At 66.6% G+C, this 55,188-nt stretch carries 52 protein-coding genes (2 of these 52 cut by a window edge); 30 read left to right on the forward strand and 22 right to left on the reverse strand.

What is annotated here, in order from left to right; genetic code table 11:
- The 7 genes from ACTPOI_RS10460 to ACTPOI_RS10490 form a co-directional block, all read left to right on the forward strand.
- A protein-coding gene (locus ACTPOI_RS10460) for a hypothetical protein (protein ID WP_440108546.1) crosses the window boundary here: on the forward strand, positions 1-64 show its 3' end. 314 nt of this gene lie to the left of the window's left edge; the window shows 64 of its 378 coding nt (coding positions 315-378); the start codon falls outside the window, past its left edge; it ends in the stop codon at positions 62-64.
- A gap of 31 nt (positions 65-95) precedes the next feature.
- Positions 96-713, forward strand: coding sequence for a hypothetical protein (locus tag ACTPOI_RS10465; protein WP_440108547.1), 618 nt, complete (start codon positions 96-98; stop codon positions 711-713).
- Positions 714-735: 22 nt separating this feature from the next.
- On the forward strand, positions 736-1,176 hold the full coding sequence (locus tag ACTPOI_RS10470; protein ID WP_440108548.1) for a hypothetical protein: 441 nt from the start codon (positions 736-738) through the stop codon (positions 1,174-1,176).
- A 132-nt stretch (positions 1,177-1,308) separates the two neighbouring features.
- Positions 1,309-2,079, forward strand: a complete 771-nt coding sequence (locus ACTPOI_RS10475; RefSeq protein WP_440108549.1) for a hypothetical protein — start codon at positions 1,309-1,311, stop codon at positions 2,077-2,079.
- Between the two features lie 328 nt (positions 2,080-2,407).
- A complete protein-coding gene (locus tag ACTPOI_RS10480; protein ID WP_440108550.1) occupies positions 2,408-2,695 on the forward strand; it encodes a hypothetical protein in 288 nt (95 codons plus the stop codon).
- A 416-nt stretch (positions 2,696-3,111) separates the two neighbouring features.
- Positions 3,112-3,564, forward strand: a complete 453-nt coding sequence (locus ACTPOI_RS10485) for a hypothetical protein (protein ID WP_440108551.1) — start codon at positions 3,112-3,114, stop codon at positions 3,562-3,564.
- 101 nt (positions 3,565-3,665) lie between these two features.
- On the forward strand, positions 3,666-4,142 hold the full coding sequence (locus ACTPOI_RS10490; RefSeq protein ID WP_440108552.1) for a DM13 domain-containing protein: 477 nt from the start codon (positions 3,666-3,668) through the stop codon (positions 4,140-4,142).
- A gap of 81 nt (positions 4,143-4,223) precedes the next feature.
- Here ACTPOI_RS10490 and ACTPOI_RS10495 read toward each other — a convergent pair whose 3' ends face one another.
- The 5 genes from ACTPOI_RS10495 to ACTPOI_RS10515 form a co-directional block, all read right to left on the reverse strand.
- The gene (locus ACTPOI_RS10495; protein ID WP_069103847.1) at positions 4,224-4,610 is read right to left on the reverse strand and encodes a hypothetical protein; all 387 of its coding nucleotides are present in this window, start codon (positions 4,608-4,610) and stop codon (positions 4,224-4,226) included.
- Between the two features lie 639 nt (positions 4,611-5,249).
- The gene (locus tag ACTPOI_RS10500; RefSeq protein WP_440108553.1) at positions 5,250-6,461 is read right to left on the reverse strand and encodes a phospholipase A; all 1,212 of its coding nucleotides are present in this window, start codon (positions 6,459-6,461) and stop codon (positions 5,250-5,252) included.
- Entirely contained in the window at positions 6,458-6,823 is a 366-nt protein-coding gene (locus ACTPOI_RS10505; protein ID WP_440108554.1) for a hypothetical protein, read from the reverse strand. Before ACTPOI_RS10505 ends, ACTPOI_RS10500 begins: the two co-directional genes overlap by 4 nt.
- Before the next feature lie 206 nt (positions 6,824-7,029).
- The gene (locus ACTPOI_RS10510) at positions 7,030-9,114 is read right to left on the reverse strand and encodes an ATP-dependent helicase (protein WP_440108555.1); all 2,085 of its coding nucleotides are present in this window, start codon (positions 9,112-9,114) and stop codon (positions 7,030-7,032) included.
- A 255-nt stretch (positions 9,115-9,369) separates the two neighbouring features.
- Positions 9,370-9,522, reverse strand: a complete 153-nt coding sequence (locus tag ACTPOI_RS10515; RefSeq protein WP_440108556.1) for a hypothetical protein — start codon at positions 9,520-9,522, stop codon at positions 9,370-9,372.
- A gap of 10 nt (positions 9,523-9,532) precedes the next feature.
- Between ACTPOI_RS10515 and ACTPOI_RS10520 the strand changes: the two genes are divergently transcribed.
- From ACTPOI_RS10520 to dmeF, 3 genes are all read left to right on the forward strand, one after another.
- Entirely contained in the window at positions 9,533-10,804 is a 1,272-nt protein-coding gene (locus ACTPOI_RS10520) for an ABC transporter substrate-binding protein (RefSeq protein ID WP_440108557.1), read from the forward strand.
- Between the two features lie 143 nt (positions 10,805-10,947).
- The gene (locus tag ACTPOI_RS10525; protein ID WP_440108558.1) at positions 10,948-11,901 is read left to right on the forward strand and encodes an AEC family transporter; all 954 of its coding nucleotides are present in this window, start codon (positions 10,948-10,950) and stop codon (positions 11,899-11,901) included.
- Between the two features lie 55 nt (positions 11,902-11,956).
- Positions 11,957-12,955: a CDF family Co(II)/Ni(II) efflux transporter DmeF gene (gene dmeF, locus ACTPOI_RS10530; RefSeq protein WP_440108783.1), complete on the forward strand. Its 999-nt coding sequence runs from the start codon at positions 11,957-11,959 to the stop codon at positions 12,953-12,955.
- Positions 12,956-12,979: 24 nt separating this feature from the next.
- On the opposite strand, the gene ACTPOI_RS10535 is transcribed toward dmeF, so the two are convergent.
- The 3 genes from ACTPOI_RS10535 to ACTPOI_RS10545 all read right to left on the reverse strand — a co-directional run bounded on the left by ACTPOI_RS10535 (position 12,980) and on the right by ACTPOI_RS10545 (position 15,614).
- Positions 12,980-13,255, reverse strand: a complete 276-nt coding sequence (locus tag ACTPOI_RS10535; protein WP_440108559.1) for a cupin domain-containing protein — start codon at positions 13,253-13,255, stop codon at positions 12,980-12,982.
- Positions 13,256-13,418: 163 nt separating this feature from the next.
- On the reverse strand, positions 13,419-14,609 hold the full coding sequence (locus ACTPOI_RS10540; protein WP_440108560.1) for a M20 aminoacylase family protein: 1,191 nt from the start codon (positions 14,607-14,609) through the stop codon (positions 13,419-13,421).
- 3 nt (positions 14,610-14,612) lie between these two features.
- Entirely contained in the window at positions 14,613-15,614 is a 1,002-nt protein-coding gene (locus tag ACTPOI_RS10545; protein ID WP_440108561.1) for a tripartite tricarboxylate transporter substrate binding protein, read from the reverse strand.
- Positions 15,615-15,720: 106 nt separating this feature from the next.
- Here ACTPOI_RS10545 and ACTPOI_RS10550 point away from each other — a divergent pair, with 106 nt between their 5' ends.
- Complete coding sequence (locus ACTPOI_RS10550) at positions 15,721-16,644, forward strand: LysR family transcriptional regulator (protein WP_440108562.1); 924 nt, start codon at positions 15,721-15,723, stop codon at positions 16,642-16,644.
- Between the two features lie 2 nt (positions 16,645-16,646).
- Here the strand turns inward: ACTPOI_RS10550 and priA are convergent, their stop codons facing one another.
- The 5 genes from priA to ACTPOI_RS10575 all read right to left on the reverse strand — a co-directional run bounded on the left by priA (position 16,647) and on the right by ACTPOI_RS10575 (position 26,328).
- On the reverse strand, positions 16,647-18,788 hold the full coding sequence (gene priA / locus ACTPOI_RS10555; protein WP_440108563.1) for a replication restart helicase PriA: 2,142 nt from the start codon (positions 18,786-18,788) through the stop codon (positions 16,647-16,649).
- Positions 18,789-18,877: 89 nt separating this feature from the next.
- Entirely contained in the window at positions 18,878-21,892 is a 3,015-nt protein-coding gene (locus ACTPOI_RS10560; protein WP_440108564.1) for an extracellular solute-binding protein, read from the reverse strand.
- An 877-nt stretch (positions 21,893-22,769) separates the two neighbouring features.
- Complete coding sequence (hemE, locus tag ACTPOI_RS10565) at positions 22,770-23,882, reverse strand: uroporphyrinogen decarboxylase (protein WP_440108565.1); 1,113 nt, start codon at positions 23,880-23,882, stop codon at positions 22,770-22,772.
- 156 nt (positions 23,883-24,038) lie between these two features.
- Entirely contained in the window at positions 24,039-25,622 is a 1,584-nt protein-coding gene (locus ACTPOI_RS10570; protein ID WP_440108567.1) for an MFS transporter, read from the reverse strand.
- Between the two features lie 142 nt (positions 25,623-25,764).
- On the reverse strand, positions 25,765-26,328 hold the full coding sequence (locus tag ACTPOI_RS10575; RefSeq protein ID WP_440108569.1) for a MarR family winged helix-turn-helix transcriptional regulator: 564 nt from the start codon (positions 26,326-26,328) through the stop codon (positions 25,765-25,767).
- 151 nt (positions 26,329-26,479) lie between these two features.
- On the opposite strand from ACTPOI_RS10575, the gene ACTPOI_RS10580 reads away from it, so the two are divergent.
- Both ACTPOI_RS10580 and ACTPOI_RS10585 read left to right on the forward strand, forming a co-directional pair.
- Positions 26,480-27,499: a tripartite tricarboxylate transporter substrate-binding protein gene (locus ACTPOI_RS10580; RefSeq protein WP_440108571.1), complete on the forward strand. Its 1,020-nt coding sequence runs from the start codon at positions 26,480-26,482 to the stop codon at positions 27,497-27,499.
- 146 nt (positions 27,500-27,645) lie between these two features.
- Positions 27,646-28,980: a sulfatase family protein gene (locus ACTPOI_RS10585; RefSeq protein ID WP_440108573.1), complete on the forward strand. Its 1,335-nt coding sequence runs from the start codon at positions 27,646-27,648 to the stop codon at positions 28,978-28,980.
- A gap of 160 nt (positions 28,981-29,140) precedes the next feature.
- Here the strand turns inward: ACTPOI_RS10585 and paaN are convergent, their stop codons facing one another.
- Complete coding sequence (gene paaN / locus ACTPOI_RS10590; RefSeq protein WP_440108575.1) at positions 29,141-30,814, reverse strand: phenylacetic acid degradation protein PaaN; 1,674 nt, start codon at positions 30,812-30,814, stop codon at positions 29,141-29,143.
- A gap of 148 nt (positions 30,815-30,962) precedes the next feature.
- Here paaN and ACTPOI_RS10595 point away from each other — a divergent pair, with 148 nt between their 5' ends.
- The 13 genes from ACTPOI_RS10595 to ACTPOI_RS10655 all read left to right on the forward strand — a co-directional run bounded on the left by ACTPOI_RS10595 (position 30,963) and on the right by ACTPOI_RS10655 (position 43,804).
- A complete protein-coding gene (locus tag ACTPOI_RS10595; protein WP_440108577.1) occupies positions 30,963-31,766 on the forward strand; it encodes an enoyl-CoA hydratase-related protein in 804 nt (267 codons plus the stop codon).
- 8 nt (positions 31,767-31,774) lie between these two features.
- A complete protein-coding gene (paaI, locus tag ACTPOI_RS10600; RefSeq protein WP_440108579.1) occupies positions 31,775-32,254 on the forward strand; it encodes a hydroxyphenylacetyl-CoA thioesterase PaaI in 480 nt (159 codons plus the stop codon).
- 300 nt (positions 32,255-32,554) lie between these two features.
- Positions 32,555-33,862 carry a phenylacetate--CoA ligase PaaK gene (paaK, locus tag ACTPOI_RS10605; protein WP_440108581.1) on the forward strand — a complete coding sequence of 436 codons (1,308 nt, stop codon included), beginning with the start codon at positions 32,555-32,557 and terminating at the stop codon, positions 33,860-33,862.
- Between the two features lie 33 nt (positions 33,863-33,895).
- Positions 33,896-34,906, forward strand: coding sequence for a 1,2-phenylacetyl-CoA epoxidase subunit PaaA (gene paaA, locus ACTPOI_RS10610; protein WP_440108583.1), 1,011 nt, complete (start codon positions 33,896-33,898; stop codon positions 34,904-34,906).
- Between the two features lie 123 nt (positions 34,907-35,029).
- Positions 35,030-35,347 (forward strand): 1,2-phenylacetyl-CoA epoxidase subunit PaaB, encoded by a 318-nt coding sequence (paaB, locus tag ACTPOI_RS10615; protein ID WP_440108585.1) that lies wholly within the window; start codon positions 35,030-35,032, stop codon positions 35,345-35,347.
- 11 nt (positions 35,348-35,358) lie between these two features.
- Positions 35,359-36,135: a 1,2-phenylacetyl-CoA epoxidase subunit PaaC gene (gene paaC, locus ACTPOI_RS10620; protein WP_440108587.1), complete on the forward strand. Its 777-nt coding sequence runs from the start codon at positions 35,359-35,361 to the stop codon at positions 36,133-36,135.
- The gene (gene paaD, locus ACTPOI_RS10625; RefSeq protein ID WP_440108589.1) at positions 36,129-36,680 is read left to right on the forward strand and encodes a 1,2-phenylacetyl-CoA epoxidase subunit PaaD; all 552 of its coding nucleotides are present in this window, start codon (positions 36,129-36,131) and stop codon (positions 36,678-36,680) included. Before paaC ends, paaD begins: the two co-directional genes overlap by 7 nt.
- 34 nt (positions 36,681-36,714) lie before the next feature.
- A complete protein-coding gene (gene paaE, locus ACTPOI_RS10630; RefSeq protein WP_440108591.1) occupies positions 36,715-37,800 on the forward strand; it encodes a 1,2-phenylacetyl-CoA epoxidase subunit PaaE in 1,086 nt (361 codons plus the stop codon).
- A gap of 146 nt (positions 37,801-37,946) precedes the next feature.
- Positions 37,947-38,576, forward strand: coding sequence for a TetR/AcrR family transcriptional regulator (locus ACTPOI_RS10635; protein ID WP_440108593.1), 630 nt, complete (start codon positions 37,947-37,949; stop codon positions 38,574-38,576).
- Positions 38,577-38,737: 161 nt separating this feature from the next.
- Positions 38,738-39,892: an ABC transporter substrate-binding protein gene (locus ACTPOI_RS10640; RefSeq protein ID WP_440108595.1), complete on the forward strand. Its 1,155-nt coding sequence runs from the start codon at positions 38,738-38,740 to the stop codon at positions 39,890-39,892.
- A 224-nt stretch (positions 39,893-40,116) separates the two neighbouring features.
- Positions 40,117-41,145, forward strand: a complete 1,029-nt coding sequence (locus tag ACTPOI_RS10645) for a branched-chain amino acid ABC transporter permease (RefSeq protein ID WP_300463538.1) — start codon at positions 40,117-40,119, stop codon at positions 41,143-41,145.
- Positions 41,142-43,052 (forward strand): branched-chain amino acid ABC transporter ATP-binding protein/permease, encoded by a 1,911-nt coding sequence (locus ACTPOI_RS10650; RefSeq protein ID WP_440108598.1) that lies wholly within the window; start codon positions 41,142-41,144, stop codon positions 43,050-43,052. Before ACTPOI_RS10645 ends, ACTPOI_RS10650 begins: the two co-directional genes overlap by 4 nt.
- Positions 43,049-43,804, forward strand: coding sequence for an ABC transporter ATP-binding protein (locus tag ACTPOI_RS10655; protein WP_440108600.1), 756 nt, complete (start codon positions 43,049-43,051; stop codon positions 43,802-43,804). Before ACTPOI_RS10650 ends, ACTPOI_RS10655 begins: the two co-directional genes overlap by 4 nt.
- 12 nt (positions 43,805-43,816) lie before the next feature.
- Here ACTPOI_RS10655 and ACTPOI_RS10660 read toward each other — a convergent pair whose 3' ends face one another.
- Positions 43,817-44,722: a LysR family transcriptional regulator gene (locus ACTPOI_RS10660; RefSeq protein ID WP_440108602.1), complete on the reverse strand. Its 906-nt coding sequence runs from the start codon at positions 44,720-44,722 to the stop codon at positions 43,817-43,819.
- Between the two features lie 180 nt (positions 44,723-44,902).
- On the opposite strand from ACTPOI_RS10660, the gene ACTPOI_RS10665 reads away from it, so the two are divergent.
- The 3 genes from ACTPOI_RS10665 to ACTPOI_RS10675 are packed head-to-tail and all read left to right on the forward strand — an operon-like array spanning position 44,903 to position 46,635.
- A complete protein-coding gene (locus ACTPOI_RS10665; protein ID WP_440108604.1) occupies positions 44,903-45,862 on the forward strand; it encodes a TerC family protein in 960 nt (319 codons plus the stop codon).
- A gap of 48 nt (positions 45,863-45,910) precedes the next feature.
- Entirely contained in the window at positions 45,911-46,069 is a 159-nt protein-coding gene (locus ACTPOI_RS10670) for a hypothetical protein (RefSeq protein WP_440108606.1), read from the forward strand.
- Positions 46,066-46,635, forward strand: coding sequence for a DUF2062 domain-containing protein (locus ACTPOI_RS10675; protein ID WP_440108608.1), 570 nt, complete (start codon positions 46,066-46,068; stop codon positions 46,633-46,635). The genes ACTPOI_RS10670 and ACTPOI_RS10675 overlap by 4 nt, the downstream gene beginning before the upstream one ends.
- 30 nt (positions 46,636-46,665) lie before the next feature.
- Here the strand turns inward: ACTPOI_RS10675 and ACTPOI_RS10680 are convergent, their stop codons facing one another.
- Genes ACTPOI_RS10680 through ACTPOI_RS10690 form a run of 3 tightly spaced genes read right to left on the reverse strand, consistent with a single transcriptional unit; the run spans position 46,666 to position 49,607 of the window.
- Complete coding sequence (locus ACTPOI_RS10680; protein ID WP_440108610.1) at positions 46,666-46,938, reverse strand: DUF2783 domain-containing protein; 273 nt, start codon at positions 46,936-46,938, stop codon at positions 46,666-46,668.
- 17 nt (positions 46,939-46,955) lie between these two features.
- Complete coding sequence (locus ACTPOI_RS10685; RefSeq protein WP_440108612.1) at positions 46,956-48,623, reverse strand: FAD-dependent oxidoreductase; 1,668 nt, start codon at positions 48,621-48,623, stop codon at positions 46,956-46,958.
- A 27-nt stretch (positions 48,624-48,650) separates the two neighbouring features.
- Complete coding sequence (locus ACTPOI_RS10690; protein WP_440108614.1) at positions 48,651-49,607, reverse strand: MBL fold metallo-hydrolase; 957 nt, start codon at positions 49,605-49,607, stop codon at positions 48,651-48,653.
- Positions 49,608-49,745: 138 nt separating this feature from the next.
- Between ACTPOI_RS10690 and ACTPOI_RS10695 the strand changes: the two genes are divergently transcribed.
- Positions 49,746-50,546, forward strand: coding sequence for an IclR family transcriptional regulator (locus ACTPOI_RS10695; RefSeq protein ID WP_440108616.1), 801 nt, complete (start codon positions 49,746-49,748; stop codon positions 50,544-50,546).
- A 71-nt stretch (positions 50,547-50,617) separates the two neighbouring features.
- Here the strand turns inward: ACTPOI_RS10695 and ACTPOI_RS10700 are convergent, their stop codons facing one another.
- The 4 genes from ACTPOI_RS10700 to ACTPOI_RS10715 form a co-directional block, all read right to left on the reverse strand.
- The gene (locus ACTPOI_RS10700; RefSeq protein ID WP_440108618.1) at positions 50,618-51,940 is read right to left on the reverse strand and encodes an O-acetylhomoserine aminocarboxypropyltransferase/cysteine synthase family protein; all 1,323 of its coding nucleotides are present in this window, start codon (positions 51,938-51,940) and stop codon (positions 50,618-50,620) included.
- An 88-nt stretch (positions 51,941-52,028) separates the two neighbouring features.
- Positions 52,029-52,544, reverse strand: coding sequence for a CoA-binding protein (locus ACTPOI_RS10705; RefSeq protein WP_440108620.1), 516 nt, complete (start codon positions 52,542-52,544; stop codon positions 52,029-52,031).
- 54 nt (positions 52,545-52,598) lie between these two features.
- Positions 52,599-53,231 carry a thioredoxin family protein gene (locus tag ACTPOI_RS10710; RefSeq protein WP_440108621.1) on the reverse strand — a complete coding sequence of 211 codons (633 nt, stop codon included), beginning with the start codon at positions 53,229-53,231 and terminating at the stop codon, positions 52,599-52,601.
- Positions 53,232-53,261: 30 nt separating this feature from the next.
- Positions 53,262-55,188, reverse strand: partial view of a protein-disulfide reductase DsbD family protein gene (locus ACTPOI_RS10715; RefSeq protein ID WP_440108623.1) — the 3' portion only. The gene runs 311 nt beyond the window's last position; the window shows 1,927 of its 2,238 coding nt (coding positions 312-2,238); the start codon falls outside the window, past its right edge; it ends in the stop codon at positions 53,262-53,264.

Genomic DNA, 55,188 nt, shown 5'->3' on the forward strand with positions numbered 1-55,188 from the left:
GCCCAAAATACAGAGGCTCATCGCGGTTCAAGACGCGGGTTCACAGGTCGAGACCAACGCCTAGAGGCGCAATGCGTAGCTCGCATCAGAACAGTATGTCTGCAACCAGGCACAAATATCTGATCGCCATATTTGCCGCCGTATTGGCATCAGCCACTACTTTTGCCTTCGCTCTTCCGGGCCCAACGGCCTGCCTTCTTGTTGGCCTAGCCGAACTTCATAGGCTCTCCGATGGTTCTCTCACGGGAAGTGAATCGGAGGTCGATCAGCAGCGCTATGTTGCACTCACTCGGGATGCCCGCGCGAGAATTAAAAGTAGCTTCGGCGCAGGTGAATCCAACCCAATACTTGTGTTCTTCGATCAGCCAGCCGGGTTTGGCCCGTTCAGGCTCAATGCCTGCGGTAGTACACAATTCATCGGCAGCCGCGTCTGCGTCATGGTTGGGCCTAAAGGTCAAAACGTTGACGTCGTTGCTCACGAAATCATGCACGCGGAAATTCATGACCGCGTGGGCTACCTGGCGTGCTTCTTGCCGATTCCTGCTTGGTTTGACGAAGGAGTTGCCATGCAAGTTGACTATCGCTCCCGCTACTTGCTATTGCCACAGGATGATCAGAACTCTGCCTATGTTCTTGATCTGACGACGGCCTCTAGTTTCTTCAAAGGTGATGATCAAGCCCTGACTAAAAATTACGCCTCATGCCAAACATGAGGTCAAAACTTTCGATTCCGCCATGAAAGAGCCGCTATCCAGAGTGCTGGCAGCCCTCGAAGCGTTGGCGATGTTGGTTCCGCTAACTCTGCTTGCCTCGTTTTACTTGGCTTTTATTGCTGCCTTGCATTGGGAAACATACGACCTTCTCCCATGGCATGGCTATGCCGCGCCAATGCTTGCACTTGCCGCGCTCGGATGTCTACTCTGCCTATGGAAAGCTGTATTGGCGTTTTTTTTTCAAGGCCGTATAGGGTTGGCTAAAGTAGATCGCAAATTCGTCATTGCAATTTGTTTGGGCGGTTTTCTCGTTATATTTGGTATATTTTGCATGCTGTCTGTTCGGTGGTTTGAAATGCCGGATATTTTTAAAGTGTTTGGCGTTCATGCGTACGGTGCGCCAGCGTTGGTGTCTGCTGCGCATATAGTTTTTGAACGCCATAATTCGGCATCTAATTATTAATTCGAAACGAAGCCGCTCCGCGGCGCGGCTTAATCTGGGTTTTCGCCTGCGCAATCAGGTTCTAAAGCAGTATCGGCCTGTCACTTCGCAGTCCCCAAAAAATGGTAGATCCGAACGCGGAGGCGCATATTCATGCCATCTGACACACCAAGTCGGTTGAACGAAAGCGCCGTTTCTTACGCTGCACGCAACGCAATAATTGCGCGTCGTTTGGCGTTGGTGCTGATCGTCGTCTGCTCAGCCATGATGTTGCTAGGGCCAACGATCGCGGATTTCGCACTTGCGATGTTAGGATGTCCGGGAGGTGTTGATTGCCGCGGCCCCATTGTCGTAAAAATCGTGGCTGCGCGGTTTTCCGCGTTTTATCGGGCCGATCAATTTTTGGACGTCCCGTTCATTTTTCTTGTTCAATTTTGGCCTGCCATCCTGTTATCGCTCGGGCTGATCCTCTTCGTTCGCTACCGCAAGCCACCTCGGAACCCACGGACGCTGTTATCTCTTCTGGAAGATTGGTGTCGGCGCTCGCCCATTTATCGTTGGCCCCAATTTTTAGCGTGGGCTTGCCTTGGGAGCTTGATATCTTTTTGCGCACTACTTGGCACGCCGTTTGTGGCAACGGAAACTGCGAGAGTTGTTCTCTCTTGGCTTGGCTGCGAAGTGAATCCTTGGCGCATACGGTTGCCGCTCGCCGCGTTCGGCAGTGGGCGCAGTCCGCCCGCGTGTTTGGAATCGGGAGGGTTTTGGGTTCCGCGATTGCGTGATTACGTTTCATCTGCCGAGGGTTGGTTTGCAGCGCCCTATCTGCTAGGCGTGCATTTCGGCTGGATAATAATTGCTTGGGCTGGCATCAGCGCATTGCTGTTTGGCTTGGCAAGATTGGTACGCTGGCGTGAACTGGGTTAATAAATCCTTGGGTGTGCGCAGGCTATTTCAATAGACCAGTTGACATGTTGCGTGTAGTAGCAAGCGCTCGGTCATTTACATGACCATCGCGCCAAACAATGCCAGCGCTGCAGGTGAGTCGGAAGGTTTATTGGCGTCAGACGGTCTAGGGTGTGCCCCGTGGGCCATGTGGGTCGGCCGTTGAGCCAGCATGCCAGGGGTTGATTGAGCCACAGTCATCCATGATGACCAAGTCCAAGCGGTCTTTATCGATACCACAACCGCACTGCGGCCGTGGCGTGTCATCCTCAGCTTCAGGCAATAAAATCACTGTCCTATGAGGGCGTTCATGAGAAATGTGTTTTTGGCTCTAATTGCGGCGGGTTTGGCTGTGGCTGCATATGGTTTATACGAATGCAATGTAATAAACGATATGGCTGTGCACATGGGTCATAAAGCACCTAAAGAAAATTTACAATCAGAGTTGTGCATCAAGGCGGGATGCTACTACGTTTCTGAAGAAGATAAAGAGAGCCATGAATTCAATTCGCTGGTTACGGCGGTCGGGGTCTTTATTTTTGTTGTGTCTCTATTTCTTAAAAGAATTCACGAAAAATTTCTTGCCAAATCTAGATAATCGAGTGCTACATCAATTTTTCCAGTAAATCCTTTAAGGACCTTTTGCACCGATCAGCGCGCGGTGTGCGTCTGCGGGCTCGGGCGGTCTGCAGCGTTGCAAATACTCGCACTAGCAATGGCTATGGCTGCCTTTTGCGCCTTGCAGCCCATCCCGCTCCGCAGCGCTCACTTTCCGCGTGATTCGTGCAGAGGATCCTTAAGCTACATACCGCCCTAACCATGCGCCCCAGAACCACATTCGCACTGATCCTGGCCATCGGCGCGCTGATGCACCTTGTGCTTGCCTTCCGTCCGCCTGTGAGTTTTGCCTATCTGACGCTTTATCTTTGCTGGTTTGTGCCCAGCGCCGCATTTGCCTGGTTCTTTTGGGCAAGGTCCCCTGTGCCCGGACCGCGGTCGGGACACGAGCGCCGGATGCGCCGCCCCGCCTCGTCGGGGATGTGGCTGGAGGGGCTGGGGGTGTTTGCCGTGATCGCCACGGTCGGGCTGGTGATCCATCTCCTCGGTCCATTCAAACCTTACCGCCCGTCCGGCAGTGCAGCGCAATGGACTCAGGCGGGCGCCATGGGCCTCATGTTCGCGCTGAGCGCAGGGGGGTGCTGGCGGCTGCTGCGCGGCTTGCCTGGCGACACTACCGCCCCCATCCCCGATGGCTCCAGGGTGGTGCGCGCGGGCGGCTGGGTGCGGCGACTGGCGGGTATCGGGCTTGCGTGCTGGGGCGCGTGGCTGCTGGTGCTGGGCATTCGTGCCTGGGGGGCATCAGCTGGCATCGACCGCATGATGAATCTGGTGTTCGTGGTCGGCGGCCCGCTGGTGATTGCCATTGGCCTGGCGCTAGCACTGCGCCGTGGCCGCAGCGGTGCCTGACCGTTTTTTCCTTCGCGCCGACGCCGCCCAGCGGTGCGGCTTCGCTCAGCGGGCAGCCTGGCCCTCTGCAGCATTCCAACCGTTGACCTTGGCCACCGCCCATGAACACACGTAGAACCGTTTTGCTCACTCTCTCGCATGGTGCCGTGGCCGTTGCAGGCTTTGCGGGCGGCATCTATGCGTTGCCTATTCTCATTGCGCCTGATGCGCCTACCGCAGAGCAGCTCACAGCCGCCACCGCGCAGGCTTTGTTCAAAGGCGAGTTCCGGCGTGACCTGAAGGACAGCGATGCCCTGCACTGGGGTGAGGGGGCAGTCACCGTGACGGCGACCACGGTGTCGCTTTTGGGCCGGCTTTCGCCAGGGCCGGACTACAAGCTCTATCTCTCTCCGGAGTTCGTCGAGACCGAAGCCGATTTCAAGCGGCTCAAGGGCAGCATGGTCCGCGTCGGCGACGTGAAGACGTTCGAGAACTTTGTGGTGGCGTTGCCGGCTGGCGTGGACCCGGCAAAGTACGCGGCGGTGGTCGTCTGGTGCGAGACCTTCAGCGAATTCATCACGGCAGCGAAGTACCGGTAGCACTGGCAGCGCCGGTCGTGCCGTTTGTGCCGTTTGCTCGGGCCACTGCCGCGGAGCGTTGTCTACTTGTGAGGCTGCCCCTCAGGCTGCCTTGCGAAACGGCTCTGCAGGCTTCTGGAATTTGCCGTGCGGCAGCGTGGCCAGGCGCGAGAACATGCGGCGCACATAGCCGCGCACCCACAGGCATTTGTTGAGTTCATCCACCGGCAACGGGCCTGAGACGACGACGATGTCGTTGGCAACGTCCTGGGCACCGGCGGCGCGCAGGCGGCGGCGCGTGTTGTTGGCCCACGACTGGATGCGGGCAGGGCTGCCGTGCTGGTGCAATTCGCCCGTGTACGCATCAAATGCGATGGCCACGGTGTCTGTCTTGAGCTTGAACCGGCGCTCGCCCGTCACGGCGCTGGGCGCTTCGCGCATGTCATACAGGTAGTAGCTGCCTGCCTTGAGCTGGTATTGCATGTCCATGGGATGTTCCTCTTTGTCGGCATTGTCGAGGTCGCACGGCGGGGCAATGGCAGGTAAAACGGTGCGAAAGGGGCTCTTATCCGACGCCTTTCGCGCAAGGCCATGCAGGGCTCGGCGCGCGTGACATTGTCGTGGCCCCTCGGCATGGCCGCCCTCAACTTGAGGATGATGTCGTAACAAGTTGTGAACGGGGGGCAAAGGGACTCCCGGTGGCCGCTATTTGGCGTGGCCCTTGAAACTGTCACTGCCCACGCGAGGGCAGCCCAGCAAGGGCCGCCCCGCAGTAAGAACCTGTTCAAAGTCTTTTTGGAGTTGCACAAGCGCCTTGCCGGGATGGGCTGCTAGGCGCGGGGCGCCGCCAATAGCACGGCTATTGGCAAGCGCTGCAACAACGCAGACCGCCCGGCAAGGCACTTGCCCGAAGGGTTGGAGTGAAATCGGGCGACTGAACGCCCCGGCTGCTTGCATGGGCACGAGCCCATGCGGCGCATCCGAAGCATCCACTCATCCTGATTGCACTCCAATGCAATCTCCAAAAAGGCTTTGAACAGGTTCTAAGGCTGCGTCCCCCTTCCCGAATCACGCAGTGATTCGAGAGAAGGGGTGAAGGCGCGCAGCGCCTCAGGGGGATGTACCTGCTTAAAAATCCACCAGACTCAGCCCCACGCTGAACACGGTGCGCTTGCGGTTGTAGTCGATCATGCTGTCGCCATAGCCGCTGAACAGTGCGGTGTGCAGGCGCAGGTTGCTCTTGCTGCCCCACAGTCCGCTGCCCAGGGTCTGCATCCATTCCAGCCGTACCGACCCGCGGTCGCTGCTCGACAGGGAGCTGCGCAGCGTGGCGCCCACGGTGTTTTCCTTGTTCACGTTCCAGAACACCGACAGCTCGCCGCGGCCCACGTAATCGCTGATACCGGGGTTGTCGTCGCTGTCGGCGCTTTCGCTGATGCGCTTCCACAGCCGGGCGTTTACCACCCAGCGGCTGTCCAGCTCCATGCCGGTCATCAGGTAGGCGCGGTTCCAGCTGCGCGACAACGGCTCGCTCTGGCCGTTGGACTGGTGCACCAGCCCGATGCCGCTGTAGCGCCACTTCCAGCCAAACGGCAGCTCGGCCGTGGTGGGGTACACATACATCACCTCGGGTTCGTGGTCGGTGGCGCGGAAGGGGCGCGAGATCTGCGGCGTGAACAGCTGCCAGTACGACTGCTGCGAGTAGCCAAACCACACCGAATCCTTCAGCGTAGGGTGCCCCTGCGTGAGCAGGCCCTGGGCCACCTTGGTGCGCACCGACAGCTGGATGCGGTTTTCGGTCGTGCGGTAGTTGGTGCTGGTGGTGGCCGAATTGTTGGGCCCTGGCGATGTCGGCTGGCGGTTGACCGAGTCAGATGCCACCACCGATACGGTGATGGGCCGGTAGCCGCGGAAGCTGAAGGTGCCGCAGTCGCTGCCCGACTCCAGCTCCCAGAAGCGCGAGAGGTCGCTGTACTGCGGATCGCGGCAGCCTTCGGTGCGGGCCACGTCAATGATGCGGGTGGCGGGCAGCGTGCTGTCGACCGGTGCGGGCAGGCTGGTGCTGTCGCTGGCCGCAGCGCCACCGGCTGCAGACGCTGAAGCACCGGGCGCCTGCCATTTTTGTTCGGCCGCCCACTGGTCAAAGCAGGCCAGGCGGGCCTGGTTGTCGGTGCTCAGGGCGGTGCAGCGGCTCAGGGTGCTGGCCGAGTTGCCGCCAGAGGCCATAGCGGCCGGGGCTGCCTGCGCCAGCGCTGCGCCGGCCGGTGCCAGCGCGGCCAGCGCCATGACGGCCACCCGGCGAAGCGATCGCGCGGTGCGTGGTGTGGAGCGGCGTGTCATTGCCAGCCCGGCTGCTTGCGCAGCACAAACGGTGCCGATGGGGCTGTAGGTGTGGGGTGGGCGTTGTTCCATGTTCCGCGTATTTCCTTGCCGCAACTGCCATCCACGACCCGGCCTGTCCAGGTCGCACTGATGTTGGTGCCGTTGAGTGATTCTTCCAGAGTGAGGTCGCCATCGTCCACATCGCCGCTGACCAGCGCCGTGGCGTTGCCGCGCCGCACGGTACCACGCACGCTGTGTGCCAGCTCGGGGTGCGGGCCCAGTTGCAGCACGGCCGTCTCCGCAGAAGGCTGTGCTGACGGACCTTGCGCTGACGGCTGCAGTTGGGCGACCCATCGTCCTTGCAGGTGCAGGTGGCTCATGTCGGCCGCCGCAGGGCAAGCTGCGGTCGATTCTGACTGTTTTTGGGCTGAAGCGCTTGTAGGATAAGCGCTGATAGCTATCAAAATAAAAGCGGACACCGCGAGCCCGTGTGCCGGGCTGTGCCAGTGGCGACCGGTGGCGCTGGGCGGGCCTGGCGGGGTGAAGGCGGGTGCGGATGCCGGCACGGCTTGCATGGCGCTGTTTCTCATGGCTGTGGTGCTGCTGCAGCGGCTGCCGCGCTGGCCTGGGCCTTGGCTGCGAACTCGGCGCGCAGGGCCTTGAGCTTTTCGCGCGGGTCTTCGCGGGCGGTGGTCTTGTCCAGGCCCATCTCGGCGATGAAGCGGCTGGGCTGGGCGGCCACCATCTCGCGGCCCTTCTTGCGCTTTTTGGTCCAGCTGACGGCCAGGGTGCGCTGCGCGCGGGTGATGCCCACATACATCAGGCGGCGCTCTTCCTGCAGGCGCTGCGCGGTGTCGTCGCTCACCTTCAGCTGGCGGCCCTCGTCGTCGTCGAGCTTGAAGGGCAGCATGCCTTCGGTCACGCCCACCAGGATGACGTGCGGCCACTCCAGCCCCTTGCTGGCATGCAGGGTCGACAGCGTCACCATGTCCTGTTCCTGCTCGCGTTCGCTGATGGTCGATAGCAGCGCAATCGTCTGCGACACCTCCAGCAGGCTCTTGGTTTCCTTGGCCACCACGGCGCCTGCGGTGTCGTCAATCTGCCCGCCTGCGCGCTGGGCCATCCAGTCGCAGAACTCCAGCACGTTGGTCCAGCGGGCGGCCGCCACCTTTTCGCTGTCTTCGCCGTCGTACAGGTGCTGCTCGTAGCCGATCTCCTTGAGCCAGTCGGCCAGGAAGGCGCGGGCGTCCTCCGCGCCGTGGGTGTGGCGGGCACGGTGTTCCAGGTCGTTGATGTAGCGGCCAAACTCGTGCAGGCCATCGAGCGCGCGCTTGGGCACGGCAGCGGGCAGCATGCCGTTGAACAGCGCGCCGAACATGCTCTGCTTGTGCTGCGTGGCAAACGCACCCAGTGCCGCCAGCGTGGTGTGGCCGATGCCGCGCTTGGGGCTGGTGATGCAGCGCAAAAACGCCGGGTCGTCGTCGTTGTTGATCCAAAGCCGGAACCAGGCGCACAGGTCCTTGATTTCGGCGCGGTCAAAAAAGCTGGTGCCGCCCGACACCTTGTACGGAATGTTCGCCTTGCGCAGTGCTTTTTCGAACGGCTTGGCCTGGTGGTTGGCGCGGTACAGGATGGCAAAGCTCTTCCAATCCGGCGGCGGGTTGCCGGCCGCACGCAGGCTCTGGATGCGGGCCACGGCGCGCTCGGCCTCGTGCTCTTCGGTGTCGGCATCGACCACGCGCACGGGCTCGCCCTCGCCCAGTTCGCTGAACAGGGTTTTGGGAAACAGCTTGGGGTTGGGCCCGATCACGTTGTTGGCCGCGCGCAGGATGGCGCTGGTGGAGCGGTAGTTCTGCTCCAGCTTGATGACCTTGAGGTGCGGGAAGTCGATGGGCAGCTTTTTCAGGTTGTCCAGCGTGGCGCCGCGCCAGCCGTAGATGGACTGGTCGTCGTCGCCCACGCCCGTGAAGTGGCCATCGGCGCCCACCAGCAGCTTGAGCAGTTCGTACTGCGTGGCGTTGGTGTCCTGGTATTCGTCCACCAGCACATGGCTCAGGGCGGCCTGCCACTTGGCGCGCACCTCGGGGAAGTCGCGCAGCAGGCGCAGCGGCATGCCGATCAGGTCGTCAAAGTCCACGCTCTGGTAGGCGCTCAGGCGTTCTTCGTAGCGCGCCATCAGCACGGCAATGCTGCGTTCATGGTCGTCGGCCGCCTGGGCGAGGGCTTCTTCGGCGTTCAGGCCCATGTTCTTCCACTTGCTGATCGTCCACTGCCACTGGCGCGCCGTGGCCAGGTCGGTGGTGCCGCCTGCGGCCTCTTTCAGGATGCCGGTCACGTCGTCGGCATCCATGATGCTGAACTGGGGCTTGAGGCCCAGCACCGCGCCGTCTTCGCGCACCATGCGCACGCCCAGCGCGTGGAAGGTGCACACCAGCACATCCTTGGCGCGCCGGCCGATCAGGCCCTTGGCGCGCTCGCGCATCTCGGCGGCGGCCTTGTTGGTGAAGGTGATGGCTGCAATGCGCTTGGGCTCCATCCCCTTTTCGATCATGTGCGCGATCTTCTGGGTGATGACGCGCGTCTTGCCCGAGCCCGCCCCGGCCAGCACCAGGCAGGCCCCGTCGGTGTAGTGGACAGCCTGGAGCTGGGCTAGGTTGAGGCCGGCGGACATGGGAGATGAAAAGCTGGGTGGCAAGGCATGCCACGCCTGCAAAAGCGCAGGCGGTGCAACGTCGTCGAGGGAGGGTGGAGCTGCCGGCGGGCGCCATCACTGCGCGGGCCGATGCGGCCAATGATACCGGCGCCGGGGCGTGGACGGGTCTCGAAGCTCCTGCCGGGCGCACACCGCAGGCTGCTGCAAATCGGCGCAAAACCGCCGGCCCGTAGCTGACGGGTGCCTGACTTCCGCAATGAAAAATCGCCGCCGTTACGCGATGTAGCCATCTGTTACATGGAATTTGGCGGTGTCCGAATCGGCCTCTTGGGGAAATCCCGCTAGGGTGCTGCCGGTCACACTTTGATACTTGTGAGCAACGTGTTCGCTGGCCTTCAGCGCGACCGCACGACGAGCACCTTTCATGAACACTCCCATGCCTCAACCAGTTGCTGCCCTTGTTTCCACTGCGGTTACGGCGGGCTGCCGCACCGTGCCTTTGCCACGGCGTCTTTGCGTGGCTGCCGTGGCAGCTCTGGCGGCGAGCCTTTGGATCGCCACCCCTGCGCAGGCACAGATTGGCAGCACGGCGCCCGTGCGCATTGGCGTGGTGGGGCCGTTCACCGGGCCGTCTGCAGACTTCGGCGTGCCCATGCTCAATGGCATACAGCTGGCGGTCGATGAGATCAATGCTGTGGGCGGCTACCTCGGCCGGCCGCTGCAGCTGGTCATCAAGGATGACACTGCAAACCCTGACCAGGGCCGCAAGGTCAGCCAGGAACTCATGGCAGAGAAGGTTGTCGCCACGCTGGGCTTTTGCAACACCGGCGTGGCCCTGAAGGCGCTGGATGTGTTCCAGGAGGCCAAGTCGCCGCTGATCGTGCCCTGCTCCACGGGCACGGCCATCACCAGCACCTACCCCGCGCCCGACAGCTACATCTTCCGTGTCCAGGCCCGTGATGCCATCCAGGCGCCGTTCATGGTGGACGATGTACTCAAGCGTGGATGGGACAAGGTCGCGATCTTTGCCGATTCCACCGGCTATGGCGAAGGCGGCTTCAAGGACGTGCTGGCCGCCCTGGAGGCCAAGAACATCAAGCCCGTGCATGTGGCCCGCTTTCCGCTGGGCGTGAAGGACCTGTCTGCAGAGCTGACGGCCGCGCGCAATGCAGGCGCCAACGTGATCTTCAGCTACACCGTAGGCCCCGAGAACGCCGTGATCGCCAACGGCAAGAAGGCCCTGAACTGGAAGGTGCCGCAGGTGGGCGCATGGCCGCTGTCGTTCCCCTTCTTTCTGGAGGGCGCCAAGGATGCCGCCGAAGGCGCGCTGATGGTGCAGACCTTCATTGCCGAGCCCAGCAACGAGCGCCGGGCGGCCTTCCTGTCGAGCTACACGCGCAAGTTCAAGGGCAAGGTGTCGGTGCCCATGGCCGCGGCCAACGCGTACGACGCCACGTACCTGCTGATGTATTCGTTCCTGGGCATCCGCGACGGCAACCTCAACGGCCGCGCCATCAAGGAGTCACTGGAAGGCAAGATGAAGACCTACTACGGCGTGGTTTCCACCTACGAAAAGCCGTTCAGTGTGCAGGACAAGGACGCCATCACCCGCAACATGCTGATCATTGGCGCAGTGAAAAACGGCGCCATCACCTTTGCCTACCCCGAGGACGCCAAGCGCAACCTGATCGTCCAGCGCAAGCAGTGAGCGTGGCTGCCAGCGCAAGGCAGAGCGCCCTTGCCTGGCCCCGCCCTGCGGTCGTGGTGCACGACGACGCCCGCCTGCCTTTGCGCTGACGCCATGCCCGCGGGCGACTGCGCCACCCGGGCGCAACGCGGACAATAGCCGCCGTGCTTTCCGTCCTTCTCATCACCTTTCCGTTTTTTGCCCTGGTGCTGTGCGGCTACCTGGCCGCGCGCACCGGCGTGCTGCCACAGCCGGCCATACCGGGGCTCAACGCCTTCGTGCTGTACTTTGCGCTGCCGTGCATGCTGTACCGCTTTGGCGCGAGCACGCCCATCGCGCAGCTGCTCGACCCAGCCGTGGCGGGCGTGTACCTGGTGTGCGCCGCTGTCATGGTCGGGGCTACCGTGGCGCTCACCCGCAATGCACGCATCGGCTGGAACGACGCCGCCTTTGGCGCACTGGTGGCCGCCTTTCCCAACACCGGTTTCATGGGCGTGCCGCTCTTGGTGGCGCTGCTGGGCGCGCAGGCGGCCGGGCCGGCCATCCTCACCATCCTGATCGACATGGTCATCACCAGTTCGGTGTGCATTGCGCTGTCGCGCATGGACGGCGCGGGTACGCACGGCCTGGGCGTGGCGCTGCGCAGTGCCTTGCGGGGCGTGGCCACCAACCCCATGCCCTGGTCGATTGCGCTGGGCGCGGTGGCCTCGGCCGCGCAGTTCACCCTGCCTGGTCCGGTGGACCGCACCGTGGCCATGCTGGCCGATGCGGCGTCGCCCGTGGCGCTGTTCACCATCGGCGCGGTGCTGGCCCGTTCGCAGATGAACCAGCACGAGCGTGTGCTGGCACGTGACTACGTACCCGTGGCACTGGCCAAGCTGCTGGTGCACCCGCTGCTGGTGTGGTGCGCGGGCACCGCCGCCATCGCCCTGGGCGTGCCGCTCGATCCGTTTGCGTTCACCGTGCTGGTGCTGCTGGCGGCCCTGCCCAGCGCCAGCAATGTGTCGCTGCTGGCCGAAAAGTTTGGCGCCAACAACGGCCGCGTGGCGCGGATCATCCTGGTGTCGACCGCGCTGGCGTTTTTGAGCTTTTCTGCGGCGGTGGCGCTGCTCACCTGACGCGGTGGGCCACGGCGCTGGCGTCTTGTTTTCAGCCTTCCCATCGACCGAGACCATGCTCATCGACGACCTCACCCCCTGGGCCCACGACCACAGCTTTGCCACGGGCGACACCCGCCAGGCCGAGCGCAGCACGCGCGTGGTGATGTGGATCACGCTGGCTGCGATGGTGGTGGAGATTGCGGGCGGCTGGTGGTTCAACTCCATGGCGCTGATGGCCGATGGCTGGCACATGAGCTCGCACGCCGTGGCCATTGGCCTGTCGGCCGCGGCCTATGCTGCCGCGCGCCGCTATGCGGGTGACCCGCGCTTTGCCTTCGGTACCTGGAAGATCGAAGTGCTGGCCGGGTTTGCCAGCGCCATCTTTTTGCTGGGCGTGGCGGCGCTGATGGTGGTGGGCTCGGTGGAGCGGCTGCTGTCGCCCCAGCCCATCCAGTACCAGCAGGCCATGGCGGTGGCCGCCGCGGGGCTGGCCGTGAATGTGGTGTGCGCGTGGATCCTGGGCCATGCCCGCCACCACGACGGGGATGGGCATGGACATGGGCATGGACAAGGACATGCACATGGACACGACCACCACGAGGACCTCAACCTCAAGTCGGCCTACCTGCATGTGGTGGCCGATGCCGCCACGTCGGTGCTGGCCATTGTGGCGCTGGCGGGTGGCTGGCTGTATGGCTGGGCGTGGCTGGACCCTGTGATGGGCATCGTGGGCGCCGGGCTGGTGGCCTGGTGGGCCAAGGGGCTGGTGGCCGACACATCACGCGTGCTGCTCGACCGCGAGATGGACCACCCCGTGGTGCAGGAGATCCGCGAAGTGATCGAGCAGCCGGGCGACCCGGCCGGAACCCGCGTGACCGACCTGCATGTGTGGCGCATCGGCAAGGGCATCTATGCCTGCGCGCTCACCGTGGTCACGCGCGATGCGGCGCTCACGGCCGACATCCTGCGCCAGCGGCTGGCCGTGCATGAAGAGGTGGTGCACTCCACCATCGAGGTCCACCTGTATCCGGATGCTGTCCCGGGGCGGTCAACAATCGCACCCCAGGCCTAGCGGCACAAGGGTGGCTTTGCTGGCTCAGGCCGCGGGCCTTCGCCCCACCAGGTAGCGCACACCCTCGGCGCCGTACCACTCGCTGTGCGGCGTTTCGGCCAGCAGGTGAAACACGTCGCCTGCCCGGTACACACGCTCCACACCCGCAGTGGCAATGCCGATTTCTCCCGCCAGGATCAGCGCCCTGGCCTCAAAGGGGTGGGTGTGTTCGTCCAACCGGCCGCCCGGTTCGCGGGTGATGGTGACGGCGGGCTCGAAGCCCTCGCCCATCAGGGCTTGGGCAAACTGGTCGGGGGTCATGGGGGCTCCTCGGCACGTGCTGGCTTGAGTGCTATAAAAGTAATAGCTATAGGTGCAATTAAAACCTGCACTACAAGCCATTTTGGCCATATTTTTGCCTGTGCGCTGCCCCGGGGGCACTCAGCGCACGGCCGTCGCTGCCAGAACCCGCGCTTTGCGCTTGTCAGGCCGCGTCGGCCAGAAACCGCTCGGCCAGCTTGACCCAGTAGGCGCTGCCCACCGCGATGTTGCGGTCTTCAAAGTCGTAGTTCGGGTTGTGCACCATGCACGCGCCGTGGCCGCCGGTGGCGTCGTCGCCGTTGCCGATCAGCAGGTAGCTGCCGGGCACGTCTTCCAGCATGAAGGCAAAGTCTTCGCTGCCGGTCAGGGGCTCTGCCTGTTCCGTCACCTTGGCATCGCCCACCAGTTCGCGGCCGATCTGGCGCGCAAATTCGGTCTCTGCCGGGGTGTTGACGAGCACCGGGTAGCCGCCGCGGAAGTCCACCTCGGCGCGCACGCCGTAGCTGTGCGCCTGCGCCTCGACCAGCTCGCGGATGCGGCGGTTGAGCAGCTCGCGCACGCTGCGGTCCAGCGAGCGCACGCTCAGCTTCAGCGTGGCGGTCTGCGGGATCACGTTGTTGGCATCGCCCGCCTGGAAGGCACCCACGGTGATCACCGCCATCTGCAGCGGCGGCACGTTGCGCGCCACGATGCTCTGCAGCCCCAGCACGATGGCCGAGCCCGCCACCACCGGGTCGGCCGCATGGTGCGGCATGGCGCCGTGGCCCCCCACGCCGTGCAGGGTGATGGTGATGTTCTCGCTCGACGCCATGAAGGCCCCGGTGCGAAACAGCAGGTGCCCCGGGGGGTGGCCGGGCATGTTGTGCATGGCAAAGATGGCGTCGCACGGAAAGCGTGTGAACAGGCCGTCGTCCATCATCTTGCGGGCGCCGCCCAGGCCCTCTTCGGCAGGCTGGAAGATCAGGTTGAGCGTGCCGCTGAACTGCCCGTGCCTGGCCAGGTGGTGCGCCGCGGCCAGCAGCATGGCCGTGTGGCCGTCGTGGCCGCAGGCGTGCATCAGGCCGTGGTGGCAGCTGGCGTGGGGCAGGCCCGTGGCTTCGGTGATGGGCAGCGCATCCATGTCGGCGCGCAGCCCCAGGCGGCGCTCGCCGGTACCGCGGCGCAGCTGGCCCACCACGCCCGTGCCACCCAGGCCGCGCGTGACTTCATAACCCCACTCGGCCAGCTTTTCGGCCACCAGGGCGCTGGTGCGCACTTCCTGAAAGCCCAGCTCGGGGTGGCGGTGCAGGTCGCGCCGCAGCGCCACAAAGGTGTCGGCCTGCGCAAGCAGCGCCTGGTCAATCCAGCTGCCCATGGCTTATTGCGCCTGCAGGTTGATGGACTTGGCGATGGCGCGGAACTGCGCGATGCCGTCGGTGTAGGCCTTGGAGGCATCGGCGATCGACAGGCTGGGCGGGGCCGTCAGGCTGGCGGCTTCCAGGTTGGCGCGCACGGTGGGGTCGGTCAGCGTGCCGGCAATGGCCTTGTGCAGCGTGGCCACCACGGCTTCAGGCGTGTCGCGCTTCACGAAGTAGCCGGTCCAGATGTTGAAGGTGAAGTCCTTGAGGGCCTTGCTCTCGGTGATGGCGGGGAAGTCCTTGGCGGTGTCGATGCGCGTGGGGTTCAGCAGCGCCAGCACCTTGATGCGGCCGGCCTTGTGCAGCTCGACGTGCTTGGTACCAAAGGGTGACATGAAGATGTCCACCTGGCCGGAGATCAGGTCCTGCTCGGCCGGGGCGCCGCCCTTGTAGGGCACATGCACCATGGGGATGCCGGTGACCTTGGACAGGTGCTCGCCCAGCAGGTGGTAGAACGAGCCCGGGCCCACGCTGGCGTAGGTGATGGGGCGGCCCTGCTGCGCCTGTTTGCGGGCATATTCCACAAACTCGTCGATATTGTTCACGGGCAGGTTGCCGCGGGTCAGAAAGCCGATCTGCGCCGTGGCGATCATGTTGACCAGGCGGAAGTCTTCGCTCTTGAACTTGACGGCCGACAGCGCCAGCGGGGCCAGGATGAGTTCGTTGGGCGAGCCCTGGAACACCACGTGGCCGTCCGACGGCTGGCTCAGCACCTTGGTGGCTGCGATGGAGCCGCTGGCGCCGCCCAGGTTTTCCACGATCACGGGCTGGCCCAGCTGCTTGCCCAGCGTGGTGTTGACCGTGCGTGCAATCACGTCCGACACACCGCCGGCCGGGTACGGCACCATCAGCGTGACGGGCTTGGCCGGGAAGGCGTTCTGGGCGAACACGGTGGCGCTGAGCAGCAGGCCACCGATCAATGCGGCCGTGCGGCTGGCCAGGCGGGGGAAGGACGTGGGCATGGTTTGTCTCCGGGTGGATGGGTTGTGCGGTGAATGCTAGGTAGCCCAAGCCTATGCGTCCAATGTATTATTTTCCTGATCATCATTCGCTTTACTCATACACGCCATGAACTTGCGCCACCTGGAGCATCTGCTGGCCGTTGCCGACACGGGCTCGTTCAGCCGCGCGGCGGGGCGGCTGTTCATCACCCAGTCCGCCCTGAGCCGCAGCATCCAGGGGCTGGAGGAGGAGCTGGGCGGTCCGTTGCTGGACCGGCTGGGCAAGCGCAACACGCTCACGCCGCTGGGCCTGGAAGTGGTGGAGCGCGCACGCCCCATCCTGCGGGACCTGGAGGCCCTGCGCGACAGCGCGCGCCTGCTGCAGCAGGGCGACCTGGGGCGCATCAGCGTGGGGCTGGGCTCGGGCCCGGCGGCGCTGCTGACCGTGCCGCTGCTGACCACCGTGGCACGTGACTACCCCAGCCTGCGCGTATCGGTTACCCACGGGCCGGCCGAGCTGCTGGTGATGCAGCTGCGCAACCGGCAGTGCGACGCGCTGGTGGTGGACCTGCGCCGCGTGGTGCCCGCGCCTGATTTGCAGATCGAGGCGCTGGCCGAGCAGCGCGCGGGCTTTATCGTGCGCGCAGGCCACCCGCTGGCCGGTGCCACCCGCGTGACGCTGGCGCAGGTGCTGGCCTACCCGGTGGCGTGCACACCGCTGTCGGACGAGGTGATCCGGCTCATGGTCGACCAGTTCGGCCTGAAGGCCCACCCCTCGGAAATGGTGCGGCTGGAGTGCGACGACGTGGCGGCCCTGCTGGCGGCGGTGGAGCAGTCGGACGCGGTGTTCCTGGGCGTGCACGCCGCCGCGCGGGCGGGCATGGAATCGGGCCGGCTGGTGCTGCTGCCCCTGCACCCCGACATGCGTGCCCGGGCACGCTACGCCGTCATCACCCTGGCCGGCCGCACCACGGCGCCGGCCATGGCGAGCTTTCGGGAGATTTTGCAGACGCACCTGTTTGACGATGCGCTGCAGCCGCCCCCGGCCTGAGGTCAGATTGCCAGCGGGTCCACGTCCACCAGCCAGCGGGTCAGGCCCTTGTGCGCGGGCTGGCTGCGCGTGGCCTGCAGCACCGGCTGCCACGCGGCCAGAAAGCGCTGCAAGGCTGTGCGGCTGCTGCTTTCCATGAGCATCTGCGCGCGCTCGACATTGGCCACGCGCTGGATGGTCAGGGGAACGGGCGGGAACAGGATCACGGTGCCATCGAGCCCCGGCAGCGCGGCGGCATGCGCGGCCGCGCTGGCCGCCTGCAGGAACCCCTGGGCGACATCCTGGGTGCGCGCGTCGGCCCGCACCAGGGCCTGGTAGGCAAAGGGCGGCATGGCGGCCTCTTCGCGCTCCTTCAGTTGCTGGGCGGCAAAGGCCTCGTAGTCATGCTTGCGCAGCGCCTCGTACACGGCGTGCTGGGGGTGAAAGGTCTGTACCCACATCTCGGCCTGGCTGGCCTGCGCCGCCACGTAGGCAGCGTCGCGCCCGGCCCGGCCCGCCGCCTGCATCAACAGCGAAAACAGGCGCTCCGACGCGCGGAAGTCGCTGCTGAACAGCGCGCCATCGGGCTGCACGGCCGCCACCAGCGTGATGCGCCGGAAGTCGTGGCCCTTGGCGATCATCTGCGTGCCCACCAGCACGTCCACCTCGCCCGCGTGCACCTGGGCCAGTTGTTCCTCCAGTGCGCCCTTGGCCTTGGTGGTGTCCGCGTCGATGCGGGCAATGCGGGCGGGGTTGCCATCGGGCCGCTGCACGTTGCGCAAAAGGGCGGCCAGCTGCTCTTCGAGCTGCTCGGTGCCGCGCCCCATGGGGTGGATGTCGGGGCTGCCGCAGGTGGGGCAGTGCGCGGGCACGCGCACGGTGTAGCCGCAGTGGTGGCAGCGCAGGGTGCGGTCGGTCTTGTGGAACACCTGGTGGGCGCTGCAGTGCGGGCAGTCGCTCTTCCAGCCGCAGTCCACGCAGTGCAGCACGGGCGCGTAGCCGCGGCGGTTGAGCAGCACCATGCTCTGCTCGCCCCGGCCCACACGGTCGGTGATGGCTTGCAGCAAGGGCGCGCTGAACACCGTACGCCGGGGCTGCTGGTTCATGTCCACCCGCTTGACGCGCGCCAGCGCCCCCGCGCCGATGCGGCTGGGCATGTGCAGGCGCACGTAGCGGCCGCCGTCGGGTTCGTCAGGCGTGGGCGGGCGGCTGGCGTGCCAGCTCTCCAGTGAAGGCGTGGCCGAGCCCAGCAGCACCTTGGCGCCCTGCTCGCGCCCGCGCCAGATGGCCAGGTCGCGCGCCGAGTAGCGGGCGCCCTCCTGCTGCTTGTAGCTGGGGTCGTGCTCCTCGTCGACCACGATGAGTTTCAGGCCCGGCATGCTGGCAAACACCGCCATGCGCGTGCCCAGCACGATGCGCGCGGTGCCGCTGTGCGCGGCCAGCCAGCTTTTGAGACGCTGCGGGTTGGTCATGCCGCTGTGCAGCGACACCACGGCGCCCGCGCCAAAGCGGGGGGCGAAGCGGCTCACAAAGCGGTCTTCCAGCTGAGGCGTGAGGTTGATCTCGGGCACCATGACCAGCGCCTGGGCGGTGGGATCGGCCTCCAGCATCTCCTGCACGCAGCGCAGGTACACCTCGGTCTTGCCGCTGCCGGTGCTGCCAAACAGCAGGAAGGGGCCGGTTTCAGACGAAATTCGGGCCCTGGCGCTTTCCTGTTCTGGGCTGAGTGCTATGTTTTCGATAGTATCTGTAGTGTCGCCCGCGGCCTTGGCGGGGCGCTTGAGGCGCCGGGCCAGCTGCTCGGGGCGCAAGTCGCGCAGCTGCGGGGGCAGGGCGGCCAGGGCCACCTCGCCCAGCGCCCGCTGGTAGTAGCGCGCGGCAAACGCCACCAGCCTGCGCCAGGGCAGATCGAGCGGCGCCACCCCTTCCAGCACCCCGGCAATGGCGCGCATGGTGGCGCCCTCGGGCAGCTCGCCCGTGGCAGCGTCGGCATCCCACACCACGCCCAGCACTTCGCGGGTGCCCAGGGGCACGCGCACCAGGGTGCCTGGCGGCAGCGCGCGGTCGCTGGCGTAGCTCAGCAGGTCGCCCACGCCGCTGTGCGAGGGCGTGTGCAGGGCGACATGGACCAGATGGCGGGCGGGGGAGGGCGGCGGGGTGGGCAAGGCGGGCGGACGGCTGGCAAAGCGGACAGAACGAGGGCCGATTGTCGCCGCTGGGTGGCCTGTCGCTGCCGCTGCCTCGCCAGTGTGAGCTACCGCGCCTTGCTGGCGGCAGCCCAGTCCCGCTGGGCCTGCGCCGCGCCGTAGGTGGGGTCGTTCCAGAGCTTGTCGACCAGCGCCTCCAGCGCCTTGTGCCGCGCGGCGGGCAGCGCCATGCGGTGCGCGACCGAGGGCACCAGCGTGTTGGCCATGCGGGCGGCCAGGAAGAACGCGCTCGATTCCTTGGCGCAGGCGTCAAAGCGCGACATGTCCACGCCCGGCGTGATAGGGATGGAACCCTTGGCCAGGTTGAACGTGGCCTGGAACTCCGCGCCGGTGACCGCCCGCGCCAGCGCCGTCTGCTCGGCCGTGGCCACCGGGCTGCCGGCCTTGCGGAACAGGGCCAGGCTGTCGACCACATAGATGTAGCTGCTGGCGCTGCCGGGGGTGGATACGCACAGGAAGTCCTGCTCGGGCACCTGCCGCGCCACCAGGAACTCGCCCTTGGCCCAGTCGCCCATGATCTGCATCGCGGCCTTGCCAGTGATGACTTTGGCGGTGGCGGCATTCCACTCGGCACTGGCGGCCTGGCTGTCTGCACCGCTGGTGGTTGTGCTGGCCGGGGCAGGTGCAGGCTTGCGTGCGTTGGCACCGGGCGCCGCTGGCTGCGGGGGGGCCACGGGCTCGGTCAGGGGCCGCAGGGCGGCAAAGGTCTGTAGCGCCCGCCCGATGGCTTCGCTTTGCACCGCCGTCGGCTCGCCACGGGCCAGGGCGCGCTGGTACAGGTCAGGCCCGGCCACGCCCAGCGCCACGGTTTCAAACAGCGTGAGGTTCTGCCACGGCTGGTTGCCATGCGCCAGCGGGGTGATGCCCGCCTTTTGCAGCCGTTCGGCCAGCGCCATGAACTGGGGCCAGGTCTGCGGCACGCGGCCCTGCACCTGCTGTAGCAGCGCGCGGTTGATGTACAGCCAGTTGATGCGGTGCACGTTGACAGGCACGGCCACATAGGCGCCCTTGTATTTCACCTGCTCGGCAATCTGGCGGGGAATCTTGTAGTCCCACCCTTCGGCTTTGGCCAGGGCGTCCAGCGAGGCCAGCGCGCCCTGGTCGCCCCAGGCTGCCAGGTCGGCGGCCTTCATCTGCACCGCATCGGGCGCTTTGCCCGCGGCCACGCGCTCTCGCAGGGTCTGCGCCAGTGCCTCAGCGCCGCCATTGACGGCGGGGGTCTTCAGCGCCAGACCCTTGGCGGCCAGCTGGGGGCGCAGGGTCTGCACCGCGCGCGATTCGCCTTCGGACGTCCACCAGTGCAGCAGTTCGACCTCGGTGGCGGCGGCCTTGCCTGCTGGTGCGGAGCAGAGCAAAGCGGTCAGAACGGCGGTAAGCGTGGCCGCCGATCGGGTGTGTGCGATGCGGGCGGCCAGCGCGGGCGCGGGGGCCAGAAACGCCTGCGTGCCCGGGGATCGCAGTGTCACCTGGCTTGCGTCATCGGGCAGCCGAAAGGAATCTACAGCCCGTGCCAGCGCGGCAGCCTGCTGGTCCAGGCTGCCCGCGGCCTGTGCGCCTTGCGCCACCAGCTGCACGTTCTGGTCGGTCATCTGCTCCAACTGGTGAAGCGTGGCGCGGGCGTGTTCCACATCGCGTGCCTGCTGCTCGGTGGCGTGGCGAATGTCTGCGGCCAGCGCTGCTGCGGCATGGATCTGGTCGAGCACGCCCTGCATGGTCACCCCTGCATCGTGCACATGGGCCACACCGCGTTCCACGCAGGCCATGGATTCGTCGATGAGGTGCTTGATCTCTCGCGCGGCCGCGGCGCTGCGCTGGGCAAGCGTGCGCACCTCGCTGGCCACCACGGCAAAGCCGCGCCCATGCTCTCCGGCCCGGGCGGCTTCCACGGCTGCATTGAGGGCCAGGATGTTGGTCTGGAAGGCGATGCCGTCGATCACGGTGGTGATTTCGCCAATCTTGCGGCTGGAGGCGTGGATCTCGTCCATGGCGGCGCGCGCCTGCGCTGCCTTGGTTCCGCCTTCCGTCGCCACGGCTGCGGCGCTCTGGGCCACGCTGGCCACCCGTGCCGCAGCCCCTGCAGACGCTGCCAGGCTCTGCGCCATGTGTCCGATGGCTTCCGAGGTATGTCCCAGGTGCAGCGCCTGCTGCTGCGTGCGTTCGGCCAGGTGGGCGTTGCCCGTGGCAATGTCGTGGCTGGCGGCCTGCACCGTGTGGGCCGCACCGCGGATCGCGCCCACGGTGGTGCGCAGCTGCATCCGCATGCGTTCCATGGTCCCCTGCACCTGCGCGATCTCTTGCGGCGCAAAGCGCTGCGCTTTCTGCGTGGGCACCGAAAGATCGTTGGCCGCGACCGTTTCGATGTCATGCGCCATCCCGCGCAGCGGCCGCACCAGCCAGCGGCGGGCGCCGCCCCACAGCGCCAGGCACGTGGCACCAAACAGCGCAGCCAGTACCCACAGCCCGGCCAGGCTGCGCTGGTAGCCCGCCTGGATGTCGGCCTGTGTCTGGCGCGACTGCTCGGTGCGCAGGGCCAGCACGGCATTCACGGCTTTTTCAAAATCGGCGTCCAGCGCGGGGGTGCGGTTGCGCAGGGTGTTGATGTAGTTCTGCGGGTTGCCGGCTTCCAGCGCGGTGATCAGTGGGTCCAGCCCTTTTGTGAGGTAGGCGGCGTAGGTTTGCGCAGCGACCCTTGCAAGGGGGGCTTCGGTGGAGTCTTTGACCGACTGCTCGTACCGGCCGAACGCGCTTCGCGATTCGGCCAGCTTGCTGCGGGCGGTGGCCAGCGCCGCGGCGGACTCCTTGAACATGCCGTACGAGCCGTATACCGAGGCCTGCACCATCCACACGCGCGACGTGCGCGTGTGGTTCACGGCATCGGACAGATCCTGGAGCACGGTGATTTCCCGCGTCACCTGGTCCAGCGATGCGTTGCTTTTGACCAGAGCCGCGAACGCGCTGGCAGCGGAAGCCAGGAACACCAGCGCCAGCACAGCCAGCGCTACCACGAGCACGGTGCCAATGGACCGCTGGAGCTTGAGGGAAGGGGGAGAAATGGGCTGCATGGTCGGCAAGGCATCGGGACCTTGTAGAAGCGGGTCACACAAATAATTAAAGTAATTAATATTAGTGCGCTACGTTTCCGACTTGAGCCGGGATTTACCCTGTCTGCCTTGCTGGCCCTGCGGCGGATCCAACTGCTGAAGCTGGCAATTTGCAGGATTCACCATTTCTGTGGATAACTTTGTTGACATCCTGGCCCGATGCCGTCCCAGGCCGCGCCAGCGCAGCGTTTCAACAGAGTGCCCTGAAAAGTGGCAGCTTCAAAAAATCGTTATGAATCAATCATCTGAGCCAAATCGAGGCCGATTTTTGTGTTATCGGCTGACGCGGTGTATTTGCTGCGGTGCATCACGCGATGTGTGCATAAGTCAGTTCCGGGCGTGCCGTCAAGAGGCATTTGGCAAGCCCCGATGTGCTAGCTGGCGGTTCCGCTTTTCAGTGCTTTATGCGGTTCGCACTGCAAGTCTTTGATTTCACGAGGTTTTTTGCACAAATCCAGAATTTCTGTGGATAACTTTGTTGATATCTCCTGTGGAGCGCTTCCAAAGCCTTGAAAAACCGTGCTTTTGGTGGGTTGCCCATGAAATCGGCAGGGATTCAACTTCCATACAAATCAAGCACTTGCGTGTGTCGCGAAAAAATTCGCGGCGTTTTCGCCGTCCACCAAACTTGGGTTGCCGCTGCACTGTTTGTGTGCACAAGTGCCGTGCCGGGATGGCGGTCTGGCCACCATGGAATGCGCCCGCCTGATGGAAAGCGGGGCCCTGGGGCAAGGTCCAGCCCACGCGCGGTACGGCTCGGCGGGAAAGACACCCGTAGCGCCAGAAAAGAAAAAGGGGCTCGCCCCAAGGGAGCCCCGAGCTTGTGGGAGAGAGCCGATCAGGCCTGCCGCTGCGCCCGCGAGTACGTGTGCACGGCCTCGACCAGCGCCGCCACATGCTCCGGGGGCGTGAACTGGCTGATGCCGTGGCCCAGGTTGAAGATGTGCGTGGGGCCCGTGGTGGTGCGGTCGGTGTGCGGCTTGCCGAAGCTGTCGAGCACCTTGTGCACCTGCTGCACCACCTGCGCGGGCGGCGCGAACAGCACGTTGGGGTCGATGTTGCCCTGCAGTGCCTTGCCGGGGCCACCCACCTTGCCGCCCACCATGGCGCGGGCCTTGGCGAGGTTGGCGGTCCAGTCCAGGCCCAGCACCTCGCAGTCCAGGTCGTTCATGTCTTCCAGCCAGATGCCGCCGCCCTTGGTGAACACGATGCGGGGCACGTCGGCGCCGTCCACGCCCGTGCGCTTCAATTGCGCGAGCACGCGCTTCGTGTACGCCAGGCTGAATTCCTGGAAGGCGCCGTCGGCCAGCACGCCGCCCCAGCTGTCAAACACCATCACGGCCTGGGCGCCGGCATCGATCTGGGCGTTGAGGTACTGCGCGACGCTGTCGGCGTTGATGGCCAGGATGCGGTGCATCAGGTCCGGGCGGCTGTACATCAGGCTCTTGACGAGGCGGTAGTCGTCGCTGCCCTTGCCCTCGACCATGTAGCAGGCCAGCGTCCATGGGCTGCCCGAAAACCCGATCAGCGGCACCCGGCCGCTCAGGGCCTTGCGGATGCTGGTGACCGCGTCGAACACGTAGCGCAGCTTGTCCATGTCGGGCACGGCCAGCTCGGCCACGGCCGCCTCGTCGCGCACCACCTTGGCGAAACGCGGGCCTTCCCCCTCGGCAAAGCTCAGGCCCAGGCCCATGGCGTCGGGCACGGTGAGGATGTCGCTGAACAAAATGGCCGCGTCGAGCGGGAAACGGGCCAAAGGCTGCAGCGTGACCTCGGTGGCGTAATCCACGTTGGTCGCCAGGCCCATGAAGCTGCCCGCCTTGGCGCGCGTGGCCTTGTATTCGGGCAGATAGCGCCCCGCCTGGCGCATGAGCCACAGGGGCGTGTAGTCGGTGGCCTGGCGGCGGCAGGCGCGCAGGAAGGTGTCGTTGGCAAGGGGGGCGAAGGTCATGCGGCGATTGTCGCAGCAGGCGGGAGTGCTCCCCCTGAGACGCTTCGCGTCTTCCCCCTCCCTCGCTGCGCGGGAGGGGGACGCACCCGGTGGCCTGGCAAAGCCAGTTCCACGGGTGCGCTGGCCTTGGCCGCGCCAGTTTTGGAGCCCGGGGCTTCACCGTTCAGCGATGTAATGCGACATCCGCACCACTTCGCCCGGCGCCAGAAACGCTCGCACGTCGGTCTCCAGCGCCTGGTCGGCCATGGTGGCCCGGGCGCGCTGGTGCAGGTAGTCGGCCCACGATTCGACGATGAACCGCTCCACATACCGCGAGGGTTCGCCCAGGTCCTTGTACACGCGCCAGAAGGTGGCGCCGTCGCGCCGCCGCGGGGCCTTCATGCGGCTGATGGTGTCCAGAAAGGCTGCATCGGTGCCGGGGGCGATGCGGTAGCCCACCTCCACCGCCACGGGGCCGGCCTCGGGCAGCGGTTCGGCCTCGATGAAGAGTTCGTCCCAGGGCGTGGCCTGGGTCACCTCGTGCAACGCGCCCATGCGCAGCGGCATGGGCCGGGCCAGCAAAAGGCCCGCGCCCATCAGCGCAGCCGCCACATACAGTGTGGGCGACAGCCCGATGATGTCGGACGCCGCGCCCCAGAAGGCCGAGCCCAGCGCGAACGCGCCCAGCGCCGCCACCATGTGCATCGCCACGGCACGCGAGCGCACCCACTGCGGCGAACTGGCCTGCGTGGCCGTGTTGAAGGTGGACATCGCCGACATCCAGGCCGCGCCGGCAAACAGCATGGCCAGGTAGACCACCCACGCCGTCCTGGTCAGCGCCGCCACCAGCATGGCCGCGGCAAACACGACGCATGCCACGCCCACGATGGGCTCCATGCCAAAGCGCGCCCGCAGCTTGCCCAGCACCAGGCCCACCGCCACGGCCCCCGTGCCCAGGCAGCCCATCAGAAGGCCGAAGCCCTGCGCCCCGGTGCCCAGTTGGCGCTGCGCAATCACAGGCAGTAGCGCCCACAGGGCCGAGCCCGCGGCGCTGAACGCCATCACCCGCACCAGCTGCGCCAGGATCATCCGCGAGTGCCAGGCAAAGCGCAGGCCGCTGAGCGTGCCGCCCCACAGCCGTTCAGCAGGCAGCTTGGAGGGCGCATGCGCTTTGGGCGGCCACTGGCGGATCGACTGCCACATGACCAGCGTGGTGAACACCGTAACGGCAAACACCCAGCCCGCGCCCAGCTGGGCAAACACCAGCCCGGCCAGCGTAGGGCCGACGGCGCGTGCGGCGTTGTAGGCAATGCTCACGGCGGTGATCGCCTGGGGCCATTCGTCGCGGGGCACGGGGTCGATCACCGACGAGTTCCACGCCGGGGTGAGCACCGCCGTGCAGCAGCCGCATACGAACACCAGAAACAGCACCGAGGCCGGCCCGCCCCATCCCAGCAGCACGAGCAGTGCAAGCATGGCGCAGGCACCCGTCTGCGTGAGGAGTGCGCCCGAGATCAGGCGGCGGCGGTCGGTGGTGTCGGCCAGCACGCCTGCCGGCAAGGCCAGCAGGAACATCGGCATGAACACGGCCGTCTGCACCAGGGCCGCCAGAAACGACGAGCCCGACAGCTCCACCATCAGCCAGGCTGCGGCCATGGTCTGCATGCCGCTGCCAATGAAGAACACCCCGCCGGCGAGCCACAGGCCCCGAAAAGCAGGCTGGCGCAGGGGGCTCCAAAGCGATGAGGACGACAGGGACATGGACAGAGAGTGCTGAGAGGGTGCGTTGCGGTAGCGGGCACGGAGCGCCGGGTCGGCGCAGGGGGGGCGATGAGCGCCTGGGTCTGGCGCTGCCGGTGGTCGAGGATATAGCGTGGCGCCGATTCGTGTGCGCGCAGGGCTGTCAGGCGTCGTTGTGGCGACCGCCGCGCAGGCGGTAGGTGCGCGGAACATCGGTGCGCGTGCTCACCAGCGATTCAGCCCGCTCCTGCATGTGGGCGAGCGCGGCGTCGAGCACCTGCACGGCGTCGGGCGGCAGCCCGGCCAGCAGCTCCTGGTTGAGGGCCTTTACCTGCGGCAGCAAGGCATCGTGCACGGCCAGCCCCGATGCGGTGAGCGACAGCACGGCCTGCCGCCGGTCGCCGGGCATGGACTCGCGGGAAATCAGCTTCTTCGATAGCAGCGATGTGATGGCGCGTGAGGTGCGGGCCCGGTCCAGCCCCAGGCGCCGGGCCAGCTCGGCGGGCGGCATGCCCGGGTGCTGCGCCAGCATCATCAGCAGGCCCCACTCGCGCCGGGTCACCCCGTAGCCGCCCTCGCACAGCCGCACCACCAGGCTGCCCGCCACCGCCAGCAGGCGGTTGAGCCGGTACATCAGCAGGTCGTTGGCGGCCTGCGGGTGCGTGAGGCGCTGGGCCGGTGCAACAGGGGCCGCAGTGACAGAAGGTGCCGGGGCGGGCGCGGGCATGAGGGTATCTCCGGGTGAAAGTTGATTAGATCAATCGTTCGGGCGGCCCCTACATTGCAGAGCACGCCATGACATGCGTCAACCCGCTGGCGCTGCGGCCCCGCGACTGCAGGTGCCCGCGCGCCGATCACTGCCCCTGGAGACACCGACCATGCGGAAACCGCCCCCATCTTCCCAGACCCTGAGCAACGGCAGTGCCCGCCCTGGCCCACCTCGCCGACGTGCCCTGTGGGCAGGCCTGCTGGCCGGCTGCCTGGCCTGGAGCGCCACGCTGGCAAACGCCCAGGAGGCGCCGCTGCGCATCGTGGTGGGCTATGCCCCGGGCGGCTCGACCGACCGCGTGGCACGCATCGTGGCCGACAAGCTGGCCACCAAGCTCGGTACGCCAGTGATCGTCGAGAACAAGACGGGCGCGGGCGGGCGGCTTTCAGCCCAGGCCGTGAAGGCGGCCCCTGCCAACCAGCCCACGCTGCTGCTGGCCAACCCGGCCGTGATGCTGGTGGCGCCCCTGGTGTTCTCCGATTCCGGCTACGACCCCGAACGCGACTTCCGGCCGGTGAGTCATGTCAACAGCTACGAGTTTGGCGTGGCGGTGTCCACGGCGGTGCCGGTGCGCGAACTCTCGCACCTGATGGCCTGGTTGCGCGCCAACCCTGAGAAAGCCAACTTCGGCGTGCCCGCCACGGGCAGCCTGCCGCACTTCTTCGGGCTGATGGTGGGCGATGCCGCGCAGGTGCGCGCCGAAGTGGTGGGCTACCGCGGGTCGGCCCCGCTGCTCAATGACCTGCTGGGCGGCCAGGTGCCGGTGGCGTTCGACACCTTCGACACGCTGCTGCCCCAGCACGAGGCCGGAAAGATCCGCATCCTTGCGGTGTCCGGTGCAAAGCGCAGCCCGCTGGACCCCAAGATCCCCACCTTCAAGGAAGCGGGCCTGAACCTGGCTGCTACCGGCTGGAACACGTTTTTTGCGCCCCTGAGCATGCCCAAGGCCCAGGCCGAGCGGCTGGCCGGACTGATCCACGACGTGATGAAAGACCCCGACACCCAGCGCAAGTTCGAGGCCGCCAAGATGACGCCCGAAGTGGCCACCATGGCGCAGACGGAGGCCATGCTCAAGGCGTACCGGGCGCAGTGGGCGCCCGTGGTGCAGCGCTCCGGGTTCAAACCTTGATAGGAAGCACCCCCTGAGCGGCTCCGCCGCTTCCCCCACAGGGGGACGGCGGCCTCGCTGCGGGGCGGCCCTTGCTTGCCGCCCCTCGCCTCGGCCATGCCTGTTTAAAAGTAAATGGACGCGGCGGAGCGAAACTGGACTTCAAGATGACCACAAAACCCCGCCCCAACATCATCTTCATCGTCGCCGACGACCTCGGCTATGCCGACCTGGGCTGCTATGGCGGGCGCGAGGCCGCCTTTGGCCCCGTGTCGCCGGTGCTCGACGGCCTGGCGGCCAACGGCCTCAAGCTCACGCAGGGCTATGCCAACTCGCCGGTGTGCTCGCCCACGCGCTTTGCGCTGATGACGGCGCGCTACCAGTACCGCCTGCGCGGCGCGGCCGAGGAGCCCATCAACAGCAAGAGCCGGGGCAGCACCACGCTGGGCCTGCCGCCCGAGCACCCCACGCTGCCGTCGCTGCTGCGCGACGCGGGCTACCGCACGGCGCTGATGGGCAAGTGGCACCTGGGCTACCCGCCCGCGTTCGGGCCGCTGCGCTCGGGGTATGAGGAATTCTTCGGCCCCATGTCGGGCGGGGTGGACTACTTCACCCACTGCAGTTCCAACGGCACGCACGACCTGTATCTGGGCGAAGAGGAAAAGCAGCAGGACGGCTACCTGACCGACCTCATCACCAACCACGCGCTGGACTACGTACACCGCATGGCCCCCGCCGCGCAGGCGGGCACGCCGTTCTTCCTAAGCCTGCACTACACGGCGCCCCACTGGCCGTGGGAAACGCGCGATGACGAGGCGCTGGCGCAGGAGGTCAAGGGCAATCTCTTTCACCTGCATGGCGGCAACATCGAGACCTACCGCCGCATGATCCACCACATGGATGAAGGCATCGGCCGTGTGATGGACGCCTTGCGCCGGCACGGCCTGGAGCGCGACACGCTGGTGGTCTTCACCAGCGACAACGGCGGCGAGCGGTTTTCAGACAACTGGCCGCTGGTGGGCGGCAAGATGGACCTGACCGAAGGCGGCATCCGCGTGCCGTGGATTGCCCACTGGCCCGCCGTGATTGGCCCAGGCGGCGAAAGCACGCAGACCTGCATGACCATGGACTGGTCGGCCACCATGCTGGATGCAGCGGGCGTGCCTGGAGCGCCGGGCTACGCGCTCGACGGCCGCTCGCTCATGCCCCTGTTGCGCGATGCAGCGGCGCTGGACGAACCGCCATTGTTCTGGCGCATGAACCACCGCGGTCAGCGGGCCATGCGCCAGGGCGTGTGGAAGTACCTGCGCGTGGATGGCAACGACTATCTGTTCAACCTGGCCGAAGACGAGCGCGAGCGCGCCAACCGCGCCCCCGTGGAGCCCGAGCGCCTGCAGGCCATGCGCGCGGCGTGGGAAGCCTGGAATGCATCCATGCCCGCCATACCGGAAGATGCGACGGTGAGCCTGGGCTACTCGGTCAAAGACATGCCGCAGCGCTGAGGCAGGAGCAGCCCCCTGAGCCGCTCCGCGTCTTACCGCTCCCCCCCTTCGCTCGAATGGCTGCGCCATTCGGGAAGGCGGACGCAGCCAGGGCGGCGGGGTTGCCCTTGCACGGCTGCCCCGGCCTTGGCCGCGCGCTACCAGCGTGCTTGAATCTTCGTTACGCTGCAGCCGGTGCGGCTACGTGTTCGCGCCGCTGCACGACCACGAACCGATCGGCCACAAACGCCAGGCTGGTGTAGCTGGCATTGGCGGCAGGGTTGCCGCCCGTGGCGTGGTAGTCGGAGAACGCGGCCGACTGGTTCACGAACACGCCCTGCGTGAGGTTGATGGACAGGGCCACCCGCGTGCGGCGGCCCAGGGCAATGGCCTGGTCGATGTAGCCGCGGTCGGTGGAGTACACGCCCAGCGTGAGGGCGCCGTGGGCGAGCAGCGTGCTGCGGGCCACGTCCAGGCTGGCGGCACCTGAATCGGTGGCTACCAGATACGACACCGGGCCGAAGCACTCGTTGCCGTAGATGGCGCTGTCGGCCTGGTCCAGCGCCACGATCACCGGCGTGTGGATCTGCGCGGTAGGAAATTCGGGGTGGGGCAGGGCGCGGGACGCCAGCACCAGCCGGCCCTTGCCGCTGGCTTGCTGCATGCGCGCCAGCGTGTCGGGCGAGCCCACGGCGCCCAGCACCGAGGTGGCCACGCGCGGGTTCGACGCCAGTTCGGTCACTGCGGCGGCCAGGTCTGCGCCCACTTGCTCGAAGCTCTTGTGGCCTTCGTCGGTGGCAATGCCGCCGCGCGGGATCAGGATGTTCTGCGTGGTCGTGCACATCTGGCCGCTGTACAGCGACAGCGTGAACGCGATGTTGCGCAGCATGGCGCCGTACTGGTCGGTCGATTCGATGATGACCGTGTTCACGCCCGCCATCTCGGCATACACGCGCGCTTGCCGTGCGTTGCCGATCAGCCACTGGCCAAACTGGGTGCTGCCGGTGAAGTCGATGCTGGCGACGGACGGGTGGGTTGCCAGCGCTTGTGTGTCTTCGGCGCGGGGGCTTAGTGCCAGCGTCACGGTGTTCGGGTCAAGCCCCTGTTCGGCCAGCACATCGCGCAGGATGCTCACCGAGATGGCGGCGGGCAGCACGGCGTTGGGGTGCGGCTTGACGATGACCGGGTTGCCCGTGGCCAGCGCGGCAAACAGGCCGGGGTAGGTGTTCCAGGTTGGGAAGGTGGCGCAGCCAATGACCAGCGCCACGCCGCGGCCCACGATCTCATAGTGTTTTTGCATCACCAGCGGCGGGTTCTTGCCCTGGGGCTTGTCCCACACTGCCTGCGCAGGTACATCGGCCATGGCTTTCCAGGCGTAGGCAATGGCTTCCAGTGCGCGGTCCTGCGCGTGGGGGCCGCCCGCCTGGAACGCCATCATGGGCCCTTGGCCCGTGGTCAGCGTCACGGCATGGGCGATCTCGTGGCTGCGGCGGTGGATGCGCGTGAGCGCCTCCAGCAACACACCTGTGCGGCCCTGTGGGCCCAGCGCCTGCCATGCGGGCTCGGCTGCTTCGGCGGCGGCCACCAGTGCATGCACGTCGCAATCCGGGTAGCGCACGTCCAGCGCTACGCCGTAGGGCGAGCGCTCGGTGGCAGCGCGGCTGCGCTCGCCGGGCTGCTGAAGCGGGTAGTCCTTGCCCAGCAGGGCATTTACCGCGGCCTGGCCATCAGCCTGACCGGTTTCTCCGTACACCTTGGGGGAGGGCGATTCGGGGAACGGTGTCCAGTGGCTGCGTGTGGCTAGTGCGTTGAGTGCGCCATCCAGCAGCGCGCGGTGGGTGTCGAACAGGGGCATGGGTTTTGTCTCCGATGAGGGTTTGCCCTGAGTCTTTTGACTTGCATCAGGGTTGGGGAAAGTTTATTCTCTACCGAACGGTCGGTCAATGATGTTTGCGATCGATCAACGCAATGTTTCTTTCCATCTGGCAGGCAGGAGCAACCCCATGACCGAACCCCTGGTCGTCGTGACGCAGACAGGCGCCGTGCAGACGCTGGCCCTGAACCGGCCCGCGGCGCTCAACAGCTTCACGGCCGAACTGCACGCGCAGTTGCTGGCTGCGTTGGAGGCGGCGGCGGCCGACAGCGCTGTACGCTGCGTGGTCATCACGGGCACCGGGCGTGCTTTCTGCGCCGGGCAGGACCTGGCCGACCCTGCCGTGGCGCCCGACTTCAGCCCCGGCGCTGCGCCCAAGGACCTTGGCGAGGTCATCGACACGCTGTACCGCCCGCTGTGCCTGCGCATCCGCAACATGCCGGTGCCCGTGGTGGCCGCCGTGAACGGCGTGGCCGCCGGTGCCGGCGCCAACCTGGCGCTGGGCTGCGACCTGGTGCTGGCTGCGCGCTCGGCCAGCTTCATCCAGGCGTTCACCAAGATCGGGCTGTTGCCCGACTCTGGCGGCACCTGGCTGCTGCCCAGGCTGGTGGGCCGCGCGCAGGCGATGGGCCTGGCGCTGCTGGGCGACAAGCTGCCCGCTGCCGATGCCGAGCGGCTGGGGCTCATCTGGCGCTGCGTGGACGACGCCAGCCTGATGCAGGAAGCGCAGGCGCTGGCTGAGCGCTTGGCCGCCATGCCCGTCAAGGCGCTGGTGGCCACGCGCCACGCCCTGGACGCCGCCGCCGGCATGGACTACGCCCAGGCCCTTGCCCACGAAGCCGTGGTGCAGCGCACGCTGGGCGCCGCCGCCGACTACCGCGAGGGCGTGCAAGCCTTCTCGGAAAAGCGCAGTCCCACCTTTTCTGACCGCTGAGGCCGCCCATGGACTCCACTTCCGCGACATCCGCCACGCCCGTGATGCCCGACCCGCAGGCCACTGCAGACCATGTGCGCAGCGGCATGCTGGCCAGCGACCGGGCCACGCAGGGCCTGGGCATGCGTATCGTGGCCATGGGCCCCGGCCACGCCACGATCGAGATGCAGGTGCGTGACGACATGCTCAACGGCTTTGGCACATGCCACGGCGGCCTCATCACCACCCTGGCCGATTCGGCCTTTGCCTTTGCCTGCAACTCGCGCAACCAGATGACCGTGGCCTCGGGCCTGTCCATCGACTTCCTGGCGCCCGCGCGCAAGGGCGACCTGCTCGTTGCCGAGGCCACCGAGGTGTCGCTGGCAGGGCGCACCGGCGTGTACGACGTGAACGTGCGCAACCAGAACAACGAGGCGGTTGCGGTGTTCCGTGGCCGCTCCTACGCCATGAAGGGGCGGTTGACCGTGCCGCCGACCGCCGCTGACTAGGGCCTGTTCACACTATTTTTGCCAGATGCGTTGCAATCCAAAAGAGCCAGGCGCTAGGCGCCAAACGAAGCTGGGGTGCGGCCCCAGCGAGGCTTGGCAACGACGCGGATGGCTCTTTTGGGTTGCAACCCGAAGGGAAAGCCATGCAAACCGCGCCACTCGTTGTTGCGTTACTAGCCAAGGCCCCGGCCTTGGCGTCGTCACGCGCCTAGATTGGCGCGGTTTGCATGGCCTTCGCACTGGCAAAAATAGTGTGAACAGGCCCTAACCCCGCCCACCATGTACCTACAGGAGACACCCATGGCCGTGCGCCAACCCGCCCCGGGCGATCTGGAGCCCATCGAGACCGCCAGCCGCGACGAAGTGCAGGCCCTGCAACTGCAGCGCCTGCGCTGGACGCTGCAGCATGCGTACGACAACGTGCCGCACTACCGCCGCGCGTTCGATGCCAAGGGCGTGCACCCGTCGGACCTCAAGCAGCTGTCGGACCTCTCGCGGTTCCCGTTCACCGTCAAGAAAGACCTGCGCGACAACTATCCGTTCGGCCTGTTCGCAGTGCCGCGCGAGCAGGTGGCGCGCATCCATGCGTCGTCGGGCACCACGGGCAAGCCCACGGTGGTGGGCTACACGCAGCGCGACATTGACACCTGGGCCGACCTCGTGGCGCGCTCCATCCGCGCAGCGGGCGGGCGCCGCGGCGACATGGTGCACGTGGCCTACGGCTACGGGCTGTTCACCGGGGGCCTGGGCGCCCACTACGGCGCCGAGCGTGCCGGCTGCACCGTCATCCCGATGTCGGGCGGCCAGACCGAAAAGCAGGTGCAGCTGATCCGCGACTTCCAGCCCCGCATCATCATGGTCACGCCGTCGTACATGCAGGTGATCAACGAAGAGTTTGTGCGCCAGGGGCTGGACCCGCGCGAAAGCTCGCTCCAGATCGGCATTTTCGGTGCCGAGCCCTGGACCGAAGCCATGCGCCGCGAGATCGAAACGCGCTCCGGCATCGACGCGGTGGACATCTACGGGCTGTCGGAAGTGATGGGCCCGGGCGTGGCCAGCGAATGCATCGAGAGCAAGGATGGCCCGGTGATCTGGGAAGACCATTTCTACCCCGAGATCATCGACCCCGAAACGGGCGAGGTGCTGCCCGACGGGCAGGAGGGGGAACTGGTGTTCACGTCCTTGAGCAAGGAAGCGCTGCCGATGATCCGCTACCGCACGCGCGACCTCACGCGCCTGCTTCCGCCCACGTCGCGCGCCTTCCGCCGCATGGGCAAGATCGTCGGCCGCTCGGACGACATGCTGATCATCCGCGGGGTGAACGTGTTCCCCACGCAGATCGAAGAGATCGTGCTGCAAAGCGACCGGCTGTCGGCGCAGTACCAGCTGGTGGTTACGCGCGACGGCAACCTGGACCAGATGGCGGTGCGCTGCGAACTGCTGCCCGGCGTGCCGGAGTCCGAGCGCCCCGCACTCCAGGGCTGGCTGCAGCACCGCATCAAGACGCTGGTGGGTATTTCCTGCCAGGTCGATGTGCTGGTTCCCGAATCGATCGAACGCACGCTGGTGGGCAAGGCCCGCCGCGTCATTGACCAGCGCCCCCGCTGAGCGGCGCACCCATTCCGCACGAAAGGACCGACCATGTACACCCAGGCAATGGACACGATGGCCAAGGAGGCTGGTGATACCAAGCCCACCCTGCGCAGCGCCGAAGAACTGCGCCGCCAGGAGGAATTCGACGCGCGCATCGACGCTGGCGAATTCATCGAGGCCAAGGACTGGATGCCCGACCACTACCGCAAGACGCTGCTGCGCCAGATCAGCCAGCACGCGCATTCGGAAATCGTAGGCATGCTGCCCGAAGGCAACTGGATCACGCGCGCCCCCACCCTCAAGCGCAAGGCCATCCTGCTGGCCAAAGTGCAGGACGAAGGCGGCCACGGCCTGTACCTGTATGCCGCCGCCGAAACGCTGGGCACCTCGCGCGACCAGATGATCGATGCGCTGCACACCGGCAAGGCCAAGTACAGCTCCATCTTCAACTACCCCACGCTGACCTGGGCCGACATGGGCACCATTGGCTGGCTGGTGGATGGCGCGGCCATCATGAACCAGGTGCCGATCTGCCGCTGCTCGTACGCGCCCTACGCCCGCGCCATGGTGCGCATCTGCCGCGAGGAGAGCTTTCACCAGCGCCAGGGCTACGACGCCCTGCTGACCATGATGCAAAACGGCACCGATGCCCAGCGCGCCATGGTGCAGGACGCCGTCAACCGCTGGTGGTGGCCGTCCATCATGATGTTCGGCCCGCCGGACGACCAGTCGCCCAACTCGGCGCAGTCCATGCGCTGGGGCATCAAGCGCGTGTCCAACGACACCCTGCGCCAGAAGTTCATCGACGCTACGGTGGAGCAGGCGCGCGTGCTGGGCGTGACCCTGCCCGACCCCGACCTGAAGTGGAACGAGGAGCGCCAGGCGCACGACCACGGTGCCATCGACTGGTCCGAGTTCTGGCGCGTGATTGCCGGTGACGGCCCCTGCAACCAAGAGCGCCTGGGCGCCCGCGTCAAGGCCTGGGACGACGGCGCCTGGGTGCGCGAAGCCGCCCTGGCCCATGCCGCCAAGCATGCGCCGGTCAAGGCCGCCGCCTGACCTGTTTACCCCCAATATTGAATCAAATGTGCCTATAGCCCTTGTTCTGATTGCACCAAAAGCTATCAATACGATAGCAATTGCAGGCGGAAACAAGTGACTGACCGATGGAACGGAAACCCCATGACTACCAACGCATCTTCCGACACCGCTGCCCCAGCCGCTGAATGGCCGCTGTGGGAGGTCTTCGTGCGCAGCAAGGCGGGCCTGGACCACAAGCACTGCGGCAGCCTGCACGCCGCCGACGACCGTATGGCCATCCAGCTGGCGCGCGATGTGTACACCCGCCGCCAGGAAGGCACCAGCGTGTGGGTGGTCCGCTCCGACCAGATCGTGGCCAGCGACCCCGGCGAGAAGGGCATGTACTTCGACCCCGCGCAGGACAAGGTGTACCGCCACCCCACCTTCTACGCCCTGCCTGAAGCCGTCAACCACATGTGAGCGCAGCCACCATGCAAGCCAACAGCATCTCCATCAGCCGTGACCCCGCCGTGCAGTACCTGCTGCGCCTGGGCGACACCTGCCTCATCCTGGGCCAGCGGCTGGCCGAATGGTGCGGCCATGGGCCCATCCTGGAAGAAGACATTGCGCTGTCGAACATGGCGCTGGACCTGGTGGGCCAGGCCCGCGCGCTGCTCACCCGCGCCGGCCAGGTTGAAGGCCTGGGCCGAGACGAAGACCAGCTCGCCTTTCTGCGCGACGAGCGCGACTATGTGAACCCCACGCTGGTCGAGCTGCCCCGCGGCGACTTTGCCTTCACCATGGTCCGCAACGCCATGGTGGCCACCCTGCTCAAGCTGATCTGGGAGCGGCTGGCCGACTCCAGCGATGCAGAGCTGGCCGCCATTGCCGGCAAGGCCCTCAAGGAAGCGCGCTACCACCAGCAGCACGCGGCAGACTGGGTGGTGCGCCTGGGCGATGGCACGGCCGAATCCCGCCGCCGCACCGAAGCCGCACTGGCCGCGCTGTGGCGCTACACCCCCGAGCTGTTTGCCGCCGATGCGGTGGACGAGGCGGCCCATGCATCCGGCCTAGGTCCGCGCTGGGCCGACGTGCGCGATGTCTGGACCGCCGAGATGGCGGACATCCTCGCAGCGGCCAGCTTGCCAGTGCCGCAGGCAACGGCTTTTGTCAGCACCGGCCGGCAGGGCGTGCACAGCGAGCACATGGGCTTCATCCTTACGGAAATGCAGTATCTGCAGCGCAGCTTTCCCGGGGGCGCATGGTGATTGCAGCGCCCGCAGCCGATCCTTTGGCCGCTGATGCCGCCGCAGCGCGCGTGCAGCGCGCCTGGGACGTGCTGGACACCGTGCTCGACCCCGAGGTACCGGCCGTGTCGGTGCGCGACCTGGGCATCGTGCGCGACGTGCGCCTTGCCGGCGACGCGCTGGAGGTGGTGCTTACGCCCACCTATTCCGGCTGCCCGGCCACCGAGGTCATCGAGCACGATGTGCTGGCCGCCCTGGAAGCGGCGGGCCTGGGCCCGGCCCACGCCACGCTGCAGCGCGCACCGGCCTGGACCACCGACTGGATCACCGAGCGTGGACGTGCCCGCCTGCTGGCCTACGGCATTGCGCCGCCCGGCCCGCTGCCGCCTGGCACCGAAGTACCCCTGCGCTACATGCCGCGTACCGCCGCCGCGCCCGCGCTGGCCTGCCCGCGCTGCGGCAGCCATGAGACAGAGCGGCTGTCTGCGTTTGGCTCTACCGCCTGCAAGGCGCTGTACCGCTGCATGGCGTGCCGCGAGCCTTTCGAACACTTCAAGCCCCTGTGAAGCCACTGTCCCCAGCCACACACACGATCACGATATGAGCGTCATCTTCCATCCCCTGCGCGTGCGGTCGATCGAGCCGGACACGTCCGAGGCCGTCATCGTCTCGTTCGACGTGCCGCCCGAGCTGCGCGAAGTGTTCGGCTTCACCCAGGGCCAGTACCTCACGCTGCGCACCGATATCGACGGGCAGGACCTGCGCCGCTCGTATTCGATCTGCGCCGGCGTGGACGACGGCGAATTGCGCGTGGGCGTGCGCAAGGTCAATGGCGGCGTGTTCTCCAGCTGGATCAACTCGCAGCTGCGCGTGGGCGACACGCTGCAGGTCATGGCGCCGCAGGGCCGGTTCTTCGTGCCCATCGTTCCGCAGGCGCAGCGGCACCACCTGGGCATTGCGGGCGGCAGCGGCATCACGCCCATCCTGTCCATCATGAAGACGGTGCTGGCGCGCGAGCCCCACAGCCGCTTTACGCTCATCTACGGCAACCGCACGCTGCAGTCCACGATGTTCAAGGAAGAGATCGAGGACCTCAAGAACCGCTACCTCACGCGCCTGGTGCTGCACCATGTGTTCTCGGCCGAGCAGACCGACGCGCCGCTGAACATGGGTTTTGTCAACCGCGAGAAGCTGGCGGAATTTTTGCAGGCGCTGATCCCTGCGCAAAAGGTCGACGAGGCCTACATCTGCGGCCCCTTCCAGATGAACGACGAGGCCGAGGCGGCGCTGCTGGCCGGCGGCGTGCCCGCCGAGCGCATCCATGTGGAGCGCTTTGGCGTGGCGCTGCCCGCAGGCGGCCAGGTGGGCGCCGTGGTGCACGAGGCGCTACCGGGCGATGCGAAGACGGCGCGTGTGGCCATCGTGCGCGACGGTCTGCGGCGGGAGTTTTCGTTTTCTGGCGAGCAGGCCAGCATCCTCGATGCCGCATCGGCCGCCGGGCTGGAGGTGCCGTTTTCGTGCACCTCGGGCGTGTGCGGCACCTGCCGCGCCAAGTGCGTGGAAGGCGAGGTCCGCATGGAGCGCAACTTTGCCCTCGACAAGGCCGAGGTGGCCGCCGGTTTTGTGCTCACCTGCCAGTGCCGGCCGCTCACCGACAAGGTCGTGCTGTCGTTTGACGAACGGTAACAGCGATGGCGCGCGCCGCTTCCCCGCCGCACAATGCCAGGCCAGGGTTCGGCGTGCACACGCGCGTGCGTACCCGCTGCCTGCATGCGGCAAGATGGCGGCCCCGTGAGCAGGGGCTCACTACCGGACGCAAAGGAACACTGCCCATGGCCCGAGGACGATCTCCCGGATACGACGACCAGCGCGAAATGATCCTCCGCCACGCTGCCGAGCTGTTCGCCCGCAGCGGTTATCCCGCAACCTCCATGAACGAAGTGGCCGAGGCCTGCGGGCTCTCCAAGCCCACGCTGTACCACTACTTTCGCGACAAGTACAACCTGCTGGTGCACATTGCCGACGGCCATGTCTCGCGGCTGCAGGCGCTGGTCGAAGAGGTGGAGGCCCGTGGCCTTGCGCCCGAGCCCCGCCTGCGCGAGCTGATCCACCGCTTCGTCGAGGAGTACGCCGAAGCCCAGCACGCACACCGGGTGCTCACCGAAGACGTGCGGTTCCTCAAGGAGGAAGACCGTGACCGCATCCTGGGCAAGGAGCGCGCCGTGGTGAGCGCCTTTGCCAGCGCCCTGGCGCAGATGCGCCCCGACACGGAGGCTGCCGGCCTCTCCAAGGCGCTGACCATGCTGCTGTTCGGAATGATCAACTGGATGTTCACCTGGCTCAAGCCCGACGGCGAGCTGAACTACGAGACCATGGCGCCCATCGTGGCCGACCTCTTTTTTGGCGGCGTGCCCGCCGTATCCATGCCCGCGCTCGACAGCCTGCGCAGCCGCCGCGCCTGACCATGCATACAACCCACATCGCACACCGCCAGCGGGCCAGCCAGAGCCCGCACCGGTGCGCCTGTTGCGGGCACCTTCGGGTGCCCGGCATCCGGCCCCCGGGTCTGGATAGCCACCCGCGTTGACGTTCCCATCCACAACAATTCACAGGAGACAAAACCATGAAATTCCGTCTTGCCCAACGCGCGCTGGTCGCAGCCGCTGCTGCTATCGCCTGCGGCGCCGCCCTGGCTGACATCACTGTCGGCGTCACCGTGTCGGCCACCGGCCCCGCTGCGTCCCTCGGCATCCCCGAGAAGAACACCATTGCCCTCATGCCGCGCACCATCGCCGGCGAGAAGGTCAACTATATCGTGCTCGATGACGCATCGGACACCACGACCGCGGTGGGCAACACGCGCAAGCTGATCAGCGAAAGCAAGGTCGACATCATCCTGGGCTCCAGCACCACCCCCAACTCGCTGGCGATGATCGACGTGGCGGCCGAGGCGCAGACGCCCATGATTTCCATGGCTGCGTCGGCCCGCATCGTCGAGCCCATGGATGCCAAGAAGAAGTGGGTGTTCAAGACTCCGCAAAACGACATCATGATGTCGCTGGCCATTGCCGACCACATGGCCAACGCGGGTGTGAAGACGGTGGCGTTCATCGGCTTTGCCGACGCGTACGGCGAAGGCTGGTACCAGGAGTTCAGCAAGGCCGCCGCGCTCAAGAAGATCCAGATCGTTGGCAACGAGCGCTATGCGCGCACCGACACCTCGGTGACGGGCCAGACCCTCAAGATGATCTCGGCCAAGCCCGACGCGGTGCTGATTGCCGGTTCGGGCACGCCCGCCGCCCTGCCGCAAAAGGCGCTCAAGGAGCGCGGCTTTGCCGGCAAGGTGTACCAGACGCACGGTGTGGCCAACGCGGACTTCCTGCGCGTGGGCGGCAAGGATGTGGAGGGCACCTTCCTGCCCTCGGGCCCCGTGCTGGTGGCCGAGCAGCTGCCTGCCTCGCACCCGGTGAAGAAGTCGGCCATGGCCTATGTGACCGCCTACGAGGCCGTTCATGGCAAGGGCAGCGTATCCACCTTTGGCGCCCACGGCTGGGATGCTGGCGTACTGATGGCCGCCGCCGTGCCCGTGGCCCTTAAGAAGGCCAAGCCCGGCACGGTGGAGTTCCGTACCGCGCTGCGCGACGCGCTGGAGCAGATCAAGGAATTGCCCGGCGCGCACGGCATCTTCAACATGTCCGAGAACGACCACCTGGGCCTGGACCAGCGCGCACGCGTGATGGTCAAGATCGAAAACGGGACCTGGAAGTACGTTCCCTGAGGCCCCCCCTGAGGCGCTACGCGCCTTCCCCCCGAGGGGGGACGCTCCCGGTGCGGCGGGGCGGCCCTTGCACGGGAGCACTGGCCTGGGCCGCGCTGGTTGCGCAGGGTGCGCGCCTTGCCGAGATGTTGAGCGCACTGCGTGCGGGGCCTTTGGCTCCGTGATGGCCGGGAGCGCCTACCGCGCCTCGCAGCAAAAGCCTGCCTTCTGAAAGAAAGCCGAATATGGATTTGCAGATCGCCCTGCTGCTGGGGCAGGACGGCATTGTCAATGGCGCCATCTACGGGTTGATGGCGCTGGCGCTGGTGCTGGTGTTTTCCGTCACGCGGGTCATCTTCATCCCGCAGGGCGAATTCGTGGCCTTTGGCGCGCTGACCATGGCCATGATGCAGGCCGGGCGCATCCCGGGAACGCTGTGGCTGTTGCTGGGCATGGCGGTGCTGGTGCTGGTGGTGGAGCTGGTGCGCTTTCAGCGTGGAAGCCAGGTCAACTGGCCGGCCACGCTGGTGTGGTGCGTGGCGCTTCCGCTGCTGTCGTGTGCGCTGGTGCTGGGGCTCAGGCCCACGTCGCTGGGCATGCAGGCCCTCACCACGCTGATCCTCATCACCCCCATGGGGCCACTGCTGTACCGCTTGGCTTTCCGGCCGCTGGCCGATGCCACGGTGCTCATGCTGCTCATCGTGTCGGTGGCGCTGCACGGCGTGCTGGTGGGGCTGGGGCTGCTGTTCTTTGGCGCCGAGGGGTCGCGCACGCCGCCGTTTTCCGAGGCGCGGTTTGACCTGGGTGGCATACCGGTCTCGGGCCAGTCGCTGGTGGTGCTGGGCGTCACGTTTGCGCTGGTGGTGCTGCTGTTTTTGTTCTTCGGCCGCTCCATGGTGGGCAAGGCGCTGCGCGCCACGGCCATCAACCGGGTGGGCGCCCGCCTGATGGGCATCCCCACCGAGCTGTCGGGCGATGTGAGCTTTGCCCTGGCCACGCTGATCGGCGCGGTGTCGGGCCTGCTCATCGCACCGCTGACCACCGTGTACTACGACACCGGCTTCCTCATTGGCCTGAAGGGCTTCGTGGCCGCTATCGTGGGCGGGCTGGGCAGCTACCCCATGGCGCTGGCCGGTGCGCTGCTGGTGGGCCAGCTGGAGGCATTTGCATCGTTCTGGGCCAGTGCCTACAAGGAGGTTCTGGTGTTCACGCTGATCGTGCCGGTGCTGTGGTGGCGTTCGCTGAACAGCCGCCATGTGGAGGATGAAGAATGAGCACGCCCGTCAAGATTGACACCACCGCCGCTGCGGCCCCGCTGCCGGCGGCGCCGCGCGGCATCGTCACACGCACCCAGCTCACGCTGGCGGCCGTGGCGCTGCTGGCGCTGTGCTGGGGCTGGCTGCCCGACTTCACCGTGGTCATGCTCTGCTACATCGGCCTGTATGCCATCGTGGCGGCCGGGCTGGTCATGCTGACCGGCGTGGGCGGCATGACATCGTTTGGCCAGGCGGCCTTTGTGGGCACCGGTGCCTATGCCACGGCCTGGGTCTGCACCGCGCCGGCTTCGGTGGCGGCGCTGTCGGGCGTTGTAGGCATGGCGGGCCTGCCCTGGGCGGGCCTGGCACTCGGGCTGGTCATCACGTTTGCCGTGGCCTGGGGCCTGGGCTCGGTCACGCTCAAGCTGTCGGGCCACTACCTGCCGCTGTGCACCATTGCCTGGGGCCTGTCGCTGTACTACCTGTTTGGCAACATGCAGTTCCTGGGCGGGCAGACGGGCATCACGGGCATTCCGCCGCTGGTGCTGGGCGGGCTGTCGCTGGCCTCGCCGCGCGCCATTGGCGTGCTGATCTGGGCCGTGCTGCTGGTGTCGCTGTGGCTGCTGCACAACCTGCTGGATTCGCGCGAGGGCCGGGCCATCCGTGCCCTCAAGGGCGGGCGGGTGATGGCCGAGTCGATGGGCGTGGATACGGCGCACTACCGCATCAAGCTCTTTGTGCTGGCCGCCCTGCTGGCCGCACTTTCGGGCTGGCTGTATGCGCACCTGCAGCGCTTTGTCAGCCCCACGCCGTTCAACCTCAACATCGGCATCGAATACCTTTTCATGGCCGTGGTGGGCGGGGCAGGGCACCTGTGGGGCGCGGTGCTGGGCGCCACGCTGATCACGCTGCTCAAGGAAAAGCTGCAGGATGTGCTGCCCTCGCTGCTGGGCACCAGCGGCAACTTCGAGGTCATCGTCTTCGGCCTGCTCATGGTGCTGGTGTTGCAGCGCTTTGCCGACGGCCTGTGGCCCACGCTGCAGCGCCTGAGCGACCGCTGGTTGCGCCGCGATGCCCCGGCGCCGGTGCGCCAGGCGGCCACGCTGGACCAGCGCACGCTGCCCGCCGCCGGCACGGTGCTGCTGCAGGCGCGCAAGGTGACCAAGCGCTTTGGCGGGCTGATTGCCAACAACGCCGTGTCGATGGACGTGAAGGCCGGCGAGGTGCATGCGCTCATCGGCCCCAACGGTGCGGGCAAGAGCACCTTCTTCAACATGATCTCCGGCGTGGACGACGCCACCGAGGGCGAGGTGCGCCTGATGGATCAGCCCATGCTGCGGCGCCCCTCGCGTGCGTTTGCCCGGCTGGGCATGGCCCGCACCTTCCAGCATGTGCGGCTGCTGGGCCAGCGCAGCGTGGTCGAGAACGTGGCCCTGGGCGCGCACCAGCGTGCAAGCCGCGGATGGATCGCCTCCATGCTGCGCATGGACCGCGCCGAAGAGGCCGCCCTGCTGGCCGAGGCCCGCCGCCAGATCGAGCGTTGCGGCCTGGGGGCCTATGCCGACACGCCCGCCGCATCGCTGGCGCTGGGCCAGCAGCGCATCGTTGAAATCGCTCGCGCCCTGGCGGGCCAGCCTGCCATCCTGCTGCTGGACGAGCCCGCCGCCGGGCTGCGCCACCTGGAAAAGCGCGCGCTGGCCGACCTGCTGCGCCAGCTGCGCGCTGAAGGCTTGGGCATTCTGGTGGTGGAACATGACATGGAGTTCGTGATGAACCTGGCCGACCGCATCACGGTGCTGGAGTTCGGCACCGTGATTGCCGAGGGCACGCCCGCGCAGGTGCAGAGCAACCAGCGCGTGCTCGATGCCTACCTGGGCGGTGCCGACGACGACCTGCCCGTTGCTGCCAAAGGAGCCGCCAAATGAGCGCCAAACCGCTGCTGCAGCTGCAGGACCTGTGCGTGTCGTACGGCCCGGTCGAGGCCGTCCACCAGGTTCGGCTGGACGTGAACGAGGGCGAGATCGTCACGGTGATCGGCCCCAATGGCGCTGGCAAGACCACGCTGCTGTGCGCCGCCATGGGGCTGCTGCCCGCCACGGGCTCGATCAGCTTCGATGGCCAGCGCGTGGCCCGCCCCACGGTGGAGGCCATGGTGGCGCGCGGCGTGGCGTTGGTGCCCGAAAAGCGCGAGCTGTTTGGCGAGATGTCGGTGGAAGACAACCTGCTGCTGGGCGGCTTCTCGCGCTGGCGCCGCGGCCAGCGCGACCAGACCCAGCGCATGCAGGAAGTCTTCGAGATCTTTCCGCGCCTGCGCGAGCGCCGGCCCCAGCTGGCATCCACCCTGTCGGGTGGCGAGCGGCAGATGCTGGCCATCGGCCGCGCGCTGATGGCGCGTCCGCGCCTACTGATGCTCGATGAACCCTCGCTGGGCCTGGCGCCGCTCATCGTGCGTGAGGTGCTGCAGGTGGTGTCGTCGCTGCGCCAGCATGGCGTGTCAGTGTTGCTGGTCGAGCAGAACGCCCGCGCGGCGCTGCGCGTGGCCGACCGCGCCTACGTGCTCGAGATGGGCGCAGTGGCGCTCACGGGCGCCGCGGAAGACCTGCTCAACGACCGCCGCATCATCGACACCTACCTGGGTATCGGCAACGCTGCACACGCGCTGGCAGACGGGCCCTGACGCACGCCGCGCTCAGTGGCTGAGCAGCGCCCCGCCCGCCGCGGCCTCCAGCAGCCGGGTGAGCAGCGGGTGCATCACCTTGCGGGCGCTGTAGATCAGGTGGAACTGCTCCTGCACGTCGGGCGTGGTGCCGATCTGCACCAGGCCATGCGTTTGCAGCAAGTGCGCGCTCAGTGACACCGGCGCGGGCATCACGCCCATGCCGGTCGATGCAAAGGTGCTCAGCAGCGCGCTGTCTTCAAACTCGCCCGCAATGCGCGGCCGGATGCGTTCGCGCTCCAGCCAGTGGTCGATGCGCGCGCGCATGGCCGCGTGCTCGGTGGGCAGCAGCACCGGCACCACCGCCAGACTGTGCGGAAACTGGTGCGCCGCCGCCTCGGCCCATTGCGCCGGGGCGTACCAGGCAATCGGGCTGCTGCCCAGCAGCTGGCTGGTCGTGCGCAGGGCCGGGTTGGGCGTGGCGGGGCGGTCGGCCAGCACTGCGTCGAGCTTGTGCAGGGCCAGCTCGCCCAGCAGGGGCTGGAATTCGCCCTCGTGGCACAGCAGGCGCAAATGCGGCTCGTCCAGCACAGGCGTCAGCAGCCGGTGCACCGCCAGCTTGGCAATGCCGTCGGATATGCCCAGGTTCAGCCGCAGCGTCTGCCCCGTGGCGGCTTCGCGCACGCGCAGCGGCAGGCGTTCGCCCAGCGCAAAGATGTGGTCCGCCTCGTGCATGGCGGCCACGCCTGCTTCCGTCAGCACCAGGTTGCGGCCCTCGGTGCGCAGCAGGCTCACGCCCAGGGACTTTTCCAGCTCGCGCACCTGCGCACTGATGGTCTGCACGGCCATGTCCAGCCGTTCGGCGGCGCGGGCAATGCCGCCCTCCTTGGCCACGACCCAGAAGTAAAAGAGGTGGCGGTAGTTGAACGTCTGGCTCATCGGTGTCGTGCACGGCAGGCGGCGGTGCGGTGAAAGTAGTGGAAAACGATGGGAGTGGTTCGTAAAAAACGAACCAATACTACCGACTAGGCCTGTTTGTCAGGTTCAATTCCGTGCGTACAGTCCGGGTTTTGTTCGGGCACGTGGCCCGAGAGCAGCATTTATTTACGGAGAAAAACCATGGAAACGATAGGAACGTGGTGGATGTGGGCGGGGTTTGCGGTGTTTGTGGTGGTTGCCATCGCCATCGACCTGCTGGTGATGGAGCGCCAGGGCGCACACAAGGTGACGATGGGCGAGGCAGCGCGCTGGAGTCTGCTGTGGTTCTCTCTGGCCTTTGTCTTTGTGGCCATCCTCTGGTGGTATCTCGACACCAACCAGGGCCGTGAGATTGCCAATACCGTGTCGATGCAGTTCATCACCGGCTATCTGGTCGAAAAGAGCCTGTCCATTGACAACATCTTCGTGTTCCTGATGCTGTTCACGTACTTTGCGGTGCCCCCGCAGTACCAGAAGCGCGCGCTCATCATCGGCATCATCGGTGCCATCGTGCTGCGCACGCTGCTCATCCTGGTGGGTGCCTGGCTGCTGGCCACGTTCCACTGGCTGCTGTACGTGTTCGGCGCGTTCCTGGTGCTCACGGGCGCAAAGATGTGGTTTGCCGCCGGCCAGGAGTCCGACATCGCTTCGAACCCTGTGCTCAAGTTCCTGAAAAAGCGCATGCGCATCACCGACCAGTTCGATGGTGAAAAGCTCTCGACCATGATCAACGGCGTCAAGCACTACACCCCGCTGTTCGTGGTGCTGGTGCTGATCGGCACCACCGACATCATCTTTGCGGTGGACAGCATCCCTGCCATCTTCGCGATCACCAGCGACCCGTTCATCGTGCTCACGGCCAACATCTTCGCGATCCTGGGCCTGCGTGCGCTGTACTTCCTGCTGGCAGACCTGGCAGACCGCTTCCACCTGCTGGCCTACGGCCTGGCGCTGGTGCTGATCTTCATCGGCGGCAAGATGCTGCTGATCGATGTCTACAAGATTCCAATCGGCTACGCACTGCTGGTCACGGCTTCGCTGATTGCCGGTTCCATCATCCTGTCGCTGCGCGCGTCCAGCCCCAAGCCTAAGAGCTCGTAAGCCGCTATTCCACCCGGGGGCCTGAGGGCCCTCAACAGGAGACCAATGATGGACATGTTCGATTCCGTGATGATCTTCATGCTGGTGGGGCTGGCCGGCGCCACCTTGATTTCCCACCGATCCGGCAATGAAAAGCGTGACGTGGGGCTTCTGGCGGCGCTGACCACGCTGTGGGGTGCAGGCACAGCGGCGGCGCTGATCGCATGATGGAACGCCTGTGTGCCCTGCGGCGCTGGCTGCGTGGCCTGGAGCCGCGGGTGCGCAACCACCTGGGCAACAGCCCGTTTGCGCACCTGCAGCCCTGGCTGGAACGGCGCGCGCTGTTCCGCTTTCAGCGCCAGCCGCTGGCACTGGGCGTGGCCGCTGGCCTGTTTTGCGGGCTGATTCCCGGGCCGCTGCAGATCCCGGGCACCCTGGGGGTCTGTGCGTGGCTGCGCGGCAACGTGGTGGCGGGTGCGGTGGCCACGTTCTATACCAACCCGCTGACCATCATGCCCCTGTACGTGCTGGCGTTCCACATGGGTGCCCTGGTGATGCCAGGTGAGCAACCATTGCCCGCGTGGAGCCCCGAGGGCGGCGGCTTCTCGGTGGAGGCCATGGGCGGCTGGATGCAGGCCCTGGGCGTACCCTTGCTGGTGGGTCTGCCCACCATGGGCCTTACCTTTGCCGCACTGGGCTATGCGCTGGTGCACATCCTGTGGCTGGTTCCGGCCCTGCACCGCAAGCGGCGCTGGCAAAAGTTCAGGACCATGCTGTCCAGCCCGGACGCCTGACCTGTCTCCGGATGTCGCTGGCGCTGTCGGTCAGGCAGCGGTTGGAGCTTGAGCCCGCGTGTGCGAAGGCACCGCGGGCGTGATGCCTTCAGGTGCTACCTGAGCCGCCCCAAGGGCATCAGCACCCCGCGCCAGTTGCAGCGCATGTTGCAGCGTGGCCTGATCGCCAATGTGGTTGGCCAGCAGCAGCACCAGGCGCGCGTTCATGGCGTGGCTTTCGGTAGTGCTCAGGCCCTCGTGCGCCTTGATCAGCGTTTCATAGAAGTCGTCGCAGGCCTGCAGATTGGGGGCGGTGTTCAGCATGGGCGTGTCGCTCCTTGTCATGGACCGGTGATGGCGGCGGTGGCTGCAGTGGCCTGGGCCAGTGCACCGCACACGGCGGTTTCGGTGGGCGTGCGCCAGCGTGCGCACACATGCTGGTCGGGCCGCACCAGGTACGCAGTGCCGGGCTGCGCGTCAAGCCGCTGCGACGCCAGCGCCTGCGGGTCGATCACGTCGATGCCGATCTGCAGTACCTTCACACCAGGCAGGTCATGGGCCCATGTCGGTGCCGGGCCAAACACCAGAAGCGTGAAATCTGGCCCCAGCTCGCGCAGCAGCCAGGTGGGCTGGCCCTGCCGGGTCAGCGGCGCATCGAGCAGCACGGCACCGGGCACCTGGGTGTCCAAAAACGCGTCCGTGTCGGGTGTGTTCAGCGGTGAGTGGAGTAGCGTGGCCGGTACCGAAAGCCGCCCGCTGTTGACGATGCGCCGCGCAAACGCATGCTCGCGCGCCAGGTGCAGCGCGGCATCGCGGAACAGGCGGCTGACCTCGCTCTTGGGCGTGATGAAGTCGGTGGCCCGGGTTGAGTTGCAGATGTTCTCGTCGGCCGCGTATTCGCGCTCGGGGCCATACGTGCGCACCAGCGCAGGGCTCGCGCGGCCGCTGATCACCCAATCGAGCTTCCAGGCCAGGTTCTCGGCGTCCTGCACACCGCTGTTGGCGCCGCGGGCGCCAAAGGGCGAAACACCGTGCGCGCTGTCGCCTGCAAACACCACGCGGCCGTGGACGAACCGGTCCATGCGCAGGCAGGCAAAGGTGTAGACGCTGGCCCAGTCCAGCTCGAACTGCGCATCCGCCCCCAGCAGCGCCTTCACGCGGGGGATGATGTTCTCGGGCTTTTTCTCTTCCTCGGGGTCGGCGTCCCAGCCCAGCTGGAAGTCGATGCGCCACACGTTGTCGGGCTGGCGGTGCAGCAGCACGCTCTGGTTGGGATGGAACGGTGGGTCGAACCAGAACCAGCGCTCGGTCGGAAAGTTTGCACTTCCCGCCAGCTTTACGTCGGCAATCAGAAAGCGGTCCTGGAAGATGCGGCCCTTGCTTTCCAGCCCCAGCATCTGCCGCGTGGGCGAGCGCGAACCATCGCATGCCACCAGCCACTGTGCGTCGATCTGGTAGGCGCCCCCGGGCGTGTCGATGCTCAGCAGCGCGCCTTCCTCACGCGCATCCACCGCAGTCACCTTGTTGTGCCAGCGGATGTCGATGCCCGGCAGCTGCAGCGCGCGCTCCACCAGATACGCCTCGGCGTAGTACTGCTGCAGGTTGATGAAGGCGGGGCGCTCGTGGCCCTCTTCGGGCAGCAGGTTGAACGCGTACAGCTGCTCGTCTTTCAAAAACACCTTGCCCAGGTTCCACGAGATGCCCTTGTCCACCATGCGCTGGCCCACGCCCAGGCGGTCCCAGATTTCGAGCGTGCGTTTGGCAAAGCAGATGGCGCGTGAGCCGATGGAGAGCTTGTGGTCGTTGTCCAGTACCACCACACGCTGGCCGCGCTGGGCCAGGTCGATGGCCAGCGACAGGCCCACGGGGCCCGCGCCAATGACCACAACGGGGTGCTGCGCGGGCGTGGCGCCATCCTGGTCGGGCGAACGCACGTAACCGAAGTCGAGGGCCTGCACCTCGGCGCGGCTGGCGTGGAAGGCCTCTGGTGGAATGTCTCTGGGGTTCATGTTCTCGTCTCCTCCACCCTCAGCGGTTCAACCTTCCAAAGCCTTCCACATCTGGATATCCCGTTCTGCGGTCCAGATGCGCGGGTCGGGGTACTGCGTGGCCTCGTCGTACGCGCGGGTCACGTCAAACGGCATGCAGTGGTTGAAGATGACCCAGTGCCCGTACTTGGGCTGCAGCTTGGCAAATGTGGCCTCGTACACCTTGCGCAGGTCTTCGCCTTGCGCAGCGCTGGCTTTCACGCTTTCGTACAGGTCGCTGATGAAGGCGCGCGTGCCCGCCAGACCCGCCTGCACTTGCTCGGGCGTTTGCAGCGCGGCGCCACGGCCCGGGACCAGCTTTTCGGGCTTGAGGGCGGCCAGGTTGTCCAGCGTCTGCGGCCAGTCCTTGAAATACGCGTCGCCCGCGTACGGCGTGGCATCGAACTCCACCAGGTCGCCGCTGAACAAAATCTTTTCCTGCGGCAGCCAGGCCACCGTGTCGCCTTTGGTATGGCCGCGGCCCAGTTGCAGGATCTGCACTTCCAGCTTGCCCAGCCACAGGGTCATCTTCTTGTTGAAGGTCATCGTGGGCCAGGTCAGGCCGTCCGGCACGCTCTCCACGTTCTGGAACAGGCGCGGAAAGCGGCCGATCTCGCTGTCCTTGTCGAACTGGCCGCGCTCCACGATCAGGTCGCGCGTGTCTTCGCTGGCAATGATGTGCTCGGCGCCATAGGCGCTCGCGCCCAGAACCCGCACTGCGTGGTAGTGGGACAGCAGCACGTATTGGATGGGCTTGTCGGTCACCTCGCGGATGCGGCGGATCACATCCTGCGCCATCACGGGCGTGGCCTGGGTGTCGATCACCATCACGGCGTCGTCGCCAATGATGATGCCGGTGTTGGGGTCGCCCTCGGCCGTGTACGCGTAGGCGTGGTCCGAGAGCTTGTCAAAGCTCACCTTCTTGACTTCCAGGTCGGCGGCGGAGGCAAAATTCTTGGTGTTCATGGTGTTCGATAAAAACGAATGCGTTGTACTAAACGGAATGTATTGATCATAAGCAGGCCATTTGTTCATGTCTAACGGATTTGCATAGGTATAAACACGCGTGTCAAGGCGCCCGCAACTGCGGGCGACAATCTCCCCATGTCTGCCCATGTACCCGACCTGTCCCCGTCCGACGACGAAGACACCCCCCGCAGCCCGCGCGGCATCCAGAGCGTGGAGGTGGGCGGCCAGCTGCTGAAGGTGCTGGCGCGCACCGGCCGGCGCATGGCGCTCAAGGACCTGGCCCGCGCGGCGGACATGACGGCCGCCAAGGCCCACCCGTATCTGGTCAGCTTTGGCAAGCTGGGCCTCATCGAGCAGGACGCCGTGAGCGGTCACTATGGCCTGGGGCCACTGGCCATGCAGCTGGGCCTGATCAGCCTGCAGCAGGTGGACCCGGTGCGCCTGGCCATTGCCGAACTGCCCGCGCTGGCCCAGCGCATCGGCTACACCGTGTCGGCGTCTGTGTGGGGCGACAACGGCCCCACCATCATCCGGGTCGAAGAAGGCCCCACTGCCGTGTACGTGGCCATGCGCCATGGCACCACGGCCTCGGTGCGGCACACGGCCACGGGCAAGGTATTTGCGGCGTTCGGGCCGCGCGATCGGGTCGCGGCGGCACTGGCGGCCGAAGGGTTTGCCGGAGCGCTGGATGAGCCCGCGTTTGCCGCCGAGCTGGACGCCGTGCGCACGCACCAGATCAGCGAGGTGACCGACCAGCTTTTGCCCGGCATCAGCGCGCTGGCAACCCCGATGTTTGATGGCTTCGGGCAGCTGGTGCTGTGCATTGCCGTGATCGGCCCCAGCGCCACGTTGCAGACCGGGCCCGCGAGCCCTGCGGCGCTGCACCTGCGCGAGGCGTCGCGCAGTCTCTCGCAGCGGCTGGGGGCGCCCCGCTGACGCGATTCAGTGCGTTTTGGCGCGGTAGCGCTGGGTATCTCTTCCCTTGTTGCTATTGAAAATATAGCGTTTCAACGCAGAGCCCGCCCCAGCGCCTGGTCCACATCCCACAGGATGTCATCCAGATCCTCAATGCCCACCGACAGCCGCACCATGTCCGCGCTCACGCCTGCGCTGGCCAGTTCTTCGTCGCTCAGCTGGCGGTGCGTGGTGGATGCAGGGTGGATCACCAGCGTCTTGGCGTCGCCGATGTTGGCCAGGTGGCTCAGGAACTCGCAGGCGTCGATGAATTTTTCGCCCGCCGCAGCGCCACCCTTCACGCCAAAAGTAAGGATGCCCGAGGCGCCCGGCGCACCATCCACCGCGCGGAACTGCTTTTGCGCCAGGCTGTAGTACGGCGAATCCGGCAGGCCAGGGTAGTTGACCCACGCCACCTGCGGGTGGCCTTGCAGAAATTTCGCCACGGCCAGCGCATTGCGGCAGTGCTCGCGCATGCGCAGGTGCAGCGTCTCGGCGCCCTGCAGCAGTTGCCACGCGTTCATGGGCGACAGCACGCCGCCAAAGGTGCGGTTGACCTCCATGCGCGCCTTCATGGTGTAGCCGAAGTCGCCAAAGGTCTCGTAGAACTTCACGCCGTGGTAGGCCCGGCTGGGCTCCACCATGTCGGGGAACTTGCCGTTGTCCCACGGGAACTTGCCGCCCTCGACCACCACGCCGCCCATGGTGGTGCCGTGTCCGCCGATGTACTTGGTGGCGCTGTGCACCACGATGTCGGCACCCAGCGCCAGCGGGTTGCACAGGTAGGGGCTGGCCACCGTGTTGTCGATCACCAGCGGCACGCCATGCGCGTGGGCCACGTCGGCAATCGCTGCGATGTCGAGCACGTTGACCAGCGGGTTGCCGATGGTTTCGCCGTAAAACGCGCGGGTGTTGGGCCGCACCGCGCGGGCAAAGTTTTCGGGGTCGGCCGGGTCCACAAACGTGGTCTCGATCCCCAGCCGCGAAAAGCCCACGCCCAGCTGCCCCACCGTGCCGCCGTAGAGCGTGCTGGCCGCTACGATGTGGTCGCCGGTTTTCAGGATGGCCAGCAGTGCCGCCATCTGCGCCGCCATGCCGCTGGCGCAGGCCAGGGCGGCGCGGCCGTTTTCGAGGCTGGCCATGCGCTCTTCAAACACCGCCACCGTGGGGTTGGTGATGCGGCTGTACACATGGCCGAACGTGCCCAGGTTGAACAGGTTGGCCGCGTGCTCGGCGTCGTCAAAGACGAAGCTCGTGGTCTGGTGTATGGGCGTGGCGCGCGCGCCGGTCACGGGGTCGGGCTGGGCACCGGCGTGGATGGCGCGGGTACCAAATCCGAAGGCGCGGTCGCCGCCAGGAGAGGTGTTATCAGTCATTTTTTAGTCAAAATAGCTGCAAGCGCACGTTTCATATGCCTGTGAAGCTATCAATTCGATAGTATCTGGCGTATTGCCTGACAGCCCGCTAGTACGGCAGCTGCCGCAGCCGCTTGGCACTGATGACACGGGTATTCACGCCCATCCAGCCCAGGCCGCCAAACAGCCGCGCGTGCTCGATCTTCACGCAGCGGTGTTGCACCACCTGCAGCCCCGCGGCCTCGGCGCGCAGGCCCGCCGCTTCGTTGGCCACGCCCAGCTGCAGCCACAGGCAGCGTGCGCCAATGGCAATCGCTTCTTCGGCCAGGGGCGGGATGTCCTCGCTCTTGCGAAAACAGTCCACCATGTCGATCTTGACGCCCTGCGCGGCAAGCGCGGTAGCCGCCTCGGTCACGCTGGCGTACGCCGGCTCGCCCAGGATGGAGCCGCCATCCCGCGCCACCAGCGGGTTCACCGGCACGATGCGGTAGCCGTGCGCCTGCATGTAGTTGGCCGCAAAGTAGCTGGGCCGGTGCCACTGCGGCGAAAGGCCCACCACCGCCAGGGTGCGGCAGTGCGTCAGGATGTCACGCAGGGTGCTGATGGTGTCGGGGGTGCGGAGCATGGGGCCAGTGTACGCATGGGACCTTGCTCGCGGCTTGCCCGAAGGCGGCGGCGCTCAGGCCGGTGACTTGTACTTGATGCTGCAGCCATACGGCTGCGTGGTGGCTGCCGACAGCGGTTTGCCGGCCAGCGCCTCCGCCAGGCCCACCTTCACGTGGTTGGTGGCCCGCTCGATGTCGGCGGCGCGGGCCGACGGGATGCTGTCGATGCCGCCCGCATAGATCAGCTGGCCTTGCGGGTTGACGATGTACAGGTGCGGCGTGGTGCGCGCCCCGTAGCTTTTGCCCACGGTGCCTTCCTCGTCCATCAGCACGGCGGTGGGGGCCGACTTGCGCTCGGTCTTCCAGGCCATGAGTGCGGCGGGGTCCAGGTAGTCGCGACTGGCTTTTTCTGTAGAGTTGATGGACAGCCACACCACGCCCTTGGCGGTGGCGTCCTTTTGCGTGGCGGGCATGTTGCCGCTGTCGTAGTGCTTTTTCACGAAGGGGCATCCGGGGTTGGTCCACTCCAGCACCACGTGCTTGCCCTTGAAGTCCGACAGGCGCACCGTTTTGCCGCTGGTGTCCTTGAGCGCAAAGTCAGGCGCGGGCTGGCCGACGGTGGCGGCCGCGTGGGCGCCGGATGCAACGAATGTGGCAAGTGCGCCGAGGGCGACAGTGGCAATCAGGGTGCGGCGAAGCAGTGGCATGACGGTCTCCTCAAGGTTGGCAAACAACGGTCACAGCGTGGCGATGGTGCTGCGCACTTCGTCCACAGTCAGGATCTCGGTCAGCACCACGGGCGGTTTGCCGGGGCGGTAGAACACGTACACCGGCACGCCGCTGCGGCCCAGTGCGGCCAGGGCGGCGGTGATGGCGGGGTCGCGGCGCGTCCAGTCGGCGCGCAGCAGGGCCACGTTTTTCGCCTGCAGGTCGGCCAGTACGTCGGCATTGGCCAGCGTGGTTTTCTTGTTGTACTGGCAGGTCACGCACCAGGCGGCGGTGAAGTCCACAAATACGGGGCGGCCACTGGCCACAATGTCTTCGGCCGCGCCGGGTGCCCAGGGCTGCCAGCGAGCAACGGGGCTGCCAGCCGGGGCTGTCGCCACTGCGGGCTCGGCCGCCACGCGCGTGACATGCGGTGCAAACGCCCACAGCATGAGCGCCATGGCAGCCACGGCCACGCTGCCCATCCAGATGCGTGCGCGGCCCGCCAGCGACAGCGCCCACACCACCAGCGACATGCCCACCAGCAATATCAGCAGCGCGCCCGCGCCGTCGATGCCGCTTTGCTGGCCCAGCACCCACACCAGCCAGACCACGGTGGCCAGCATCGGGAAGGTCATGAGCTTGCGGAAGGTGTCCATCCACGCGCCGGGGCGGGGCAGGGCGCGCGCCACGGCCGGCACCAGGCTGGCCGCCAGGTAGGGCAGCGCCAGGCCCAGGCCCAGCGCGGCAAACACCGCCAGTGCCTGCGCAGCGGGCAGCGTGGCCGTGAGGCCCAGCGATGCGCCCATGAACGGCGCCGTGCAGGGCGACGCCACGGCCACGGCCAGCACGCCGGTAAGGAAGCTGTCGGCCACCGGGTGGCGCGCCTGCAGGCTGGCCACCGACGACGGCAGGAAATGCCCGAACTCGAACACGCCCGCCAGATTCAGTGCAATGAGCGTGAACAGCGCCGCCAGCCCCGCCACCACGGCGGGTGACTGCAGCTGAAAGCCCCAGCCCACAGCCTCGCCCGCCGCACGCAGGGCCAGCATCAGCCCGCCCAGCGCCAGGAACGACAGCACCACACCCGCGGTGTACGCCAGCCCGCCAATGCGGTGGGCGCGCCGGTCTTGCGCATGCTGGGTAAAGCCCACCACCTTGATCGCCAGCACCGGAAATACGCAGGGCATGAGGTTGAGCAGAAGGCCACCCAGCAGCGCGCCCAGCAAGGCCACGGCCAGGGTCAGGACTGATGCGCCCGTGGGCGGCGCTACGGTGCCGGCCGCCGCGGCGGCGTTGGCCTTGAGCGCCGCCTCCAGCGCAGGCGAAACGGCGGTCATGCTGGCCACGGCCGGCCAGGTGCCGAGCACCTTCAGCTCGGCGCGGTAGCCCTCGCGGGCGCCGTGGCCGCCGTCCTGCACGGCCAGCACCACGGGCATCACGCTGGGGCTGTTGCTGCGCTGCGCGGCCAGGGGGATGCGCGCCGTCCACACGCTGCCGTTCCAGCTCTGGCTCCACTGCGCGGCGTTGTCGATGACTTCGCTGGTCTCGGGGAAAAGGTCCAGCGACTTGCCGCGCAGCGCGGTGGGCAGGCCCTGCACGCTGACCTGCAGCGCATTGCCATCCACCACCTGCGCCTGGCTGTCGGGGATGATGCCGTTCGTACCCGCCATCACCGGGCGGGGCTGCGCCGTGGCAGCCGCCTCAAACGCCGCGGTGTGCAGCGCGGTGGTGCTCTTGATGGGCAGCTGCAGCGTGAACTCGCCTTCTTCGGGGATGCACTCCTTGCGGCACACCAGCCACGAGGCGCGCAGCCGGATGGTGGCCTCTTGCGCCAGCGGGCCGGGCGCAAAGGTGCTGGCCACTGTCACGGGCACAGGCAGCAGCACCGTGCCTTCGTAGCCATAGTTGGCCAGCGTGCCGATGGGAATCTTGCGCGGCACGGGCCATGCAACTTCG

The sequence above is a fragment of the Acidovorax sp. BL-A-41-H1 genome, assembly GCF_051942715.1.

Bases quoted from the DNA above. Each gene is read 5' to 3' on its own strand.
- ACTPOI_RS10700 (WP_440108618.1), bottom strand. From the start codon at position 51,940: ATGACTGATAACACCTCTCCTGGCGGCGACCGCGCCTTCGGATTTGGT.
- paaE (WP_440108591.1), top strand. From the start codon at position 36,715: ATGAGCGTCATCTTCCATCCCCTGCGCGTGCGGTCGATCGAGCCGGAC.
- ACTPOI_RS10685 (WP_440108612.1), bottom strand. From the start codon at position 48,623: ATGAACCCCAGAGACATTCCACCAGAGGCCTTCCACGCCAGCCGCGCC.
- ACTPOI_RS10655 (WP_440108600.1), top strand. From the start codon at position 43,049: ATGAGCGCCAAACCGCTGCTGCAGCTGCAGGACCTGTGCGTGTCGTAC.
- paaI (WP_440108579.1), top strand. From the start codon at position 31,775: ATGGACTCCACTTCCGCGACATCCGCCACGCCCGTGATGCCCGACCCG.
- hemE (WP_440108565.1), bottom strand. From the start codon at position 23,882: ATGACCTTCGCCCCCCTTGCCAACGACACCTTCCTGCGCGCCTGCCGC.
- ACTPOI_RS10575 (WP_440108569.1), bottom strand. From the start codon at position 26,328: ATGCCCGCGCCCGCCCCGGCACCTTCTGTCACTGCGGCCCCTGTTGCA.
- ACTPOI_RS10650 (WP_440108598.1), top strand. From the start codon at position 41,142: ATGAGCACGCCCGTCAAGATTGACACCACCGCCGCTGCGGCCCCGCTG.
- ACTPOI_RS10515 (WP_440108556.1), bottom strand. From the start codon at position 9,522: ATGAAAGGTGCTCGTCGTGCGGTCGCGCTGAAGGCCAGCGAACACGTT.
- ACTPOI_RS10635 (WP_440108593.1), top strand. From the start codon at position 37,947: ATGGCCCGAGGACGATCTCCCGGATACGACGACCAGCGCGAAATGATC.
- ACTPOI_RS10640 (WP_440108595.1), top strand. From the start codon at position 38,738: ATGAAATTCCGTCTTGCCCAACGCGCGCTGGTCGCAGCCGCTGCTGCT.
- ACTPOI_RS10570 (WP_440108567.1), bottom strand. From the start codon at position 25,622: ATGTCCCTGTCGTCCTCATCGCTTTGGAGCCCCCTGCGCCAGCCTGCT.
- paaN (WP_440108575.1), bottom strand. From the start codon at position 30,814: ATGCCCCTGTTCGACACCCACCGCGCGCTGCTGGATGGCGCACTCAAC.
- ACTPOI_RS10580 (WP_440108571.1), top strand. From the start codon at position 26,480: ATGCGGAAACCGCCCCCATCTTCCCAGACCCTGAGCAACGGCAGTGCC.
- ACTPOI_RS10595 (WP_440108577.1), top strand. From the start codon at position 30,963: ATGACCGAACCCCTGGTCGTCGTGACGCAGACAGGCGCCGTGCAGACG.
- ACTPOI_RS10520 (WP_440108557.1), top strand. From the start codon at position 9,533: ATGCCTCAACCAGTTGCTGCCCTTGTTTCCACTGCGGTTACGGCGGGC.
- ACTPOI_RS10465 (WP_440108547.1), top strand. From the start codon at position 96: ATGTCTGCAACCAGGCACAAATATCTGATCGCCATATTTGCCGCCGTA.
- ACTPOI_RS10480 (WP_440108550.1), top strand. From the start codon at position 2,408: ATGAGAAATGTGTTTTTGGCTCTAATTGCGGCGGGTTTGGCTGTGGCT.
- ACTPOI_RS10540 (WP_440108560.1), bottom strand. From the start codon at position 14,609: ATGGGCAGCTGGATTGACCAGGCGCTGCTTGCGCAGGCCGACACCTTT.
- ACTPOI_RS10500 (WP_440108553.1), bottom strand. From the start codon at position 6,461: ATGACACGCCGCTCCACACCACGCACCGCGCGATCGCTTCGCCGGGTG.
- ACTPOI_RS10675 (WP_440108608.1), top strand. From the start codon at position 46,066: ATGATGGAACGCCTGTGTGCCCTGCGGCGCTGGCTGCGTGGCCTGGAG.
- paaA (WP_440108583.1), top strand. From the start codon at position 33,896: ATGTACACCCAGGCAATGGACACGATGGCCAAGGAGGCTGGTGATACC.
- ACTPOI_RS10535 (WP_440108559.1), bottom strand. From the start codon at position 13,255: ATGACCCCCGACCAGTTTGCCCAAGCCCTGATGGGCGAGGGCTTCGAG.
- ACTPOI_RS10510 (WP_440108555.1), bottom strand. From the start codon at position 9,114: ATGTCCGCCGGCCTCAACCTAGCCCAGCTCCAGGCTGTCCACTACACC.
- ACTPOI_RS10545 (WP_440108561.1), bottom strand. From the start codon at position 15,614: ATGCCCACGTCCTTCCCCCGCCTGGCCAGCCGCACGGCCGCATTGATC.
- ACTPOI_RS10585 (WP_440108573.1), top strand. From the start codon at position 27,646: ATGACCACAAAACCCCGCCCCAACATCATCTTCATCGTCGCCGACGAC.
- paaK (WP_440108581.1), top strand. From the start codon at position 32,555: ATGGCCGTGCGCCAACCCGCCCCGGGCGATCTGGAGCCCATCGAGACC.
- ACTPOI_RS10665 (WP_440108604.1), top strand. From the start codon at position 44,903: ATGGAAACGATAGGAACGTGGTGGATGTGGGCGGGGTTTGCGGTGTTT.
- paaD (WP_440108589.1), top strand. From the start codon at position 36,129: ATGGTGATTGCAGCGCCCGCAGCCGATCCTTTGGCCGCTGATGCCGCC.
- ACTPOI_RS10670 (WP_440108606.1), top strand. From the start codon at position 45,911: ATGGACATGTTCGATTCCGTGATGATCTTCATGCTGGTGGGGCTGGCC.
- ACTPOI_RS10645 (WP_300463538.1), top strand. From the start codon at position 40,117: ATGGATTTGCAGATCGCCCTGCTGCTGGGGCAGGACGGCATTGTCAAT.
- ACTPOI_RS10495 (WP_069103847.1), bottom strand. From the start codon at position 4,610: ATGGACATGCAATACCAGCTCAAGGCAGGCAGCTACTACCTGTATGAC.
- ACTPOI_RS10490 (WP_440108552.1), top strand. From the start codon at position 3,666: ATGAACACACGTAGAACCGTTTTGCTCACTCTCTCGCATGGTGCCGTG.
- ACTPOI_RS10505 (WP_440108554.1), bottom strand. From the start codon at position 6,823: ATGAGCCACCTGCACCTGCAAGGACGATGGGTCGCCCAACTGCAGCCG.
- ACTPOI_RS10485 (WP_440108551.1), top strand. From the start codon at position 3,112: ATGCGCCGCCCCGCCTCGTCGGGGATGTGGCTGGAGGGGCTGGGGGTG.
- ACTPOI_RS10470 (WP_440108548.1), top strand. From the start codon at position 736: ATGAAAGAGCCGCTATCCAGAGTGCTGGCAGCCCTCGAAGCGTTGGCG.
- ACTPOI_RS10690 (WP_440108614.1), bottom strand. From the start codon at position 49,607: ATGAACACCAAGAATTTTGCCTCCGCCGCCGACCTGGAAGTCAAGAAG.
- ACTPOI_RS10710 (WP_440108621.1), bottom strand. From the start codon at position 53,231: ATGCCACTGCTTCGCCGCACCCTGATTGCCACTGTCGCCCTCGGCGCA.
- ACTPOI_RS10695 (WP_440108616.1), top strand. From the start codon at position 49,746: ATGTCTGCCCATGTACCCGACCTGTCCCCGTCCGACGACGAAGACACC.
- paaC (WP_440108587.1), top strand. From the start codon at position 35,359: ATGCAAGCCAACAGCATCTCCATCAGCCGTGACCCCGCCGTGCAGTAC.
- ACTPOI_RS10705 (WP_440108620.1), bottom strand. From the start codon at position 52,544: ATGCTCCGCACCCCCGACACCATCAGCACCCTGCGTGACATCCTGACG.
- dmeF (WP_440108783.1), top strand. From the start codon at position 11,957: ATGCTCATCGACGACCTCACCCCCTGGGCCCACGACCACAGCTTTGCC.
- ACTPOI_RS10680 (WP_440108610.1), bottom strand. From the start codon at position 46,938: ATGCTGAACACCGCCCCCAATCTGCAGGCCTGCGACGACTTCTATGAA.
- ACTPOI_RS10660 (WP_440108602.1), bottom strand. From the start codon at position 44,722: ATGAGCCAGACGTTCAACTACCGCCACCTCTTTTACTTCTGGGTCGTG.
- ACTPOI_RS10560 (WP_440108564.1), bottom strand. From the start codon at position 21,892: ATGCAGCCCATTTCTCCCCCTTCCCTCAAGCTCCAGCGGTCCATTGGC.
- ACTPOI_RS10550 (WP_440108562.1), top strand. From the start codon at position 15,721: ATGAACTTGCGCCACCTGGAGCATCTGCTGGCCGTTGCCGACACGGGC.
- ACTPOI_RS10475 (WP_440108549.1), top strand. From the start codon at position 1,309: ATGCCATCTGACACACCAAGTCGGTTGAACGAAAGCGCCGTTTCTTAC.
- paaB (WP_440108585.1), top strand. From the start codon at position 35,030: ATGACTACCAACGCATCTTCCGACACCGCTGCCCCAGCCGCTGAATGG.